Raw genomic sequence first — 43,088 nt, forward strand, 5'->3', positions numbered from 1 at the left:
CTAGCTGGTCGGATTTTTGAAGATGAATATGATTTGGCGATGGCTGTTATAGAGGGTGTAGAAGCTCGCGCTCAACAAGACCAACATACCACAGAACGTTTTCTATTTAATTCTGCCTAGCTACTTACTACTAACTCCTTAGACACTTTTCTCCAACAACCCAATATCGAAACTTCTCCTGCTTGGGAATTCATCCATGGACAATCCAAACAAAAACCGATGCCAACTCTGTTTCATTCCCGCCTCTAACTAAACCTCGTCAACACCATTAATAATAAAACCCAAGCTTATGAAGCCATTCAAGAACTCAGGTGCATCATTCCTCCCTTATCTCCTGTGCCAGATATTGTGGTTGTAAAAAGCGATCGCCTTGGTGATGAAGACGGTCCACTGCAAGGTTCACCGGACTGGATAATTGAAATTCGTTCCCCAGACCAAAGCACATTAGACCTACAGAACAAAATTCTTCACTGTTTGGGTAACGGAACTCAGCTTGCTTGGTTAATTGATATTCAGCGACAGCGAATCTGGGTTTGGGAAAACCAAGAACTACCATTGGTCTTTACTGGAACTGAGATACTCCCCACTCTTGACAATATCTCAGATTTGACAGTGGAAAAAGTAATCGCTATGACCCAACAACGATCAAGCTAGGTTAACCTTAAGGAAACACAACAGTAAAATGAAAAAAATTATTTTCTAAAGCTCAAAAAAAATTTCCCTGGTTGATGGGATTGTATAAGGAAAAAACTGATGATAGTATGTAATTATTGGGATGCTTTCGCCCTTACATATGATTTTTTATTCAATAAAGAAACACAACCAAGAAAGCGATCAGACTCTTGAGCAAACATAAAACAACTAAAAAGCGATCGCCAACTCATTGTGAACGCCTACAAAAAATTCCCTGGTTGATGGGATTGTATAAGGAAAAAACCTATGATAGTATGTAATTATTGGGATGCTTTCGCCCTTACATATGATTTTTTATTCAACTAAAAATCAAGAGAAACTAGAGACCCTTCAACAAGAACAAAAACAACAGAAAAAGGAAGTCAAATACAATCTATAATCAAAATAGTCCAAATCTTATAGATTGAAAATGCTACCAGTTGACCAAGCAGAGTCAATCATTTTAAACCTAGTACAACCCTTAAATACCCAGAGGGATGTAGAAACAGTAGACCTCTTAACCGCATCGGGGCGCATATTAGCCACCCCAGTCACCAGTAAGGTTGATTTTCCCCACTGGGATAATTCAGCAATGGACGGCTATGCAGTAAAATTTACAGATGTCAAAAACTCGAGTCCCGAAAATCCAATAGCCTTGGAAATTATAGAAGAAATTCCAGCCGGGTATCAACCCCAGCAGCAAATTCAACCAGGACAAACAGCTCGTATTTTTACAGGTGCTTGTATGCCCAAAGGATCAGATACAGTAGTCATGCAAGAAGTGACTCAAAGACAAGGCAACAAAGTACTTATCCAAAAAACTCCAAGACCCCAAGAATTTGTACGATATCGTGGTTCATTTTATACCGCTGGTACTCCCTTACTCCAGCCTGGAATTATCTTAGGTGCTTCAGAAATAGCAGTATTAGCAGCACTTCAATGTCCGGAAATAACAGTGTATCGCCCACCTAAAGTCGGAATATTATCCACAGGCAATGAATTAGTCACACCAGACCAACCCCTACAACCAGGTCAGTTAGTAGACTCAAATCAATATGCCTTAGCAGTAGCTGTAGCACAGACAGGAGCAGAAGTAATACGACTTGGTATAGTGCCAGATGAACCAGAAATATTGAAAAAAACCATAGCTGAAGCAATAACAAGTACAGATTTTTTACTTTCCACCGGAGGAGTATCAGTAGGAGACTATGATTATGTAGAAGATATTCTCACCGAGTTAGGAGCAGAAATTCAGATTCATTCTGTAGCAGTTAAACCAGGAAAACCATTAACTGTTGCTAAATTTGCTGATACTCAATGTGTATATTTCGGTTTACCAGGAAACCCCGTTTCAGCATTAGTCAGTTTTTGGCGGTTTGTACAACCAGCGCTGAAAAAATTGGCAGGAGTCCAGGAAGCAGCATGGGGACCAGAATTTGTCACAGCGCGATCGCTTCAAGATTTACATTCCAACGGTAAAAGAGAAACTTATCTATGGGGTCAGCTAAAATTAGGAATAAATGGCCATGAATTTCAACTTGCCCAAGGCAGTCACAGCTCTGGAAATTTAATTAATTTAGCGGGTAGTACAGGTTTAGCAGTTATACCATTGAATGAAACTTCGATCGCGGTAGGCGAGTCAGTACAAGTGTTAAAAATAAGTTGATAGTCATCAACATCAGGAAAATTAAAAGGTAATTATGGAACAATTAACAATCAGTCAACAAGAGCAAACACGAATTTTAATTGTGGATGATGACCCAATGATGAACTTGGGTTAGAGCAAGTTTTGGGTAATTATGCCAATATTGAAATAGTAGGTTTAGCAGACAATGGTAAGTTGGGTGTAGCAGTGGCGGTCGAAAAGAAACCAGATTGAGTGGTTATGGATATTGCCATGTCAGAGCTTGATGGTATAGCAGCTACTCAGCAAATTAAGGAAAAACTCCCAGATACACGAGTGGTTGTACTCACATCTGACGATAGTCAGCAAGAAGTTATGGGTGCATTATCCAGTGGAGCAGATGCTTATTGTGTAAAGGGGGCAAGTGTAGAAAGGTTGATATCTGCTATTACTGCTGCTATAGATGGTGCTACTTATCTCGATCCACAAGTGGGGAGAATGGTTATTCAAAATTTGCAACCAATATTGCCATCGCTTCCAGAAAATTCAGCTAATTTGTCATCTAGAGAATTAGATGTTTTAAAATTGTTGGTAGAGGGTAAGACTAATACTGAAATTGCTAAAGACCTTTTTTTGAGTCCGAATACGATTAAAACTCATGTCATATCATGTCCGGTCGCATCGGTATTGTAAGCGTGAAGGTAAGGAAGAAGGAAGAAAGAAGAGGGAAGAAGGCTTAAAAGCTTGAAAAAACGTAAATTTTCTCTAGATATTCACTCTTGGTTTTACACAAACGCGCCCCAGAGGACATGATATCAAAGGTATTATGAATAAACTAGCAGTTGATGATCGAGTTAAAGCAGCTGTTGTTGCTTTGAGAACAGGTTTGGTGTGAATTTGACTGTAATTTATTTATTTTATAAATAAATTTTTACCTATGAATTTTATTTAACTAGAGGTAGAGGAAAAAATGAAATATCACGCATTTATATCTTTTTTAGAAATTTGTTGGGTGGGAGCTACTCTTTGCATTTTTAGTAGGCAAGTTGGAATTTGGCGCAGACAAGTTAGAAACAGGAAAAATATAGTCGTAAATTATCAAGTTTTCACAAGAAACAGCAGATAAAAATAATTGTTTATCCTTTATCGTCGTGTATAGCAGAAGAAAGAAGGAAGAAGGAAAAACTTGCGTTCTCTGAGCTTTAAGCTTTTGATATTTCCTAACCTTTGCTGCAACTGCTATAAAGGTGTTCAATTAAAAGCCCAAGCATAACTTAATTGTTTGTAGTAGAGCTTCAGACCCAAAATATATCATCAAGCTAAATCCCTACTACTCGCAAGTCCAGTAGGGTCGTGTCAAGCTGAAAATGGTGTATTAAATTTTTGAGTATAATTCTTGCTCTGACTAAGGTTTGGAGAATTTTCCTAAAACACTATTTCAAGCTTGACGCGCTAGTAGTGTCGTGTCAAGCTGAAAATGGTGTATTAAATTTTTGAGTATAATTCTTGCTCTGACTAAGGTTTGGAGAATTTTCCTAAAACACTATTTCAAGCTTGACGCGCTAGTAGTAGACTGACACAGCTAAAACTGTGCATTAGCTTTTTCGTATAATTTCTGTTATGGCAAGGTTTGACCGATTTTTTCTAATGCACCATTTAAGGTGTGTCAGTCCAGTAGGGTGTGTTAGCGGAACAAAGTGGAGCGTTACGCACCATTTTTTTGAGTCTTGTCACCTTAATGTCTCCTGTCTTCTTCTTTCATTCTGACTCCTGATTCCTGACTAATGGGTGCGTTACGCTATCGCTAACAGCACCCTACTAACTTCTACTTTTTGGGAATATCATAAGATTAAAACCTTTATCTATCAATGCTTTGATAGTTAATCAGCAAATCCTAAGTATTCAGGTGGACATGATATGACTCCTGAGCAATAGGTACGTTACGCTATCGCTAACAGCACCCTACTGACTTTCTTCAACCTTGTCCTACTACAGCAGGTGTACTTGGAGAAATAATCACAGCACCATTACCATTCAACTCTCTAGAAGTAGCCAAGTCACCATGATAAGCATTGGTCAACAACTGCTTAATATCACTAATCAAAGGATACCGAGGGTTTGAACCCGTACATTGGTCATCAAAAGCTTGGTCTGCCAAATCTTCCAGTTTAGCAAAAAATTCAGCTTCACTCACAGAGACCACATCTTTAATTGCCTTGGGAATACCCACCTGACTTTTCAGCTCTTCAATAGCAGCAATTAACAAATCTACTTTTTCATCCTCAGTTTCTCCACCTAATAGCAAATAATCAGCAATTTGAGAATAACGCCATTTAGCATTAGGATATTTATACTGGGAGAAAGTTGCTTGTTTGAACGGCGCATTGGTAGAGTTGTAACGAATAATATGAGAAATCATCAACGCATTTGCCAAACCGTGGGGAATATGAAAAATAGCTCCTAACTGGTGAGCGATGGAATGGCAAACACCCAAAAAACTGTTAGCAAAAGCCATACCTGCAATTGTTGCAGCGTAGTGCATTTTTTCTCGTGCTTTGGGGTCATTAGCACCATTGTTATAAGCAGAAGGGAGATATCTAAAAATTAATCCAACAGCTTTCAACGCCAGACCATTAGTATATTCAGAAGCTAAAACAGAAACATAAGCTTCCACCGCATGAGTCAAAGCATCTATTCCACCAAAAGCAGTCAAACTTTTCGGCATATTTAATACCAACTCTGGATCGACTATTGCCATACTGGGAGTCAAAGCATAATCTGCCAGAGGATACTTAATATTATTTCGGCGGTCAGTCACCACGGCAAAAGGTGTAACTTCCGAACCTGTACCGGAAGTCGTAGGTACTGCTACCAAAATAGCTTTCTCTCCCAAAGGTGGTAAATCATAAACCCGTTTGCGGATATCCATAAACCGCATTGCCAAACCTTCAAACTCTATTTCTGGATGCTCGTACATCAACCACATAATTTTTGCAGCATCCATAGGAGAACCACCACCAATGGCAATAATCACATCAGGATTAAATTTCCGCATCATATCCAAACCCCGGTTAACAGTATCCAGGGAAGGATCGGGTTCCACATCATAAAAGATGTCATATTTAACTCCAACTTCATCCAGCACATTTTCTAAACCGCGAGTCATCCCGAGTTCATATATGGGTTTATCAGTGACAATGAATGCTCGTTGTTTACCTGCCAACTCTCGCATGGCAGTAGGTAAGGCACCATATTTAAAGTAAATTTTTGGTGGAACGCGGAACCACAACATATTTTCTCGACGTTCTGCCACTGTCTTTATATTTAATAGGTGGTGGGGTTCAACGTTTTCGCTAACAGAGTTACCACCCCATGTTCCACAACCTAGAGTTAAGGAAGGGTCAAGGCGGAAATTATAGATGTCGCCGATCGCTCCTTGGGAAGAAGGAGTATTAATTAGAACCCTGGCTGTTTCGACAGTATCTTCAAATCGTTTAATATGATCTGTATTGGCAGGAGAAGTATATAGAGCTGCTGTATGTCCACGTCCACCAAATTCTACTAAACTTTCGGCTTTGTCTACAGCTTCTTCAAAGGTATTTGCCCGATACATTGCCAAGATAGGGGAAAGTTTTTCGTGGGCAAATGGTTCTTCTTGATTAATATTTTCTACTTCACCAATAATTACTCTGGTATTTTCTGGAATGGAGAAACCTGCCATTTCGGCAATTTTTTGCACGGGTTGGCCGACAATTTCTGCATTCAAGCGTCCGTTGACTATAATTTTGCCTCTCAGTTTGTCTTTTTCTTCTGGAGTTAAGAAATGAGCGCCTCGGTCGATAAATTCTTGTCTTACTGTATCGTAAACACTATCAACTACAACCACTGATTGTTCGCTGGCACAAATCATCCCATTATCAAAGGTTTTACTGAGGATAATTGAAGAGACTGCCATTTTGATTTCGGCAGTTTCGTCAATCAAAGCTGGAGTATTACCAGCACCGACTCCTAGAGATGGATGACCGGAGGAGTAAGCAGCTTTAACCATTCCCGGTCCACCAGTAGCAAGAATCAATTTAATTTCTGAATGCTGCATCAGTTGTTGGGATAGGGGAAGTGTTGGTTCATCTATCCAACCGATTATTTGTTCTGGAGCCCCTGCTGCAACGGCTGCTTCGAGAACTACCCTAGCTGCTTGGCAGGTACATTTTTTGGCTCTGGGGTGAGGAGAAAATATAATTGCGTTACGAGTTTTGAGACTTATTAATGATTTAAAAATTGCTGTTGATGTGGGATTAGTTGTGGGAACTATCCCGGCAAGAATTCCTACTGGTTCGGCGATTTTTTGAAAGCCAAAAGATTTATCTTCTGCGATGACTCCACAGGTTTTTTCGCCTTTATATTTGTTATAGATTATTTCTGAGGCAAAGTGATTTTTGATTACTTTGTCTTCTACTAATCCCATGCCTGTTTCTGTCGCTGCCATTTTTGCTAGGGGAATTCTCGCTGCGTTGGCTGCTAGGGCTGCTTTTTTGAATATGTAGTCTACTTGTTCTTGAGTATAAGTGGCGTATTTTTCTTGAGCTTGTTTTACTCTTTTTATGAGTTCTTCAAGTTCTTGCTCGTTTGTTACTTTCATATTCTCTCCTTGCCCTAATTTTGGATTTTTCTGGGGCTGGTTTGATATCTGTTTATATTATAGTTCTGTTCTTTTTTTATGGGGTTGACTCGAATTATTTTCTCTATCTTTTTGTACTTTTTTTATAATTGATGACACATTTTTCTGTTGAATATTTAATGAAGTTTAAATTAGCATTAAATTTCAGGTAACTATGATTGTTTTATGTATTTGAAAAAAATATCTTGATCCATAAAACAAACAAAATTTTATGAAAATATTAGAGATTTTCAGTTAAGAGAGTCCGAGAAAATGTGTATAAATAAAATTTGTACAAAATACAATCTCTGTTTTAAATTTTAAATATGAGTCATCAAATTCGGTATAAATTTTGCTTTGTATTTCTACGAACTTGCGTTTTTTCAGGGATTTGGTATACTAAAAAACAATGATATGCTGCCAATTTTATAACTACTTTTAAAAATACTTAAGAAATAATAGGCTGAAACCTAAGTATTTTCGTTCCTTAGATAGCTAGAAAGTAGTAACTGAGTGCTGTGCCATCGCTTCAATATATAACTATTTGTGGAAATCAATAATTTATCCATTTTGACAGAATGAAAATTTTGTGGTAACTGAGTATTTAGATATTCTTACTCTTGACTAAAACGACTTTTAGGATCGGCGAAATTTTGAGATTCTCATAAAAGATAAGCATTCAACAATTAATAATTAATAATTAATATGATATAGCATTCCTAAATAGGTCGTCATAGATATTATAGTAATAATAATCTCTCCACTTAAAAGAAAAAAAGTGAATATTCTACAAGGAACTAGATGATTTTATCAATCAAACATGCATAGGCCAAAGAAATTCAAAGAGCCTGGGCGGTAAAAATGATTTTGTCGGGAAAATCCTACCATGAAGTCAAAGAATTATTAAAGGTTGAAAAGAGTTTTATTAGTGAATGGAAAAACCAAGCACTATTTCACGGCGTAGAAAGTTTAAGGCTTCAATATAAAGGAACACAAGGTTACTTAAAGGCCGAAGAAAAAGAGCAAATAATTGAGTGGTTAAGGGCACAAGATGATCTCAGATTATCAGACAAACCAAAACTATTTACAGAAGCAATATAATGTAGTTTTTGAATCTAATCAAAGTTATTATAATTTACTTAAAGAGGCGGGAGTAAGTTGGAAAAAAACTCCAAAAAATCATCCCGCTAGAAATGATGAATTAGTGAAAGCTAAAAAAAAAGAAATAGAGGAAATGTGGGTAAAATGGCCACCGGAAATCGAAGCTGGAAGCCTGAGAGTGTTTATGATTGATCAATGTAATCTTCGGGCGGGGCGATCTCTGAGGCGATGGTTGGGGAACAACAGATGAAAGAATAGAAATTAATCTCAAAAATGAAAAAGAAAGACAGACTGATTATGGAGCCTGAGACTATCAAAGTAAAGAATTTATTGTGCAAGAATTTGAGAGTGGAAATACTGAAAATACCATCGAATTTATCAAATATTTGCAAAGCGCGAAGGCCGGGTAAAAGATTGGCAATATTTTGGGAGGGAGCAACTTACCATAAATCTCAATAATTTCGAGAATATTTGATGTTAATTAATCAAAATTTATCAGAACGAAGAATGGTTGATACATGGTACAAAGTTGGCTCCAAATGCTCCGGAGCAAAATCCTGTTGAAGATATTTGGTTACCAGGCAAAAATTTCATCATAAAATATGATCATTTTTGCAATTCTTTTAAAGTAGTTAAGTGGCTATTTAAGTTTTTTGCATATGGTCAAATATTCGATTTCCCAAAGCTTTTTCAGTATGGAATTTTGCCAGAACCTATTTAGGATTACTATAGTTTTTTAATTGCGGTTTAATAGCACCTCTGTACTTCTGATATTTTTGGCTATTTGTTCTGTCTAATTGTTTTTCAGACTTTGCTATTAGGTTGCTATAGATGTTCAAATTAATCAGAAATCAAATGTTAATCATCAGTATTTTTTTATTATTTTGAAGTGTAGAATGTGGATTTATAGATTTTATTATATTGATGCAGCAAACTCCAAGTATATGAAGTATAGATATTAACAATTAAATATTTGTAGTGCGAGCATCTTGCTCGCTATGGGTGTATTTCACAAAAGTGGAATCTGCTATATATTATGATTTATTTTTTGTCAATTATTCAGGGAAAATATACCCAGGAACTACTCTACTTTTTCCGGGTAAGATCGAGTCTTTTCTACAAAGTATTAAAGAAACTGGATATCTTTCAATTTGTAAGCATTCAGCTATTAGCATTCAGCATTCAGCTTTATTCAGCTTTTGAAAATATTCAAGCAACTACGAAGGATAGCTGGTAAACTTTTTCTTTCCTGCGGAGTTGGGAAGCAAACATAACTGTTAATTAAGGTTGGCTGAAAAAGTCTTTTAGTAGGGGTAGGAGACAGGAGATAGGAGAAATTGGAATTTATAGGAGGTAGGAGCTAAGTTTTGTCAGAGTGATTTTTCTGCCCAACTATGCGCATAAAATACGCTCCTTTTTGAGCGTGAAGAGCTGAAAAATTTGCACTTTTTAAAGGCCCCATAAAGGCTTTAGCCTTTATATGTCAATGCTTTTAGATTTAATCAGCAAGCCCTAATTATCCTTGGAGACTAATTCCTCCTTCGGTGCGATAATTAGTTAATAACTCATAGCTGATAACGTAGTTCCTCTGTAAGAAGCTAGCTGACGGCTGAATGCTTACTTTAATTTCTCCCCTACTCTATAGAACCCATTTGATATCTCTAAAAATTTAGGTGATCGCTCTTATTACTGAACTTAAGCTTATGTCTTTTCCTCAAAAGACATCTCCAATCATCAAAAATCAAATCAATTATCGTAGATAAATCATCAATTATTTCCCTCTACTCCCTACTCCCTACTCCCTATTTTCTGGAGAGAGCTAAAAGATACGGTTAGGGGTTCTATATTTACATTTACTCTTGACTAAAATTACTTTTAGGGTAATTAAAATTATGTTTAGCAAAAGCTTGTTTAACTCGCCTCACTAAATCGGTTTTGTAAACATATTCATCCCTAGCATCTATAGGATAAGACTTTAAATGATATTGAGTTCCCCAAGGTTTTTCCTCAACTAATACACTAACTGGAAGTTTTAATTGAGTGTACTTACTGGTATAAGCAGCCAGATGTAAAATTTTAATAACCAATTCAGAATCGACTCCATGAGCCAAATAAAAATCAGTTGTGACTTGAGCTTCTAAAGCACCATTATTAGCATTAGATATCGGCTCATTCCAAATTTTGTTATGGGGAATAAATATCAGATTATCTTCAACAGTTTGTAAACGTATTCCCCGCAAATCATAAGTAATAATTTCGCCATAATTTTCTCCAATTTGAACTCTATCTCCTACTCGATAAGGAGTTTCAAATAGAGCTACTACTCCAGCAATTAGAGAACTAACATAATCTTTAAAAGCAAAACCTAAAGCTACAGCAATTGTTCCGGTTATAGCTAATAAATTTTCAGTCGAAAGTTTCAAGAAAAGACTCAATATATATATTGTGGAAGTCAATAAAATTAAGGCTTGTAGAAAAGGCTCTGATTGTTTGGCTGCTGCTCGAAATCTTAAAGGAACTCTTTCTGATAACCACTTACTCAAAAATTTAACGCTAATAAGAAATCCATAAGCAAGAGCTAAAGCAATTACTGTTTGTAGAATAGTCCGAAGATTTATATCTTTGATACCTATTCCATCTAATCCTGGCGCTACTGTAAGTAGATGAAAATGAAAAAAGAATGTTAATCCTAGATAGTTGAAAATCATTATACCTCTTGCAAAAAAATTAATTAGGGTTTGCTGAAAAAGTTTTTTAGTAGGGGTAGGAGACAACCCACCCCTCGCCCCTCCCCCTCCCAGGAGGGGAGAAATGGGAATGAGCGAGGAGGTAGGAGCTAAGTTTTGTCAGAGTGATTTTTCTGCCCAACTATGCGCCTAAAATACGCTCCTTTTTGGGCGTTTTAGACTGAAACAGGCGCACTGCAATTCGACCCCAAAAAGGCACTTGTCTTTATATGTCAATGCTTTTAGATTTAATCAGCAAGCCCTAATTAAATCAATTCAAGATATTAAATCAGCAATTTAATCTCCCCATTCCCTATTCCCTATTCCCTATTCCCTATTCTCTAATTTATGCAATAAATCTATTCTATTAAATCAGTAATAAAGTTATAGTTTTTTAAATGCTTACGCAGCTTTGGATAATATGTAGGATGAATAGTCAACAGATTATTCAAACGTTGAATTACTCCCATGCTTAATAATTTTTGAATTTGGAATTGAATTCTACTTTCAGACTCTCCCAAACTCAAGGCAAGGTGAGATAAATTAATTTCTTTGTGCAAAAGCATAGAAAATAAAAGATAGCGATCGCTACTGCTTAATTCTGGTAAATCTAATGATTTAATTTGATGATACTCTACTAAAATATTCTCTTTTTCTGTTTCTTGAGAATCAAGATTTTCCGTATTTATCATACTCAAAGATTTTAGCCATAATTGAGAAGCTGCTGAACTTAAACCTTGAGAAGTATGGGATAAATAATCAAAATATTCTTGCATTTTAGCAACTTGTTTTTCTTCATCTAGGTCATTTTTTTGAAACTCCATCTTAGTAAATACAGGAGTTAGCCATTCCATAAGTTCTTCTCCTGTCATAGTCGGTAATAATAGAGTTTTTTCAAAGTAAGAGTTAATATTATAAATATAATCAAGATACTGCCACGTTAAAGAATTACAACCAATTAACCAAAATCGAGAATTATCTTGAAAGATTCTATTTCTTAAAAACTCAATTCCATCCAAACCATGTATGTGTCGTAGAAAGCAAAATTCCAAACAAGGAATAACTATTAATTCCTGAAATTTGCCAGAATTACCATCAACATCTAACCTTGCAGACAGACCTAAATCATTTTGTAATTTGGAGACAATTTTCAGGAAATCTTTAGGTCTATTTGACCAGGATAATAATTTTATATCTTTGACACTTTCATGACTCCAATTAACTAAAGCTGTCTGGATAATTTGAGATAAAGGTTCTATAGAACTGCTGAGAATTACCAGTTCATTAGCTTCTGGATTTTCTTGCCATTGGCATAATGCTTCTTCTAAAGTAGATTGCAAAATTTTGACATATTTAGGATGACAAGGCAAAGCCTGAATTTGTTGATTTAAACCAGAAATAACATTTTTTGGGAGTTCATTAAATTCATTCTCAATTTCCTGGAATGGAACTTTTATAAACAGAGATTTTAATTGATAGAAAGTTTGCATAATTTTATTAGTATTCACATCGGAGTTGTTATAGCAGGGAACAGGGAACAGTAGGAAAAACATTTCTCTGTCTAAAGAGCATTGTCAGTCTGTGTCCGCACTCTATCTGTCTATTGCTATATACTATGTCCATTTAATAGCTATCAAGAAATAATATCTTAGAAAGTAATGCCTTTGAAGGTCAGATGAATAGTGAATATAATTTTAGCTTGCACTCGATCAATTAAGTTGAATAGCTAGAAAAAGAAACAGTATTAAGTAAATGGGCATCAATAAACGTTTTCTACAGAATGCTGCGCAAAAAAACTAAGAATCTGAAAATGAAGCCAGAATGCAGTTTTCAACCTGATTTTCAAAGTTTTGAATTTACATCGCTATTCTACGGATAATTAAACACACTTACTTAGCAATGGATAATGCTTAGATTTGCCAGAATAAAAAACTATGTAATCAGCAAAAAAAAATAGAGGGGAAAAGGATAAATAATATTCTTTTTGCCCACTTACTCACCACAATTAAATCAAATATAAACATTGTGAATATTTATCAAATATAAATGATTAGAACCTTCAGCTTATGAAAGTTATACCAATTTTCTCAAGTCAAACTACACATAACTTGACACCTTAGTTTTCAAGATTGATATAGCGTTTCTCAGGTTAGTGCAGGATGGCGGAAATAACTGACCAGTTACAAAATCGCGGGAACAATTACAAATCAAAAATGATTGACTTTTAACTTCCGCGTAGCAGCACTAGTGAGGTACACTCTTGTATTAACTTGACTATTGCCTGTTGCCTGTTGCCTGTTGCCTAAAGCTTAAAGTTTTGTACCTCACGCTTTTTGGGAATTGCTATAGATACTTTTACAAGCGTTGTTTCAGTTTATGAAATTGGTATTATTTAAACTTAGCAAAAAAAGTTTTGATTAATTTGGATTCAAAATATACAATTAATTTTATGTAGGTACTTACCTCAGTAAATGTTATTATGAATATTTTTTGAGCTTTTGTCAGAGATACTCTACCCCAAGAGCACAACCAAAGTGCAGTGAGGTTTATATGGGTATTTTTAATTTCTTTATTATTGCTTCAGATTTTTGTTTCTCTTGGTTTTAGTTGGATAATGGAGAATTTTTTATACGGCGATCGCTGATCCGCTGTTGTTTGTTGTGGCATCTCTATGATTATTGCTGGTAGCTTAACTTCAAGAGTAGAAGCAACTACAACTGAGGAAGAAATACCAGAGTCTCAGCTTTCATCTCAACCGAGTTAATCTGTAGTTGCTTTGACAAAAAGCTTATAAACTTCTACTCTTTTACCGAACTATCAAGCCTAGTCAACTTTTTCTATGGTAATTTGAATTTATACACCACTAACGACTTGTTAAGTAAATATGGCTTTTCGTAACAGAAACTGGATAGAATTAGTATTTACATTAAAAGGCTCAGTAATACCCAGAGTTTGGCAACGAGTAGTAGTTGCAATGACTTTTTCTTTAATAGTTACCATTATTTATCAGAGTGGTCTTATTTGGATTCATCAACCAATTTTAGCTAGTTTAATCCCCGGTGTTGTTTTAGGTTTGTTATTAGTTTTTAGAACAAATACATCTTATGATAAATTCTGGGAAGGGCGAAAACTGATTGGGGGAATAATAATTTCAGGTCGGTCTTTATCAAGACAAATGTGGGTAAATATTCCTGAAAAAACTCCAGAAGATACAGAGGAGAAGAAGGCAGCAGTTTTACTTTTAGCTGGTTTTCTGATGGCAACAAAATTACATTTAAGAAATGAAAGTATCGATGGGCAACTTCAGTCAATTATTAGCAATAATCAATATTTAGAACTGAAAGAAGTTAATCATATACCTCTGAGAATTGCTAAATGGATTGGAGATTATTTCCGAAAAATCTACGATCTTAATTACATAGACAGTATTCAGCTATCTACTTATAATCAAATTTTAGATTTAATGGTAAAAGATAAAACTGGCTGCGAAAGAATTTTAAATACGCCTATTCCTTTAGCTTATGCAACTCACTTAAAACATTTATTATTTTTGTATTGTTTTGCTCTACCTTTTCAATTAGTAGCTGATTTATCTTGGATAACTATTCCTGCTACAGGAGTAATTAGCTTTGCTCTATTAGGAATTGAAGCAATTGGATTAGAGATAGAAAATCCTTTTGGTTACGATCCGAATGACTTACCTTTAGATAATATGTGTAATCGACTTTTGTGGGATATTGAGGAGTTAATGAGTTCTGATTCTCGAAAAGAATATTTAGTTGAGTAAATATAGAGAATACTTTCTCGTATTTAAAGCTGTGAACAGAAAATTGAATGCTTGATAAAACGAGGAAATTTGTAACTGGTAGTGCCAGATAATTAAGATAATTTTTAGTCTAAAAAAAATTATATGGGCGATTTTAAAACTAATATGCTAACCCTATAATTTCCTCAAATTATCAAATCATTAAAAGTCACAGATGAAGTTTGTAGAAAATGATTATCTTATTAATTAAGATAATTTTTAGCCTCAAAAAATGACATGGAAGCTTTTAAAACTAATATGCACACCCTATACTTTCCTAAAAGTATAAAACAGTCAAAGTCACAGATAAACTTTGTAGAAAATGATTATCTTAGTCATATAAAAGCCATTTGGAATATTAGCTAATGTTGGGATTTTTGGCCTAAAAGTTAGGATATTTATATTTAATTAGGCGTTGCTGATTCTGGGTATGATTTGATAATTTTGTATTTGGGATTTTTTACTTTGGATGGTTTGAACTACTTGTTAATATTAACTTTTCCCAGATCCGGTGTTCCCTGTTCCCTGTTCCCTATAAACCTACTTTCATACCTTAATTCAGCAATGCCTTTAATTACATAATTAATATAAATATCCAACAATCAAAAATCAAATCAATTATTGCACTCTTATTCATCAATTATTTCCTCCTACCCCCTACTCCCTACTCCCTATGGGTGGAGTAGATGCTTCATATATCCCAAATTGGTTCTATAAATTGAACCCCAATGAATATCAAAATTTTAGGAAAGTAACTAAAAACAGTTAGCTAAGTATGTAGGCATGAAAAGAATTAAGTATTTAACAAAAAGTAAAGTAGTTCCTAAGCCTTTTCCCTTCTGCTTTCTGCCTTCCTCTAATGATAAATTTTAACACCTACCTACTTATTAGGATGTGGAAATAATTTTTATAACATCAAGTATAAAAACTGTAATTAATACCACAATTTATTATCTCCTATAAAAATTTGGCGTTGCTGAAATGTAATGGTAAGTAGCTGAAGGTAAAATTGAAAAACTTATGTTTTGCGTTGATACTTAATCTAAAAATCATTACCATTCAGCAACGCCAAATTTTTAATATTTTACAGCAAATTAAAGCATAAAACTTTGTACCTTATCAACTCAAAAACATAAAAACTGACGGGAGAAAAGTTCCCGGAAGATTTATCCCCTGGTTGAATAACAACACGCGGGCAATAAAGCGGAGTAAAAGTATGCTATACAAGGAATACTCGCTAAAAACAAGGTTTGTCGCCATGACAAGACCGCACTTTGCGGTGAAATTCCGGCGGACAGGAGGCGGGGACGATGCTTCCTACGACGGCTGTTTGCGCAGCATTCCGCAAGAAAAGCAAGCAACGCAGCTAGAGCAGCGATTTATAGCTCCAATATCTTGAGTAAAACCACTCGTGAAAGCTACAAAAAAAGTAAGCTCACAGCTAGATTTAGGTCTATGCCGAGGAGTATAGAAGTCTGCCCTTCAGGCTTTAAGCAAATGTGGATTTATGAGGGGCTGTGTGCGGAAGTAAATTCCGCACTTTAAACACCCCGTCCCATTTGCGGTGGATTTGCCACAGAATCCAGGGTATTTCAACCCCTGGAGATGTCAATACTGTAAAATAAATTTTAAGCTGGTATTTCATGCCAGCAATTTTTTTGATTAATATTTTCTAGGTTTAGCTATGCCACTTTCAAGAGCTAGCGGTATTCTACTGCACCCTACTTCCCTCCCAAGTCCCTTTGGAATTGGCGACTTAGGTAACGAAGCATACAATTTTGTCAACTTTTTAAGAGACAGTGGACAGCAAATTTGGCAAATTCTACCACTAGGACCAACAGGTTTTGGTAATTCTCCCTATCTAGCTTATTCAGCAATGGCAGGAAATCCCCTGCTAATTAGTCCAGATAAATTACTAGACCAGGAATTACTCAGTGAGGAAGACTTATCTAATTTGCCAGAATTTCCAAATGACCGAGTAGATTTTGATTTAGTCACAGAATTCAAGCGCTCTTTACTACAAAAAGCCTACGATAATTTTAAAATAAAAGAATCTGAGGAAAAACAAGCATTCTATGATTTTTGTGCCAGTAAAGCTTTTTGGTTAGATGATTATGCTTTTTATATGGCCCTAAAAGAAGCCCACCAAGGAGCTAGTTGGCATACCTGGGATCAAGAAATTGCCCGTCGTCAACCAGCAGCATTAAAAGAATGGCAGCAACGTTTGGCCGATGAAATTCAGTACCATAAATTCGTTCAATTTGAGTTTTTCCAACAATGGGATGAGCTGAAAAATTATGCCAATGAGCAAGGAATAAAAATCTTTGGCGACATTCCTATATATGTTGCCCATGATAGTGCTGATGTTTGGGCACATCCAGAAATATTCTGTCTAGATGCAGAAACAGGTGAACCATCTTTGATGGCAGGTGTCCCCCCAGATTATTTTAGTGAGACTGGTCAACTATGGGGCAATCCAGTTTATCAATGGGATAGATTAGAACAGGAAGATTTTTTGTGGTGGGTCCAACGTATTCAATCAATGCTTAATAAGGTGGATTTGATTAGAATTGACCACTTTCGTGGTTTGAAAGCTTATTGGGCAGTGCCACAAGGTGAAACTACAGCCATAAATGGTGAATGGGTCGAGGCACCAGGTGAGGCTTTTTTTGAAACTATTAATGAAAAGTTAGGGTCTCTGCCAATTATTGCTGAGGACTTAGGGTTGATTACTCCTGATGTCGAAGAATTGCGCGATCAGTTTGAACTTCCTGGTATGAAGATTCTGCATTTTGCTTTTGACTCAGGCCATGAAAATCCCTATTTACCCTATAACTATGTTTCCCCTAATTGGGTTGTTTATACTGGCACTCACGATAATAATACTACTGTGGGCTGGTTCAATAACCGTTCTCCTGAAGAACAAAAACGAGTTACTCGTTTTCTTGGTTGTACTTGTGGTAATGGAATTCATTGGGATTTAATTCGTTTGGCTATGTCTTCGGTGGCTTCTATAGCAATTTTTCCCCTACAAGATATTTTCGGATTTGGAGAAGAAACTATGATGAATCAACCTGGAGTTGCTGAAGGAAATTGGAGCTGGCGCTATCAACCGGAAATATTAACTTCAGAGGTAAGTGATCGCCTTAGAGAAGTCACAGAAATTTATGGTCGTGAGCCACAAAATGAAGATTCATAGTTTTTAATTTTTAGTATTGCTGGACTGGGAAATTTTAGTATTAGTAGGAGTAAAAACAACTTCTTTTACTTCTCCTGTTTTTCCCAGTTGCATAGTTTGTCCGTTATTAATAGGTATTAATATTCCTCCAGCGTTTCCTGCAAAGAAAACTAATTGTTCTTGAGCTTCCCAGGTCTTTTGAGTGCCCTGCACTAAAGTACCTTCAAATGCTATTTTTCCATCTATTTTTATTGATACCCAGGAGTCTTCTTTGACAATTACACTCACTGCTAAAGATTGTTTTTTATTTTGTTTTTCTAACTTTGCTGTTGTTATTTGATCTGTAGATTTTTCATCAATTTTAATATTACCTGAAGATGCCTGAGCTAAATCACTTTGATTTTTTTCTTTTCTATAATTATTAATTTCAGATTTTTTCCCTAGTATATAATAGCTACTCATTAGACGAGGCAACAAACTAACTGACAATAAAACAATAGATAAATATAAGAAGTAGAGATGATGTGGTCGTAGCTGAGGTATTGATAGATTGAGGAGAGATTTTTTGCTAGTTTCTTGAGTTTTTTCAGTCGGAAACAGATTTGCTAATTGCTCTCCATTTAATCCCATAGCATCTGCATATCGCTTGATTAAACCTTGGATATAAACAGGCTCAGGTAGTTTTTCTAGATTACCTTCTTCTATAGCTTTTAGCAAATTAATTCTAATCATTGTTACTATTGCCACTCTTTCTAAACAAATAGAATGTTTCTCTCGAAATCTTTTTAATTTATATCCTATATCTACTAATGTTTGGTTTTGTTTTTCTTCAAAAGAAAGTTCCTTTTCTTGATGAAAGCGTTTGTTAAATGGTAATAAAAAGAAACTGTTTTTAATATTTTTTATTGCTGTAAAATTTACCATTGATTTAATTTATAAAAACTATTACTTTTGTCATAATGAGAGTGATACTGATAGGATAATAATTAATTTGTTGATATCAATAATATTCTTGATTTTCCGTCATCAATTTAATCATTAATTTTAATTTTATAACTCCTAAATATATTGCTCATACTATTGTTTCAAAAGCTTGATACTAGATGTATTGCGATAAAATCAGCAAGATTTATCTAGAAAAAATTATGAAATTCTATGTGGATGTTTTGCTTATTATACCCACTTAACTCCAACTCTTAAAACTCTCTAAGTTTTAGCTTAATTGAGAACTTTTATTGATTTGGTCATGCAAAAAGTTAATTTCAAAATCTTTTAGAGGTCGGTAATGACCACTAGGCAAAACAGACTCTCCAGGTACCTGCAACTGGATTTGGCCAATTGCAGTACGGTGTAGTTTCACAACAGGATGTCCTAATTTTTCTGCTACTCTACGAATTTGCCGATTTCTACCTTCAGAGATAACCACTTCTAAAAGAGTTTGAGAATTATTACTTTCTTCTAGGACTTTAACTCGAGCAGGTAAAGTTTTTTTACCAGATAAGATAATACCCTGACGCCACAATTTTAATGTCAATTCTTGGGGATGACCTTCTACCCATACTTGATAAGTTTTGGGAAGACAATGTTTGGGATGGGTCAAACAATATGTGACTCGACCATCATTTGTGAGGAGTAATGCTCCTGTAGAATCTGCATCTAAGCGTCCTACTGGATGAATCCCCTTTCCGTTTCTCAGTTCTGAACTTAGAATATCTAGAACCTTACTACGTCTACTAGGTTCCGAACAAGTGGAAATTACTCCTATCGGTTTATTGAGCAATAAATATATAGATTTAGGACGGTTTTCTGGTCGGAGGGGCAAACCGTCAACTTCAATGCTGTCCAATTCCGGATTGGCTTTTTCACCTAATGGGATAATTATACCGTTCACCCTTACTCGTCCAGCTATAATCATTTGTTCGGCTTGACGTCGAGAGGCTATTCCCCACTGAGATAATATTTTTTGTACTCTTTCAACCATATTTTTAAGTTCATCACTTTTGTCGATTCAGATTATTAGTCAATATATATAGCAATCATATTTCAGTTGTAAGATTTTAGTGGTAATCAGGAGTCAGCCCTTAAAAGTCAGAATATAAAAGGATTTTGATCGATCTTAATTGTTCTTAAATATCTCAAATATCTCATAAATCATTCCTGATTGCTATAGCAATCCTCAAAGCAACATATAGTTTTTAGCATTTTAATTTGAGATATAAACATAAAATCATATATTTGAAGGAGCGACTGAACAGCAAGTAGACCAGTTAAAGTTTGACAGAGTTCATAGTTTCTGGCAATAGAAAAAATGACAGTTGCTAAAGGCAATTCCCTCAAGGGATAAATAGAGCTAAATGTATAATTTTGAGTTATTAGGAGTTTTCTATCGCTCAATTAATCAAACTACTTGGAGTAAGCAGAATAACTTTTGACAATTGGTTAACTTGATGGGATAACAGAGGGTTTTTCGGGCTATATATATTGAAAAGTAAGAGGCAGAAAAACTAAGTTAAGTCATTCTAGGCAGAGGAGTCGGGGAGTAAGGGAGTCGGGGAGTCGGGGAGTCGTGAGCATTTTATGCTTATGAGAATTGGTCTTGCTTACACCAAATTAATATAAAGTTGCATAGAACAATATTTTAATCAGGCGTTGCCTGTACATTAAAGAAAAACTTGTTAATAAATTTCATAATTAGGGCTTGCTGATTAAATCTAAAAGCATTGACATATAAAGACAAGTGCCTTTTTGGGGTCGAATTGCAGTGCGCCTGTTTCAGCTCTTCACGCTCATGCATGGAGCGTATTTTAGGCTCATAGTTGGGCAGAACAATTCAAGGGACAATTGTTACTCCTACCTCCTCGCTCATTCCCATTTCTCCCCTCCTGGGAGGGGTTAGGGGTGGGTTGTCTCCTACCCCTACTAAAAGACTTTTTCCGTAAACCCTAATTATGTGCCATCGACACACCCAATATCTACCACCTGGTAGTTTTCACTCATGTTGACTACAGTAAAAATTATAGATATACCTAAAGTTTAATAAGTTGCAGAAATAGTTGTATTCTATGTTAATGAAAACTGCTATAAATACCCGAAAAAAGTCCTAGAAAATTTAGAATTTTCCTACTTGGCCATTGCCTAGCCCGAAATTGCTAGATATACTAGCTATTTCAGAAGCTAATTTAGCTTGAAAAAGATACCAAATGGCTTCTATATAATATTCTCCGTCTCTGGAAATAATTACAAAACTGACTATACTAACCTAATGGTGTCTTTGATGAATAAAAATTTACCAGAAGTGAATCAAATTTCTGATTCTGATGTTGCTATTAGAAGTCAAGATGAAATATCAACTACAAGAAAAAGTAGAATTGTTAGTAGATTTTTATCCCCTGCATTGAAATTTTGGTTAAAATCTCAACTAGAACAGGTAGAACAATTAAAAGTTCTGATTGAAGGTGGTGATCGCCAAATTCTTACAGGTAAAATTCCGCAGGTTTCTGTTGCTGCTTCTAATGTGGTTTTTCGAGGATTAAATTTAACACAGATAGATTTATCTGCAACTGGAATTAAGATTAATATTGGTCAAGTTATCAAGGGTAAACCATTACAAATATTAGAATCTTTTCCTTTATTTGGTAAGCTTAAATTACTACAATCTGACTTTAATACTAGTCTACAATCTCCTCTGTTAGCTCAAGCGGTCGTTGAATTTTTAACTCCATTATTACCGCCAGATTTTTTAGAACAGCTAGAACAACCAATTAGTTTGTATGACCAGAAAGCTGAATTTTTTACAGACAGGATAAATTTATTTGCTAATTTTTTGTCTACATCAGATGAAAAGATTTCCTTAACTTTGCATACTGATTTGAAGCTTGCTAGTAGCTCTGAACTATTGTTAGACAATCTAGAGATTCAGATTTTGCACAAGGCTAGTTATGACTTTTCAAATAATATCAAAATTGACTTAGGCTCTGATGTTGAACTAAAAGAATTAACATTAAATTCTGGTCAACTTAGTTGCGAAGGTCGTTTAACAGTGAACCCATAACTCCAACCATACTAAACCCTAAGTATTGAGAAGTGGTAAAAGTAGAGTAAAAAAATAATATATGAGGGGTGCAGTAAAAACATAACTATCCGTGCGGTCAAGAATCCCTCCGTGTCCAGGAATTAGTTGTCCAGAATCTTTCACACCTGCATCTCGTTTCATCATCGATTCAGTCAAATCTCCAAGTAGACTGGCAATTCCTACTACTAAACCCAAAACAGCACCTGTCCAAGGCAAACCAGGCCAACCTAAGTACCAAGAACCTAATGTCGCGACTACTATACTACCCACAACACCAAACACTGCACCCTCTACAGTTTTTTTGGGGCTTATTTCTGAAAGTCTAATTCGGCCAAAGAATTTTCCCACAAAATAAGCACCAATATCAGCAGCCCATATACAGCAAAAACCAAGTAGAGTAAATGTTAGGCTCTGAGACCAACTCAAAGGGTCTATCCATGAAATATCCCAGTAATTTCCTAGTGGAATTATTTGAGGTGTCTGTAACTGAGCTTCTAGTCCAACTCTGAGTCTAATCCAATAACTCGGCAGATATCCACCATAAAATAGACCTAAAATTGATGATGCGATATCAGCGATCGTAGCTAATTTTGGCTGAAATAGTAGATAAAAACAAATTAGAGTTCCTGCTAATGTAAATATAGCATCTACTAAATCAGGAGCTAGGGCAGCTACTACCAAAATAACTTGACTTAATGCTAGGGTGGTTTTGGCTGCTGGTGCAATACCTTTGGTGCGTGCTAGTTGAAAATATTCTTGTTGGCCCAGGTAAACGATCGCTCCCATACCTACTGTAAACCACCATCCCCCGAAAATAATCATTCCCAAAGCAACAGCGATCGCCACTAATCCACTAATAATACGAGACCAAGACATAATATGTACAAATTCAGATAAAATAAATGATCGGTTCAGTTTTTGCTCCAATAATGCAGCGTTAAATGTTCCAGTAATTTAATATCTAATTATTATAGACATTTAATTCACTGATAATTATTACTTAATTTATAAATCTATATATTTCAATGTATTGTATAATTTCAGATTAGAGTAAAATTCAGTCTATTTTCTCACCACTAAGGATAAATATGGGATTAATTGCTGCAAAGGTTTGATGTATACCTCTTGTCTCTAAACGATTCAGTGCCGGTTGAACTACTTCTACATTGCGAACCTGTAAATCAGCAAAACTTTCAGAAATAGCATAAAGACTTTCTAGATTAGCAGCAGTGGCGATGACTCGACCTTGGGGTAACAATCTTTTCCAAACTTCTTGGAGTATGGCCTTGATGTGACGACCTCCCTCTATACAGACACGACTGGGCGCTTCGGTTAGACTATCTAGACATTCAGGAGCACTACCTTCGACTACTGTGACATTCTCTACTCCGAAGCGATCGCAATTTCTCCGAATTAAATTTGCTACTTCTTCATCCCTTTCTACGGCAATAATTCGGCCTTGAGGACATATTAGACCTGTTTCGACGGGAATAGTCCCTGTTCCTGCACCAATATCCCAAACAATAGAGTCTGATTGTAATCGTAAATAAGATATTAACAGTAAGCGGACTTCTCGCTTACTCATGGGAATACCAGGTAAACGTTCAAATAAGTCATCGGAGATACCTGGAGTAACATAAGGCCAAAGTGGAGAAGACATAGGAAAATTTTTTTTAGCAGTAATTTAGAAAAGCGGTTGATATTTCGGTAGACTTCTTGCAGAAGTTAGGGAATAGGGAATAGGGAATTGTTGATTTAATATAGAATCCGGTTATATAGTATATGTTGATAATTCTATAATTACTTCAATAGAGTTGTCCAGCTACAATTAAGATATGAAACTAGTTGAACGTCATGTTATTACAAAATCACATTATTGGTGGTCAGAAATAAATCACAAGGCTTTTTTGTCGAAAAATTTGTTCAATTTAGCTAACTATTATTATCGCCAATATTTCTTTGAAAACAAAAAGAAACTAAGCTTTAATCAACTGTATCACAAGGTATCTAAGACGGATGATTATCAAGCTTTACCTACCAAAGTAAGTAAGCAAATAATCAGGAGATTAGACTCAGTAAGCCCTAGTTATTTTTGAGCTTTAAAAGAATGGAAAAAACAGCCAAGTAAATTTTTAGGAAAACCGAAAATTCCCAAATATAAACATAAGACAAAAGGCCGAAATCTTCTGCCCTATCCTCATGAATCAATTTCTAAAAAAGCCTTAAAAAAAGGGATTTGTCACTTATCCATGAGTGAAATAAAAATCCCTACTTCACAGACAGAAATAATAGAAGCGAGAATTATCCCCAAAAGTAGCTGTTACATAATAGAAATAGTATCTGAAAAAGCGGAGTCAACAACAGAAAATCAACAAATAGCAGGAGTAGATTTAGGAGTAAATAACTTAATACCTGTAACGACAAATCAAACAGGAACTTCACCTCTCTTGATTAAGTGCAGACCATTAAAAGCCATTAACGCCTTTTATAATAAACAACGCTCTTATTTACAATCTCAATTAAAAAACAACCACAATCAAACTAATTCTAATCGGTTAAAAAAATTAACTCATAAACGAAATTGTCGAGTAGAAAACTATCTCCATACAGCAAGTAAAAGAGTAATAGATTAGTGTGTAAACCATGAAATAGGAATCTTAATCATTGGGTAGAATCAAAATTGGAAACAAGAAATAAAATTAGGGAAAAAGAACAATCAACAATTTGTTAATATCCCTCACTGTAAGTTAATAGAGATGTTAACGTATAAAGCCCAATTAAGAGGAATAAAAGGTAAGCATTCAGCTATTAGCTGTCAGCTATTAGCAACAAGACTCTCTCATATAGGAAAGTGTTTAAATTAATATAGACTTTTAGGGTAAGGGAGCCAACTTTTTTAGTAAGAGAATTAAATATTGCTTTTATTCTAAATTAAAAGCAATAGCTGATAGCTGATGGCTGACGGCTGAATGCTTACAATAAAAGTAATAATTACCGAAGAATCCTATACATCTCAATTAAGCTGTTTAGATGGGGATAATTTGCCTAAATATGGAGATAAAAAACCGAAATTAAGTGGAAAAAGAGTAACAAGAGGACTGTATAAAAACAGGGAAAATAAATTATTAAATGCAGATGTAAATGGGTCGTTGAACATTATTAAAAAAGTAATTCCTGATGTCTTTGACCAAGGAATAAAGAGTTTGCCGTTTAACCCTGTAGTGCTTGATCCACTTGCGTTTGACTATACTTTCAGACTTGTGAGTAAGTTTGAGTAAGTTTAGTTGAGCGGTAATAGTAATAGTAGATTTATTGTGTCCTTTATTACTATAGTCATTCTGAATAAGACTGGAACACTTTTTTAGCTGAAACTCTTTCAAGGCAAGAAACCCTTGTCTCAATCTTAACTGGAATGACTATATGTCTTACAGTCTAATATCAAGTCTCATTAATTAGGGCTTGCTGATTAAATCTAAAAGTATTTGCAGATCAAGGTTTAGGCCTTTTTGTGGCCTTTAAAAAGTACCTGGTTTTCAGCTCTTCACGCTCAAAAAGTGAGCATTTTAGGCGCATAGTTGGGCAGAACAATCTTGGGACAAAACGCCCGCTCCTACCTCCTCTAAATTTCCTTTTCTCCTGTCTCCTGTCTCCAGTATAGCTGTCTCCTTCCCTCACCCATAAGACTTTTTCAGCAAACCCTAATTAGTCATCATAAAAAAGTCTTCTCTGATAAATTTCTCCCTGTTCCCTGTTCCCTATTCCCTATTCCCTATTCCCTAGAGAAGAGACATGATATAAGACTAAAATCTACACACTTTAATACTTTTAAGAGTGGGGTCACTACACCCTGTTATTATCCCACTCAATGCCCGGACTTGTTCAAGTATTTTCAAATGCTGTTGCGCAATAATTTCACCAGGCATTAATACTGGAATACCTGGTGGATAGGGACAAATAAGTTCAGCACTGATACAACCTAAAGATTTTTCTATGGGTAAATAATCTTTCTGGGCAAAGAAGGCATCTCTGGGAGATAAAGGAATTGAGGAATCAATTAAATAATCGTCAATTTCTGTCTTAAAGTCGGTGAACTTGTTAAATTTATTTCTACAATCTTGCTCTGCTAAATTTACTAGAGCATCTATTAACTGCTCAATATCTGCCTTTGTATTTCCCAGAGAAATAATGAATGTCAGACTTTTGAAACTTGGTAACTCACAGGTAACACCTAATTTCTGATGCAAAATTTCATCAGCTTCATACCCGCTCAAACCAATATCAGAGACTTTTATTGTTAATCTGGTTTGGTCAAGAGCAAAAAATCCAGAATTGATATAACTTTCATCAAATTTTCTGCCTTTTATCAAGAAAGGTAATCTTTTCCTCTCATTAGTTAATAAGTCTGAATTTCCTGGCGAGCTAGTCAAGCTTCTTATTTCTTTGTCAAATATAGAAAAATTTGGCAGTTGACTAATTCTATTTCTAGCATCCCTAGCTAATTCTAAAGTCTGACTCATTAGTTCTTGACCAAGCAAAGCCATTTGTTGGCGGGCAGCATCGAGAGATGCCAAAAGTAAATAATTTGGACTACTAGACTGTAGCATTTGTAAGGCTTGGTTGAGTCGGTAGGAGTCTATGCGTTTACTGCCCAGATGCAACATTGATGCTTGAGTCATTGCCCCCAATACTTTATGAATGGATTGTACTGTTAAATCTGCTCCACCTACTAATGCTGGAGTTGGTAATTCTGGATGAAAAGCAAAATGTGGACCGTGAGCTTCATCTACTAATAAGGGAATATTATATTTGTGGACTTCTTGGGCGATCGCTGCAATATCTCCACAAACACCATGATAGGTAGGATAAATTACCATGACTGCTTTGGTGTCTGGATGTTTTGCTAAGGTTTGGGCAATAGATTGAGGGGTGACACTTAGAGCAATATCCCAATCTGAGTCATATTCTGGATGGATAAAAATAGGAATTGCTCCAGATATAATTAGCCCAGAAATTACTGACTGATGAATATTCCGAGGCAAAATAATTTTATCCCCATTTCCACAAGTGGCTAGTATTCCAGCGATAATTCCTGTAGTTGAACCATTGACGAGAAATTTGGTTTGTAATGCGCCGAAGGTTTCTGCTGCTAATTCTTGAGCTTCTTTAATTACACTCTCTGGAGCAAACAAGTTATCCAATTCTGGTAATTCTGGTAAGTCTGCTAGAAATACTTTTTTACCTAATAAGTCATTAAGTGGTTGTGGAATGCCTTTTCCTTGTTTATGTCCTGGTGCGTAGAAAGGAGCATGAGATTTTTGGGTAAGATTTTTGAGGGTTTCAACTATTGGTGTTTTGGTTTGGTCAAGCATTTACAACAATTTTAGGTAGAAGATTTGGTGGTAGTGCATTTTCATTGGTGGTCTATTGTAATTATTTTGGTCAAGTAAAAAACAGTGGGAGCATCTTGCTCCCTTGTTCGTATCTTGCTCCTATGAAGCGCCGTTGTTCATCCCCATCTACCATTACTATGCAAGACTAACGCACCACTACCGTTTTTCAGTCATTTTATCCGCGAGATTAATTATAGATATATCTATAAATCATTACATCATTACCGTAGATATAGATAAATCTGGATTGAATTTATCTAACAACTGAATAAAAATTTTACTATCAATTAATCCTGCATATATCCAATCGTCTAATTAAGCTTGACAATTTATCGAACTGAAAATTTTAATTCTTGCTTTAGTAACTTTTTATTGTTATTTTTTCTGAATTATTCCTACAATTTGTAGAAAATATTTGATGGGTAAATAAAATCTACTTTTCCCCCTATTATGAATTAATTTTTCAGTAGTTCTAGTCTTGGCATTTTTACTTCTAGTACCAAGGATGAAAAAATAATTTTATGAATAATCAGGGAAATTAAATAATTTTAGGTCAGATTTATATTTGTTTATATCATGTTTCTTTGAATGCCCACTTCGGAAAAATTTAGGGAATAGGGAACAGAGAATAGGGAGAAATTGATCGGGGTAAAGATTTTTACCCTTGGCTAATTAATGAGACTTAATATTAAACCCCATTCTGAAGCAAAAGGTTTTATCAAAAGGTAGATAAATGATATTTAGGTAATTTATTATAATTCCTCACTCCTCAAATCATAGGATAACTAATTTTCAAATTCTATATTAGGGAATAGGGAGCAACGGGAAAAACATTTTTCCTTATTTGCTTCATCATTATCCTATAGATAGAATATTTCTTTTAAAGCATTAATTTTAGCTTTCCCAATTCCACATTTTAATTTTGTAATTGGTTCCAAGCTTTTCCAATTTTGACGTGGAGCTTCAGCAATACGTTCTGTTGCTTTTACTAATTCAACTTGCTTAAGTTGACTATTTTGCTTTTCTATTAAATATTTAAGTGCTGCTTTAATTTCGTCTTTTGTGGCAGTAGAAAGATTTACTTTCTCAGGTTCGGGCATTGGTTGGGGAGTCAGATAAAAAACTTCTTTCAAAGCTTTGACTTTAGCCATCGTAATTCCACATCCTAATTTTGTGATTGGTTTAAAATCTTTCCAATATTGACGGGGTGCTTCATCAATACGATTTGTGGCTACTGGTAGTTTTACTCCTTTAAGTTGGCTGTCTGGTCTTTCAATTAAGTATTGAAGTGCTATTTTAATTTCGTCTCTTGTGCAGGTGGAAAGATTTATTTGTGGCGTTTTTTCCCCAGACAAAATTTTGCTAATTTTTTCAGTCTGCTCACTTTCATCAGCAATAACACACCAAACTTTTTCTAAACCCGCAGCTTCAGCTACAGCAAAAATAAAGGAGTTGCCAATTACTTCATATTTATTCTTTTCCAATTCTTTGACAATGACAGGTACCCAGTTTCTTCCACCAGTTTCATTGAGAGCTTTTGCCGTTGCTGAAATTAGAAATTCTGGAGCATCTGTTCCATTCCCTGGTTCAATTTTGTACATATATAGGTGCATCAAATTGCCAATATTACTCAAGCTACTCATAATAAAAAATACTCCTTAACCAAACTCTTATAATATTCACGAACCATCTTATCTTTATAAACAGCAGGTACGTTAGAAAAAGCAGATTTTCCAATGGAAGCATAATTAGGTAATTCAAATATTTTCATATTTTTATTTGCTGCTGTATAACGGGGATAAAAATAGGGTAGCAGGTCAAATTTATTATTTTGGTCTTGTTTAGCATCTTTTATCAGTTGATTGATATGAGATTTAGCATCTTTCATTTGCGCCTCGGTCGCTTTCTCTCCATTAAAGAAAATAGGTAGAATCAAAGGTCCGCCATCTTTTCTTTTTCTTTGAACTTCAGGTATATATTTTTTGATAGCTGCGGCTGCATTTTCTAGAGAAAAGAAGTTGTTATGTTTTGTCGGTATTAAAACTACATCCGCAGCATAAATTGCACTCTGACTAAAAATTCGCCAGTTGGGAGAAGAGTCAATCAAGATATAATCATAGTTATTTTTTAAAGGCTCTAATATTTCACTTAATTTCGTAACATCTATTTCTTGACGCAATTTATCTTCATGCCAGACTTCAAGGGGTTCGTCTAAAGGAATAGGAATCACATCAAAGCCAAATTCTTTTTGTAAGTTTTTGAATTTCCTTTTGTAAGGATAAATTACATCTCTAATATTAATACTTTCATTTACTAAGCACTGATTAAAAGAAGGTTGACTAGGTTTAATCGCTAGAGAATTTGTTAGGTCTCGTTGGTCAGGGTCAAAATCTACAATCAAAACTTTTTTATTCAAAAGAGATAGAGTTGCTGCGGTATTGACTGTGGTTGTTGTTTTACCTACGCCACCTTTCTTATTATAAACTGCTACTGTTAAAGCTTTTTGTGGTCGATAAATTTTTTCTTTAACTAATGTAGCGATTTTGATGATATTTTCTGGATTAATTTCCAGACAAACTGTCGCCGGATGAATAACTTTTCCATGCTTTCTGAATAATTGAATGTGATTAGCATTCGTAATTATTCCCCACTTCACTGTTTTACAGTTTTCTGCTAACAAATACCGTTTAATTTGTTTAAAAGTATCTTTATATCCTTTTGAACCAGGAGCTAAATTAAGATTCCGTTTTTTCAATTCTACGAGAATATCTGGATTAGTTTTGGTTTGATTAAATATGTCATTCTCTGTATTATGACGTAGAGCATGATCGACTGGATCGGTACCACTTCTTGTATTAAAATTAGGCACTCGTTCATTTACTTCAAAACCTAAAAAATTAAATAATTCAGATGCAAAAATCTCACTAACTTGCGCTTCATTTGCATCCTCCGGCAGATTTTTGACCAAAGCATCTACAAGGGCTTGATTTTTCACAGCACTATCCATCTGTCGTTGATTTTTTTTGAGTTTAACTATCAGCTTATCACAACAGATATTTGAAAAAATCTCAATTTTATCTACTTAACTTACATCATCTATATATATTTATATGCTCGACAAGCAGTAATGGGGTTAAAATTGGTATCTACAAATTGCACGCGACTAAAAGTGTCAATCCACAAATGAGCGCCACATTCTGCCGGATCGTGAGGGCTATATACAATTCGACAAGGACCTTTAATTTCCAACTGATAGCCATAATTATTACCGTTAGTTTGCTTTACAGAAACTACAGGCTTCAACTCCTTTAGTGGATTATTTGCGTTTTTCTTAATTATGTGTTGATTAACATGAATCATTGTGGGTTTAGTGCGCTTCCGCTTACACCAATTACCTTTCGGCCCCCTTCTACCAGGAAAAATGATTGGCATTTCACTACCTTTAGGCCCATAAGCAGGAATTTGCCAAAAGCCATTTTCTTTGTAGGCATTTTTAACTCGACCTTGAGCTAACAATACCCGCAAACGTTGAGCTGAAATACCTAATAAATATGCTGCTTCCGTAGTTCCAATTATTCTTTCTTTAACCATTGCACAATAGTTTTTATTTAATAATTTTGGGAATTCTAATTATCAAAATTTTAAACACTACTTAGCAATAAAATATCAGCTAAATAAACATTAGGGCAGTAGAGCAATAAAATTTTGATTTATATACTTCTAGAAGTAAATCACATTCAAAAACTCTTATGAACTATTCTTCACATTTCTTAAAATTAAGTTTTGAGCCAATTTTTTCAAAGACCAGCAAAATGTATTGATTTTATTGTTATCAAATCTAGCACCTATAGTTGCTTGTGGAATTACCTGAACAAGAAAGTCTATTTTTTAATTTTTAATTTTGATTAGGACTTAGCTAAGAAATCAAGATTCTTCTTTCGTTCTGCTATCCTAACTAGATAAGGCAGTTGTATAGTAACTCGGATCTAAATACAAACTGTAATTTCTGAAACTTTTTACTTTTGATTTTTTACTTTTGACTTAAATTTATGCTCAGAGCTGGAATTGTCGGACTACCCAACGTCGGAAAATCTACCTTATTTAACGCTTTGGTTGCTAATGCTAAAGCGGAAGCTGCTAACTTTCCATTTTGCACAATTGAACCCAACGTTGGTGTGGTTTCGGTGCCAGATGAGCGGTTAAATGTGCTGACGAAAATTTCTAATTCTGCTCAAACTGTTCCTACTAGAATTGAGTTTGTTGATATTGCTGGTTTGGTGAAAGGTGCAAGTAAAGGAGAGGGATTAGGGAATCAATTTTTATCTAATATTCGAGAAGTCGATGCTATTGTTCAAGTAGTCCGTTGTTTTGATAGTGAGGATATTATTCATGTTTCTGGTTCTGTAGATCCAGTACGAGATATTGAGGTAATTAATTTAGAGTTGGCTTTGTCCGATTTAGCTCAAGTTGAACGCCGAATTGAACGGACTAAAAAACAAGCTCGTACCAGTAAAGATGCTCAGGCAGAGTTGGAAGTTTTGACAAAATTAGAGGAGATTTTAAATGAAGGTAAGTCGGTGAGAATGGCTGACTTAAACGAAGAAGAATTTCTGTTAATTAAGCCTTTAAATCTGTTAACTTCTAAGCCAATAATTTATGCTGCTAATGTATCTGAGGATGATTTGGCTAGTGGGAATAAATGGGTTGAAAAAGTCCGCAATATTGCTGCTGTGGAAAATGCTCAAGTTGTGATAATTTCAGCTCAGGTAGAATCAGAATTAATTGAGTTACCGGAGGAGGAAAGAGCTGATTATTTAGAATCTTTAGGAGTAGAAGAAGGTGGGTTGAAATCTCTAATTAAAGCAACTTATGAATTGTTGGGATTGCGTACTTATTTTACTACTGGAGAAAAAGAAACCAAAGCTTGGACGATTAAGGCTGGAATGTTAGCTCCTCAAGCTGCTGGTGTAATTCATACTGATTTTGAAAGAGGTTTTATTCGAGCAGAAACAATTGCCTATAATGATTTAGTAGCTACTGGTTCAATGACTGCTGCTAAAGAAAAGGGTCTGATGAGGAGTGAAGGCAAAGATTATGTTGTTAAGGAAGGAGATGTTTTGCTCTTCCGATTTAATGTTTAGACTTCTGTTAATTTAAGGAGAAAAAAATGGCTACTGAAGAGATTGTTAGACTGATTGTTATGTGGTTGATTACTGCTGTTAGTTTGTTTATTATTTCTAAGTTGCCTACTGGGGTAGAAATTGATGATTTTAATATTGCCTTGATTTCTTCGGCGATATTTGGGCTGTTAAATGTATTTGTACGTCCAATTTTAGGAACTTTAGCTTTACCAGTTAATATAATTCTTCCTGGTTTAGTTACTCTAGTTGTTAATCTTGTTATCTTTGGTTTAGCTGCCTGGTTAGTAAGTGGATTTCGACTACGTTGGGGATTTTGGAGTGCGTTAATTGGTTCTTTAGGACTAACTTTTATTAACTCTTTTCTTTATGAGTTACTTAGCAAAGGATTAGTCAGTTAGGCAGCAGTTAAATTATCAAAAATTGTGGGTAATTTTAGGTTTCTTGAAAATTGATATCTAGTAAATTACCCACTTTTGCTGTAGAGAAGTAGGGAGTAGGCAACTACTAATTATAGTCATTCTGAATAAGACTGGAAAACTTTTTTAGCTGAAACTCTTTCAAGGCAAGAAACCCTTGTCTCAATCTTAACTGGAATGACTATATATCTACCTTCTCTACCATTAGTTTCATATCTAAGCCTTACCTACAGTGCATCAATTAGACAGAGTTTTAATTCCTCTACCAGGATTATCAATTCCATTATTCTGAGTATTAGTTTTATTTCTGAGCGTTTGAACGAGTTTGATTTTATAGTAAAAACCTAATTATATTAAGCCCAGCTTCTCAAAGTAGAGTTATAATTTTTCTCTGTTATCCATTTCTTCACTTCTGTTGTTAAATATTTTGCTTAAACCTATTGCAGAAAAATTAAAGGAAGAACAGGAAAATATTGCTGAAAGTTTTGCCGAAGTAACTATTTTGTTTGCTGATTTAGTAGGTTTTACTCAGTTATCAGAAAATATTCCTCCTACGCAGTTAGTTAATTTACTTAATGAAATATTTTCTTGTTTTGATGAGTTGACTGATAAATATTATTTGGAAAAAATTCAAACTAATAGAGCTTATGATAATATTGAAAGTCAAATGATGACTGCTGAAGTGGATAACTAGAAAAAGTTATCTGCTATAAAATAACTAAACTACCAGAGGAAAATAGGATGGAAAACACTGTAAATTGTGCAGAAGCTTGTGTTAATGGATGTGTTTTAGGTGACAAATGCCCGAATCAGGAATATGTAAAAGAAACATCAAAGTTTATTGATGATACTCCCTTAGATAAAATGTTGGAAATAGCTGAAGAAGCAGTTATGAAGAAAAGAATGGCTCCTCCTAAATGGGTAATTCCTGAGTTTCCTGAGTAAAAATAATATGAAATTAAAAACGATAGTGTTCAGCACCTCTGACACGATCGCCAACTTTTTAATTAATTTAATTAATTAATAGACATCTGGTGGAAAATAAATAAATCTTTTAATTAGATCAGCTAAGGAAAGAAAAATTTACCCTAAAAAATCCTTTTTAGTGCCTTCGCGCGTAAAAATATCTTACCTGTTGCCTGTTGCCTTTCGGAGCTGTTGCCTACTCCTGCAAAAAATCTATATCTTTTTCACGCCTAGGTCTAATCAATAATATAATTTAGGCGATCGCTATTTTCTCAGACTAAATCCTCTTTCCTCTTAAATTACTTGAATCAAGTCTTTTCAAGCTATACATAAAAAAGATATAAACGGGTTAAAATCAGTGAATAATCCACTGATTTTAACCTCGATAAAACTTAAATTTAAACAGACAATAATTTTAGTTGTTCAAGTAAACTGGGTGATACATTCGAGTTTACTGAGACTATGTTCAAAGAAATTAAATTCTTTGATTAAAGAGGATTTGGCGATTATTTATATAAGTAGCTTATCATAACCGAATTTAGCATAAATCAAAATTTTAAAAATTTTACTGAGACTATGTTCAAAGAAATTAAATTCTTTGATTAAAGAGAATTTGGCGATTATTTATATAAGTAGCTTATCATAACCGAATTTAGCATAAATCAAAATTTTAAAAATTTTAGAGTATAATAAAAAAATCAACTAAGAGATAAAAATTAAATCAAATTCAGAAAATTATTTTCAAATAAAGATTGTTTATGACCGAAACTATTCAAATTCCTGAACAAATAGTAATAGATCTTAGTAAAATCCTGCAAATATTTGCCATCGCAGTCATAGGAATAGTCGTAGTTATCGTAATTCGCAAACTGCCTGAATTAATAGAGAGGATTATATCTACAGAAATTTCCGAAGCATATAAAATTATAATATCTCCAAATAAATCACTAATTGGAGTAGTAATTGCCATAGCCATATCTGAGATAACTCTTCTGGCTGTTACACCATATTCTCAGGTATATATTATAGAAATTACTCTGAGTTTAATTTTAACTATCACAACTACTTGGCTAGGTTCTCAATTTGCTAAAAAGTTTTTTGATGTTTATTTAATAGAAGCAGCATTTAGAAGCGATCAAAAAGCTAATAGTGACTTATTTGTAGTAGGTAAATTTATTGCTAACTTTATCATTCTTGTATTAGCTATTATCATTTTTGCTCAGACTCACCAAGTGAATGTATTTGGTATTATTGCTAGTCTAGGAGTAGGAGGTGTAGCAGTTGCTTTTGCTGCTCAAAATACTTTAAGTCAATTACTTGGTGGTATCGTACTTTATGTAGATAGACCTTTTGTAGTAGATGATTATATTGGTCTCCCAGATGGTACTTTTGGTAGGGTAGAATCAATTGGTTTACGCTCTACTAAAATCCGTTCTTCTGGTAAAGGTACATTAATTATTATTCCTAATAATTCTCTGACACAGGTAAATATTGAAAACTTTACCGCAGCCAAGAAAGTTATGTCGATTCTATACTTAACTTTTTATCGTCAGGTAGATATTGAAGAACAAGCATTAATACGTCAAGTTATCTTAGCAAGTACAAGTGATGTATTTGGCATAGAGCCTCGTAATACTGATATTACCTTTAAAAATTCACAGAATTCTAACTTACAAGATATAACTCAAGCCCAGATTACATTTTTTATTTTAGGTTCTGGTAAAGTATCTATGGATTTGCGTCGTCAAATGTTGGATAATGCTAGCCAAAGAATTACTTTGAAACTTAAGGAATATGGTATTGCTTTTGATATAGAGCAACCTAGTATCTATGTTGATTCACCAATTACAGTTTAATTGATTATGTTTTTTTCAAATATAATTAACAAGGTCAATCAGCTATCTGTTTTTTTGCAAGGTTCTAGCATTCCTCACTATCTAATTTTTTTTGTATTTGCCCTGGGAGCTGTATTGATAGGAAAATATACACCAGGAATAGTGCAATTAATTATTAATAAGTTTTTGCCTAGTTCAAGCAAAGAAATTACTAACAACTTTATTAGTCCACTGACAAAACCTTTCCAAGTTGCAGGAACATTTATATTAATTTCTCTATCCTCAGTTTGGTTAGAAGAATACAAAGCATTATACAATTTCTTTAATCCTTTAATAGTTCTTGTTGTAGTGATTAGTATTGCCTGGTTAGCTTCCCGTTTATTTCAGCAAGTACTCAGGATATATGGCATTGAAATTATTCGTAAATCTGGCTTAGAAGCTGATGAGTTACTCTTAGTATTTGAGACTATAGTAAATGTAGTAATCGGATTTATTGCCACAATAGGTTATGCTCAAAGTCAAAGATTTCCATTAACAGGTTTGTTAGCTGGAGTATCTATTGGTGGTGTCGCTATTAGTTTTGCTGCTTCCAAAACTTTGGAGCAATTGTTTGGTACTGTTGTATTGTATTTAGACCGTCCTTTTATTCCTGGAGATTATATTCGTTGCTCATTAGGAGAAGGTGAGATGTATGGCAGAGTAGAATCTATTGGTTTGCGGTCTACAAAAATTAGGAAAGCCGCCACGGGTACACTATATATTGTTCCTAATAACCAATTAGCCAATGCAGGAATTGAGAATATTACCCGTGGTAAAAAAGTGATGGTTTTATTATATTTAGACTTTACCAAGAAACTGATATAACGAGAAAAAGCTCTAGTTCAGCAAGTGGTTAAAAATAGTACAGATTCAGTATTTGGTATTGACCCAGGAAGTACAAAAATAGCAGTATTTGACCATGAACATACAGATAAATGTCGGGCGAGGATAACTTTCTTTATTCTCGGTTCTAGTGAAAATTCTATCCAATTAAGAAAGCGACTTTTGGAAGTTGCTAATCAAAATATTTCTAAGGAGCTGAAAAATTTTGGCATTGAATTTTATCTACAAGAACCAAATATTTATGTTGATTCCCCAATGACTATTTAATTTCCTGTATTTTCTTCATTCCTATTTCTTTTAGGATTTATATAACTGTGCATTTTCTATGAAAAAACGACTGACTAAAATTGAATTATTTAAGCAAGCAATGAACTTTTCAGCAGGTCACTTCACTATATTTTCAGATAGTGAAAGAGAAAATCTGCACGGTCATAGTTTTTCTGTATATGTCATGTTCGAGGCTGAAGTGACAAACAATGGCATGACCTTTGACTATGGTATTTACAAAGAAATTATCCTTAATATTTGTCAATTTCTTGATGAAGTTTTTCTACTGCCATTAAAAAATCCTTATCTCAAAATAGAAGAATTCGATGAATATATCTATGCTTTGTTCAATGGTGGTAAAGAGAAAATACCATTTCTTAAACGAGATGTAAAGTTGCTTCCGGTGCGAAATATTACTGTAGAGGAGCTTTCTCATTGGTTTTTGCAACAATTACTTGTTAATGTACAAGAAAATCAAGAGCATTTGATTCAAACAATAGAAGTTAAAATATTCTCTGGTCCTGGTCAGTCAGGTAGCAGTTTTTGGAGTAAAAAATGAGCAAAAAATATTTGGTTATAACTGGTGGAAGTCGTGGCATAGGATTGGCAACAGCTAAACTATTTCTGGAACAGGAATTTCAGGTTATTAACCTTTCTAGAAATTTATGTCCGTTGCCAGATGTAGTTAATATTCAGATAGATTTAGCTGCAAAAGGTTTTGAGGAAAATTTGAAACAAGAGTTACTACCTAAATTAGAATATTCTGAAAGGGTGATTTTAGTTCACAATGCTGCCCGCTTAGATAAGGATAATGTAGAAAATATTCAAGCCAATAATTTACGAGATATCTTGGAAATTAATATGGTTGCTCCAACTATATTGAATCAGATAGTCATGCCAAAAATGTCAAAGGGGTCTGCTATTATTTATGTGGGTTCCACTCTCTCAGAAAAGGCGGTGCCTGGTGCCTTTAGTTATGTCACTTCTAAACACGCAGCAGTGGGGTTAATGCGAGCCACTTGTCAGGATTTAATAGATCGAGGTATTCATACAGCTTGTGTTTGTCCTGGTTTTACCGATACCCCAATGTTACGAAATCATCTTAATCATGATGAGACAATTATTGAGCAGATAAAAACTATGAATGCTCAAAATCGTTTAATCGAAGCTTCAGAGATTGCACAAACCATTTATTTTGCAGCGACTAACCCAGTTATTAATGGTGCAATAATCCATGCAAATATGGGGCAAAAAGAGAGATAAAAAGATGGCAGCTACTCAACTTAATCACTATCTGATTAGTCATTGAGTTGATAAGGACTTGTAACTGTTACCTATAATCTGGTATTATCTATAATAGTCTCCGATTATCTGTTTTATGCTACTAGGATTCAAAACTGAGTAGCAACCCACAAATCAACAAAAAACATTACTTGCCCAACACGCTGGTGTGGGTCGTCATGCCTGTAATTGTGGATTATGGCTGACTAGAAACATCCTTAATCACAATTCTATTAATCCTGATAGCAAAATTAAATTTCCTACTGCTATTGACTTGGCCTTTGCTTTTGGTAGCAATGGTTAAACCTCAAAACTATTGGTACTACGAAGTGTCTAAAACAGCACCTCAATATGCTTTGAAATATTTGTCATCAGCTTGGAAGCGTTACTTTAAGAAAGTCTCTGGTTAGCCTAAATTCAAGAAAAAAGGCAAAGATGATAGTTTTCCTACGGAATGCTACGCAAACACTTTAGATGGTTCAATACCCACCCCCATCCCCTCCTGGGAGGGGAGCAAGAGAGGTGGGTCAGATAAAATTACCTAGAATTGGGGGTTGCACATTATAGAATGATATTGCCAAAAATTAGTTTAGACTTTGACTAAAAAAAAACCATTAATTAATCATTCTAGCAATTATCAAATCCAAAATCTTGTTCATCAAAAATATAAAATCATTCGTCACTGTGCAACGCCTAGAATTGGATGGGTTAAAACTTTTGAGATCTTGCCAGATAATGTCAATCTGTCGTCTGTAACTATTAGTAGAAAAGCTAACCGCTGGTTCATTAGTTTCAAGATTAAAACAGAACCTCAAATTAGTGAGAATTCAGTAGATGTAGTTAGTGTAGATTTAGGAGTAAAAACCTTAGCAACATTATCACTATTGCGAAATGTTTGATGGTGCTAAATCGAAAAAAAAAGTTAGAATTATTACTATCACGACTGCAATACCTTAACAGGTATAAAACCAAGTTTTCCAATAACTGGAAAAAAGCACAGCTAAAAATAGCTAGACTACACAGTAAAATAGCTAATATTCGTAAAGATACATTGCATAAACGTGCCTACTTATTTGGCTCTTAACTACAACCCACCCCCATCCCCTGCTGGGAGGGGAGCAAGAGTGGTGGGTGAAGATCTGAATGTATCAGGAATGATGGCCAACTATAAGCTAGCTAAGTCTGCCCTAGTCTATGGGTTTTTATGAGTTTCGTAGACAGCTAGAGTACAAATGTCAACTGTACGGCTCTAAATTAACCATTGTTGATAGATGGTTTCCTAGTTCTAAAACCTGCTCTAACTGTGGAACTGAATTGCGAGTCTTTGTTTTTATCAGACTGTTTGTTCAATTGCGAACACTGCAATTTTAGCTGCGATCAAGACTTGTTTGCGTTTGCGTAGCATCCCGTAGGGAAGCATTCCGTAGGAAATGCAGCGTTAAATTTAGCTATGGGGGGCAGTGAGAGCTACGCTCCGCGTTCCGCGTTTCGCGCTAGCGTTGCGCAGCAAACGTCCGTGTCAGCTTGTGGACTGGATAACGCCGACGTTGCCAGGTAGAAGCAAGAATAGAACAGATAATTATAGATTATCGTAGGTTTCTAAGAACGGCAACATCAAGTGTACAAAATTCAGGAGTCATTTTCTATGTTAACTGCAGCTAAACCTGAGTTTCTCAAAGCTTATTGGGACAATTCTTTCGATCTGAAAAACCACATCCAGGAGTTTTTGCAGATAGATCGACATACCCTTGAGACTCGAATTCAGGAAAGTAATCAAGCTATGACTAAGTTGGGACAAAACTTTGATTGGGAAATGGCAATCGAATTTTATCGAGACCAAGTCGGAGCAACCTATATCTTAGAATTAGCAGCGTGGCATTTAAAAAGCTGTGATTATATCGGTAATATGCTACATTTAATTGCTGATTTTGCTAAAGGTCGGGTTTTGGATTTTGGTGGGGGGATTGGAACACATTCCTTTGCGGCTGCTTTGTGTCCAAATGTTACCGAAGTTCAGTACTTAGATGTAAATCCGATTAACTGCAATTTTGTTCTGGAGCGCTCCGAAAAATTAGGGTTATCTGACAAAATTCAAGTCACATCAAAATTGGAAATTTATAACTCATTTGACACAATTATGTGTTTTGATGTCATGGAACATTTACCAGACCCAATATCACAGTTAATTGAGTTTCATAAACTTCTGAGTTCTGATGGAAAATTACTAATTAATTGGTATTTTTCTAAGGGTTTTGGCAACGAATATCCTTTTCATTTAGATGATACAGCTATTGTGAAATATTTTTTTCAAACGCTACAATCAAATTTTCTAGAAGTATTTCACCCCCATTTAATCACAACCAGATGTTATCAAAAATTGTGAAGTATTTAAAGAAGTATCTATCTATAAAATATTCCTTAATATCTAAAGGAATCGGGATAATTTAATATATTGAGAGCTTGATACAACCTGGGTTTTTCTAATTTGACTCAGACCCCAATGTTGCTCAATGATTTTCTTGTCTGTTTTATCCCACATTCCGCACGTCATTTTGTAGCATTAAAAGTAGTATGTAAATCCGTAGCTTTGTAAGTATTTATACTATGCAAATCATCTCAATTACTTTTTTCGTCGATCAAATTCTGAGTAAAAAATTTACGCATAAATACTTGCTTGATTAATGACGCAATCACGGCAGCTATGATTTTCTTCTAAAATTCTGTCTCCTGTCTCCTGTCTCCTGACTCCTGATTCTATACTACATTTTGTTGTGCGGAATGTAGGTTTTATGTTCCCTTTGATAATTTAGGCAAAAAAAATGGCAACTGCTCAAGCTAACCTCTTACGATTATTATTTGCTTCTACACCTGTGGGAGCTATTGGTTCAGGTACTGGAGGTGGAGTCGAATTCACATTACAAAATATTGCCCAAGAAATGATTCTCAGAGGACACAAGGTAGATATAGTTGCGCCACAGGGTTCTATAACTAAAGTAGATTGTCCCATTATTGAAATTACCGGAGAACTGCAAGTTAGTATTCAGCAATTAAATCGTGACACCCCCATTTCTATAATCCCTAAATCTGTGCTTACCAGAATGTGGGAATTTATAGGAAAAGAGCAAAATAATTACGATTTGATTGTTAACTTTGCTTATGACTGGCTTCCCTTTTATTTATCTCTATTTTTGAATGTCCCTATTGCCCATCTGGTAAGTATGGGTTCTCTGTCAAAGGCAATGGATGAGATTATAGAAAAAACCAGTATTAGTTTTCCTGGTACTATTGCTGTTCACACAAAAGCTCAGGCAGAAACTTTCTCATTTCCTAGTAGATGTCGAGTTGTGGGAAATGGTATTGACATAAAAAACTATCAATATTGTGATCGACCAAATAATTACTTGGTTTGGGTGGCGCGCATTTCTCCTGAAAAAGGATTGGAAGATGCTGTGGAAGCTGCAAAAAATACTGGTATTCCTTTGAAAATAATGGGTTTGCTTCAGGATAAGTCTTACTGGGAGAGTATCCAGCAAAATTATCCTGATGCGCCAATAGAATATTTAGGGTTTCTACCAATTAAGGAAATGCAGTTAGTGCTGCGACGCAGTCGAGGGTACTTGATGACCCATCGATGGAGTGAAGCATTTGGCATGACTGCCATTCAATCATTAGCTTGTGGTGTGCCTATAATTACCTATAATAAGGGAGGCCCTGCTGAAATTGTGCGTCACGGTCAAACAGGTTGGCTAGTTGAGCCTGGTAATCTAGTGGAATTGGTAAAAGCAATTAACAATCTTGACAAACTTGATCGTTTAGCTTGTCGGCAACAAGCGGAAGCTGAATATTCTATTCAAGTTTATGGAAATCGTATGGAAAATTGGTTCTACGATATTCTGGCTCAGACTAGCTATTCGCTGAGGAGTTAGGAGTTATACCAAGGGTGATAAATATTTGTTGCAAATGGTAGGGACGTTGCATGCAACGTCTGTAGGTCAGAGGGAAGAAGGAAGAAATATTGAAGAAAAATAGAAAAATGATAGAGATAGCTGTCTAAAATTAATTGGAGTAGCTCTTTTTAAGCCAATAAAGTTCAGATAATACTAAAACTCATAAGGTATGGAACCATTAGAGTAGCTCTTGAGCTTACAGAACTGCAAAAAAAATCCTTAACTGAACTGCATTGCTTTTCAACCCTCTCTGATCGAGACGCACCTTCTTGTAGCATTCTTTTTTCAAACTCGCATAACAATATCACGATGGTTAAATATTATCTAACATTGACAGAGCTTTTAATCCCCTGTGCTCATCAGACTTTTTTAAGGATTCAGGTTAATTATCTGTTGAACAATATCAACTAAATAATCCCCAGCAATCTCCCACAGTTCACCATATATACCTACCCAAAAATTGCTATGTCTTCTATCTTTTCTTTGAGCTTCTGTTCATCTATAAATGTAATTTTGAACACCGAATTTTTTGAGAAATTTACCTTGATAAAATCAACCAGTATTAGCAATAGCAAGCAGTGAAATTAAATTAGTCAAACCTTGTACATTACCTAGACTTCCCTCTAGATTATATCCACCTGTTTTACCGAAAAATTGGGGTAGGTGCCTTGCTCTTATAGGGCGACTTTTTATTTGTAAGTGAATTGAATATATGCTAGAGTATTGAATATACGGTAGAGTGTTATAGTTGTCGGGGGGCACTCGGAAACTCTAAACGGACGTTGAGGGAAGCGTCAGACTACCGCCTAGGAAGCAGCACCCTGTGTTGGCGGAGCTATGCGCCACCAAAGCGTCAACCTCCCGAGGAATTAAGGTTCGATAGGAATCCCTGTGCCTTTAGGCCAGAGAGGATGTCAAAGTCTTTAAACATGGCTTCGATGCCCATTCTCCACCGATAAATTTTCAAAACTTCATACAAATTTTTCAGGTTCGTTTATGGTGTTGCACAGTGACGAATGATTAAGGTAATTGAGGGATTTGCTGATGTTTCAAATCATAGATCAGCAAGCGAACTGATTTGCACAACAGATCAATGGACTTGGAGTAGCATAAAGTTTTGCGATGTAA

36 protein-coding genes and 2 pseudogenes are annotated in these 43,088 nt (G+C 35.0%); 25 read left to right on the forward strand and 13 right to left on the reverse strand.

The genetic code is table 11. From position 1 onward, the window contains the following. Positions 1–267 precede the first annotated feature (267 nt). From F6K06_RS26050 to F6K06_RS26060, 3 genes are all read left to right on the forward strand, one after another. Entirely contained in the window at positions 268–654 is a 387-nt protein-coding gene (locus F6K06_RS26050; protein WP_275670415.1) for a Uma2 family endonuclease, read from the forward strand. Between the two features lie 448 nt (positions 655–1,102). Next, positions 1,103–2,338 carry a gephyrin-like molybdotransferase Glp gene (gene glp / locus F6K06_RS26055; RefSeq protein WP_124146249.1) on the forward strand — a complete coding sequence of 412 codons (1,236 nt, stop codon included), beginning with the start codon at positions 1,103–1,105 and terminating at the stop codon, positions 2,336–2,338. Positions 2,339–2,557: 219 nt separating this feature from the next. Continuing rightward, positions 2,558–2,989 (forward strand): response regulator transcription factor, encoded by a 432-nt coding sequence (locus F6K06_RS26060; RefSeq protein WP_338043220.1) that lies wholly within the window; start codon positions 2,558–2,560, stop codon positions 2,987–2,989. A gap of 1,282 nt (positions 2,990–4,271) precedes the next feature. Here the strand turns inward: F6K06_RS26060 and adhE are convergent. Continuing rightward, positions 4,272–6,935, reverse strand: coding sequence for a bifunctional acetaldehyde-CoA/alcohol dehydrogenase (gene adhE, locus F6K06_RS26065; RefSeq protein WP_124146250.1), 2,664 nt, complete (start codon positions 6,933–6,935; stop codon positions 4,272–4,274). A gap of 802 nt (positions 6,936–7,737) precedes the next feature. On the opposite strand from adhE, the pseudogene F6K06_RS26070 reads away from it, so the two are divergent. Next, a pseudogene (locus F6K06_RS26070) lies at positions 7,738–8,775 on the forward strand (IS630 family transposase). 1,132 nt (positions 8,776–9,907) lie between these two features. Here the strand turns inward: F6K06_RS26070 and F6K06_RS26075 are convergent. After that, positions 9,908–10,762: a mechanosensitive ion channel family protein gene (locus F6K06_RS26075; RefSeq protein WP_124146251.1), complete on the reverse strand. Its 855-nt coding sequence runs from the start codon at positions 10,760–10,762 to the stop codon at positions 9,908–9,910. 377 nt (positions 10,763–11,139) lie between these two features. Then, positions 11,140–12,270: a hypothetical protein gene (locus F6K06_RS26080; protein ID WP_124146254.1), complete on the reverse strand. Its 1,131-nt coding sequence runs from the start codon at positions 12,268–12,270 to the stop codon at positions 11,140–11,142. Between the two features lie 1,394 nt (positions 12,271–13,664). On the opposite strand from F6K06_RS26080, the gene F6K06_RS26085 reads away from it, so the two are divergent. Then, complete coding sequence (locus F6K06_RS26085) at positions 13,665–14,567, forward strand: bestrophin family protein (protein ID WP_124146255.1); 903 nt, start codon at positions 13,665–13,667, stop codon at positions 14,565–14,567. 1,702 nt (positions 14,568–16,269) lie between these two features. Continuing rightward, a complete protein-coding gene (gene malQ / locus F6K06_RS26090) occupies positions 16,270–17,784 on the forward strand; it encodes a 4-alpha-glucanotransferase (RefSeq protein WP_124146256.1) in 1,515 nt (504 codons plus the stop codon). 3 nt (positions 17,785–17,787) lie between these two features. Here the strand turns inward: malQ and F6K06_RS26095 are convergent, their stop codons facing one another. The 3 genes from F6K06_RS26095 to F6K06_RS26105 all read right to left on the reverse strand — a co-directional run bounded on the left by F6K06_RS26095 (position 17,788) and on the right by F6K06_RS26105 (position 20,728). Beyond that, positions 17,788–18,687, reverse strand: a complete 900-nt coding sequence (locus F6K06_RS26095) for a RodZ domain-containing protein (protein ID WP_124146257.1) — start codon at positions 18,685–18,687, stop codon at positions 17,788–17,790. Between the two features lie 289 nt (positions 18,688–18,976). Beyond that, positions 18,977–19,744, reverse strand: a complete 768-nt coding sequence (locus tag F6K06_RS26100) for a pseudouridine synthase (protein WP_124146258.1) — start codon at positions 19,742–19,744, stop codon at positions 18,977–18,979. 849 nt (positions 19,745–20,593) lie between these two features. Next, a complete protein-coding gene (locus tag F6K06_RS26105; RefSeq protein WP_282433604.1) occupies positions 20,594–20,728 on the reverse strand; it encodes a hypothetical protein in 135 nt (44 codons plus the stop codon). Positions 20,729–21,037: 309 nt separating this feature from the next. Between F6K06_RS26105 and F6K06_RS26110 the strand changes: the two genes are divergently transcribed. After that, a complete protein-coding gene (locus F6K06_RS26110; protein ID WP_161564639.1) occupies positions 21,038–21,814 on the forward strand; it encodes a DUF2993 domain-containing protein in 777 nt (258 codons plus the stop codon). Between the two features lie 18 nt (positions 21,815–21,832). Here the strand turns inward: F6K06_RS26110 and F6K06_RS26115 are convergent, their stop codons facing one another. Both F6K06_RS26115 and cbiT read right to left on the reverse strand, forming a co-directional pair. Then, positions 21,833–22,711, reverse strand: coding sequence for a phosphatidate cytidylyltransferase (locus F6K06_RS26115; RefSeq protein WP_124146260.1), 879 nt, complete (start codon positions 22,709–22,711; stop codon positions 21,833–21,835). A gap of 181 nt (positions 22,712–22,892) precedes the next feature. Then, entirely contained in the window at positions 22,893–23,495 is a 603-nt protein-coding gene (gene cbiT, locus F6K06_RS26120) for a precorrin-6Y C5,15-methyltransferase subunit CbiT (RefSeq protein WP_124146261.1), read from the reverse strand. A gap of 175 nt (positions 23,496–23,670) precedes the next feature. Here cbiT and F6K06_RS26125 point away from each other — a divergent pair, with 175 nt between their 5' ends. The 3 genes from F6K06_RS26125 (at position 23,671) to F6K06_RS26135 (ending at position 25,113) form a co-directional block, all read left to right on the forward strand. After that, positions 23,671–23,931: a hypothetical protein gene (locus F6K06_RS26125; RefSeq protein ID WP_205127458.1), complete on the forward strand. Its 261-nt coding sequence runs from the start codon at positions 23,671–23,673 to the stop codon at positions 23,929–23,931. Between the two features lie 153 nt (positions 23,932–24,084). After that, positions 24,085–24,468 (forward strand): transposase, encoded by a 384-nt coding sequence (locus tag F6K06_RS26130; protein WP_205127459.1) that lies wholly within the window; start codon positions 24,085–24,087, stop codon positions 24,466–24,468. A 336-nt stretch (positions 24,469–24,804) separates the two neighbouring features. Next, positions 24,805–25,113, forward strand: coding sequence for a hypothetical protein (locus tag F6K06_RS26135; protein WP_205127460.1), 309 nt, complete (start codon positions 24,805–24,807; stop codon positions 25,111–25,113). A 522-nt stretch (positions 25,114–25,635) separates the two neighbouring features. Here the strand turns inward: F6K06_RS26135 and F6K06_RS26140 are convergent. From F6K06_RS26140 to F6K06_RS26155, 4 genes are all read right to left on the reverse strand, one after another. Further along, the gene (locus F6K06_RS26140) at positions 25,636–27,204 is read right to left on the reverse strand and encodes an aminotransferase class I/II-fold pyridoxal phosphate-dependent enzyme (RefSeq protein WP_287243581.1); all 1,569 of its coding nucleotides are present in this window, start codon (positions 27,202–27,204) and stop codon (positions 25,636–25,638) included. An 881-nt stretch (positions 27,205–28,085) separates the two neighbouring features. Continuing rightward, on the reverse strand, positions 28,086–28,868 hold the full coding sequence (locus tag F6K06_RS26145; protein WP_287243579.1) for a Rho termination factor: 783 nt from the start codon (positions 28,866–28,868) through the stop codon (positions 28,086–28,088). After that, complete coding sequence (locus tag F6K06_RS26150; RefSeq protein ID WP_287308908.1) at positions 28,865–30,232, reverse strand: ParA family protein; 1,368 nt, start codon at positions 30,230–30,232, stop codon at positions 28,865–28,867. The genes F6K06_RS26145 and F6K06_RS26150 overlap by 4 nt, the downstream gene beginning before the upstream one ends. An 89-nt stretch (positions 30,233–30,321) precedes the next feature. Further along, a complete protein-coding gene (locus tag F6K06_RS26155) occupies positions 30,322–30,816 on the reverse strand; it encodes a hypothetical protein (RefSeq protein WP_287243576.1) in 495 nt (164 codons plus the stop codon). A 458-nt stretch (positions 30,817–31,274) separates the two neighbouring features. Between F6K06_RS26155 and ychF the strand changes: the two genes are divergently transcribed. The 15 genes from ychF (at position 31,275) to F6K06_RS26230 (ending at position 41,939) form a co-directional block, all read left to right on the forward strand. Then, positions 31,275–32,366: a redox-regulated ATPase YchF gene (ychF, locus tag F6K06_RS26160; protein ID WP_287243575.1), complete on the forward strand. Its 1,092-nt coding sequence runs from the start codon at positions 31,275–31,277 to the stop codon at positions 32,364–32,366. Between the two features lie 26 nt (positions 32,367–32,392). Continuing rightward, positions 32,393–32,764, forward strand: a complete 372-nt coding sequence (locus F6K06_RS26165) for a phage holin family protein (protein WP_124146265.1) — start codon at positions 32,393–32,395, stop codon at positions 32,762–32,764. A gap of 445 nt (positions 32,765–33,209) precedes the next feature. Beyond that, the gene (locus tag F6K06_RS26170) at positions 33,210–33,476 is read left to right on the forward strand and encodes an adenylate/guanylate cyclase domain-containing protein (protein ID WP_240039085.1); all 267 of its coding nucleotides are present in this window, start codon (positions 33,210–33,212) and stop codon (positions 33,474–33,476) included. Positions 33,477–33,523: 47 nt separating this feature from the next. Further along, positions 33,524–33,727, forward strand: coding sequence for a hypothetical protein (locus F6K06_RS26175; RefSeq protein WP_124146267.1), 204 nt, complete (start codon positions 33,524–33,526; stop codon positions 33,725–33,727). 779 nt (positions 33,728–34,506) lie between these two features. After that, positions 34,507–35,604, forward strand: coding sequence for a mechanosensitive ion channel family protein (locus F6K06_RS26180; RefSeq protein WP_124146268.1), 1,098 nt, complete (start codon positions 34,507–34,509; stop codon positions 35,602–35,604). Positions 35,605–35,610: 6 nt separating this feature from the next. After that, on the forward strand, positions 35,611–36,447 hold the full coding sequence (locus F6K06_RS26185; protein ID WP_287243572.1) for a mechanosensitive ion channel family protein: 837 nt from the start codon (positions 35,611–35,613) through the stop codon (positions 36,445–36,447). 24 nt (positions 36,448–36,471) lie between these two features. Next, on the forward strand, positions 36,472–36,732 hold the full coding sequence (locus tag F6K06_RS26190; RefSeq protein ID WP_287243571.1) for a hypothetical protein: 261 nt from the start codon (positions 36,472–36,474) through the stop codon (positions 36,730–36,732). 58 nt (positions 36,733–36,790) lie between these two features. Next, positions 36,791–37,291 (forward strand): 6-carboxytetrahydropterin synthase, encoded by a 501-nt coding sequence (locus F6K06_RS26195; RefSeq protein WP_124146270.1) that lies wholly within the window; start codon positions 36,791–36,793, stop codon positions 37,289–37,291. Further along, positions 37,288–37,995, forward strand: a complete 708-nt coding sequence (locus F6K06_RS26200) for an SDR family oxidoreductase (RefSeq protein ID WP_124146271.1) — start codon at positions 37,288–37,290, stop codon at positions 37,993–37,995. The genes F6K06_RS26195 and F6K06_RS26200 overlap by 4 nt, the downstream gene beginning before the upstream one ends. Positions 37,996–38,282: 287 nt before the next feature. Then, positions 38,283–38,423 (forward strand): hypothetical protein, encoded by a 141-nt coding sequence (locus F6K06_RS26205; RefSeq protein WP_205127461.1) that lies wholly within the window; start codon positions 38,283–38,285, stop codon positions 38,421–38,423. Positions 38,424–38,609: 186 nt separating this feature from the next. Beyond that, a complete protein-coding gene (locus F6K06_RS26210; RefSeq protein ID WP_124146272.1) occupies positions 38,610–38,912 on the forward strand; it encodes a hypothetical protein in 303 nt (100 codons plus the stop codon). Positions 38,913–39,074: 162 nt separating this feature from the next. After that, a complete protein-coding gene (locus tag F6K06_RS26215; RefSeq protein WP_287289524.1) occupies positions 39,075–39,221 on the forward strand; it encodes a hypothetical protein in 147 nt (48 codons plus the stop codon). Next, positions 39,208–39,384, forward strand: a complete 177-nt coding sequence (locus F6K06_RS26220; protein ID WP_205127462.1) for a zinc ribbon domain-containing protein — start codon at positions 39,208–39,210, stop codon at positions 39,382–39,384. The genes F6K06_RS26215 and F6K06_RS26220 overlap by 14 nt, the downstream gene beginning before the upstream one ends. 274 nt (positions 39,385–39,658) lie before the next feature. Further along, positions 39,659–40,396: a bifunctional 2-polyprenyl-6-hydroxyphenol methylase/3-demethylubiquinol 3-O-methyltransferase UbiG gene (locus F6K06_RS26225; RefSeq protein WP_124146274.1), complete on the forward strand. Its 738-nt coding sequence runs from the start codon at positions 39,659–39,661 to the stop codon at positions 40,394–40,396. A 436-nt stretch (positions 40,397–40,832) separates the two neighbouring features. Next, on the forward strand, positions 40,833–41,939 hold the full coding sequence (locus F6K06_RS26230; RefSeq protein ID WP_124146275.1) for a glycosyltransferase family 4 protein: 1,107 nt from the start codon (positions 40,833–40,835) through the stop codon (positions 41,937–41,939). Positions 41,940–42,980: 1,041 nt separating this feature from the next. Here F6K06_RS26230 and F6K06_RS26235 read toward each other — a convergent pair. Continuing rightward, a pseudogene (locus F6K06_RS26235) lies at positions 42,981–43,088 on the reverse strand (IS1 family transposase); the annotation flags it as partial.

Origin of the sequence: Okeania sp. SIO1H4, assembly GCF_010672695.1 — a bacterium.
Lineage (GTDB): Bacteria > Cyanobacteriota > Cyanobacteriia > Cyanobacteriales > Microcoleaceae > Okeania > Okeania hirsuta.

Coding starts and splice junctions, on each gene's coding strand:
- glp (WP_124146249.1), top strand. CDS start 1,103: ATGCTACCAGTTGACCAAGCAGAGTCAATCATTTTAAACCTAGTACAA.
- F6K06_RS26060 (WP_338043220.1), top strand. CDS start 2,558: ATGGATATTGCCATGTCAGAGCTTGATGGTATAGCAGCTACTCAGCAA.
- adhE (WP_124146250.1), bottom strand. CDS start 6,935: ATGAAAGTAACAAACGAGCAAGAACTTGAAGAACTCATAAAAAGAGTA.
- F6K06_RS26075 (WP_124146251.1), bottom strand. CDS start 10,762: ATGATTTTCAACTATCTAGGATTAACATTCTTTTTTCATTTTCATCTA.
- F6K06_RS26080 (WP_124146254.1), bottom strand. CDS start 12,270: ATGCAAACTTTCTATCAATTAAAATCTCTGTTTATAAAAGTTCCATTC.
- F6K06_RS26085 (WP_124146255.1), top strand. CDS start 13,665: ATGGCTTTTCGTAACAGAAACTGGATAGAATTAGTATTTACATTAAAA.
- malQ (WP_124146256.1), top strand. CDS start 16,270: ATGCCACTTTCAAGAGCTAGCGGTATTCTACTGCACCCTACTTCCCTC.
- F6K06_RS26095 (WP_124146257.1), bottom strand. CDS start 18,687: ATGGTAAATTTTACAGCAATAAAAAATATTAAAAACAGTTTCTTTTTA.
- F6K06_RS26100 (WP_124146258.1), bottom strand. CDS start 19,744: ATGGTTGAAAGAGTACAAAAAATATTATCTCAGTGGGGAATAGCCTCT.
- F6K06_RS26110 (WP_161564639.1), top strand. CDS start 21,038: ATGAATAAAAATTTACCAGAAGTGAATCAAATTTCTGATTCTGATGTT.
- F6K06_RS26115 (WP_124146260.1), bottom strand. CDS start 22,711: ATGTCTTGGTCTCGTATTATTAGTGGATTAGTGGCGATCGCTGTTGCT.
- cbiT (WP_124146261.1), bottom strand. CDS start 23,495: ATGTCTTCTCCACTTTGGCCTTATGTTACTCCAGGTATCTCCGATGAC.
- F6K06_RS26125 (WP_205127458.1), top strand. CDS start 23,671: ATGAAACTAGTTGAACGTCATGTTATTACAAAATCACATTATTGGTGG.
- F6K06_RS26130 (WP_205127459.1), top strand. CDS start 24,085: ATGAGTGAAATAAAAATCCCTACTTCACAGACAGAAATAATAGAAGCG.
- F6K06_RS26135 (WP_205127460.1), top strand. CDS start 24,805: ATGCTTACAATAAAAGTAATAATTACCGAAGAATCCTATACATCTCAA.
- F6K06_RS26140 (WP_287243581.1), bottom strand. CDS start 27,204: ATGCTTGACCAAACCAAAACACCAATAGTTGAAACCCTCAAAAATCTT.
- F6K06_RS26145 (WP_287243579.1), bottom strand. CDS start 28,868: ATGAGTAGCTTGAGTAATATTGGCAATTTGATGCACCTATATATGTAC.
- F6K06_RS26150 (WP_287308908.1), bottom strand. CDS start 30,232: ATGGATAGTGCTGTGAAAAATCAAGCCCTTGTAGATGCTTTGGTCAAA.
- F6K06_RS26155 (WP_287243576.1), bottom strand. CDS start 30,816: ATGGTTAAAGAAAGAATAATTGGAACTACGGAAGCAGCATATTTATTA.
- ychF (WP_287243575.1), top strand. CDS start 31,275: ATGCTCAGAGCTGGAATTGTCGGACTACCCAACGTCGGAAAATCTACC.
- F6K06_RS26165 (WP_124146265.1), top strand. CDS start 32,393: ATGGCTACTGAAGAGATTGTTAGACTGATTGTTATGTGGTTGATTACT.
- F6K06_RS26175 (WP_124146267.1), top strand. CDS start 33,524: ATGGAAAACACTGTAAATTGTGCAGAAGCTTGTGTTAATGGATGTGTT.
- F6K06_RS26180 (WP_124146268.1), top strand. CDS start 34,507: ATGACCGAAACTATTCAAATTCCTGAACAAATAGTAATAGATCTTAGT.
- F6K06_RS26185 (WP_287243572.1), top strand. CDS start 35,611: ATGTTTTTTTCAAATATAATTAACAAGGTCAATCAGCTATCTGTTTTT.
- F6K06_RS26195 (WP_124146270.1), top strand. CDS start 36,791: ATGAAAAAACGACTGACTAAAATTGAATTATTTAAGCAAGCAATGAAC.
- F6K06_RS26200 (WP_124146271.1), top strand. CDS start 37,288: ATGAGCAAAAAATATTTGGTTATAACTGGTGGAAGTCGTGGCATAGGA.
- F6K06_RS26220 (WP_205127462.1), top strand. CDS start 39,208: ATGGGTTTTTATGAGTTTCGTAGACAGCTAGAGTACAAATGTCAACTG.
- F6K06_RS26225 (WP_124146274.1), top strand. CDS start 39,659: ATGTTAACTGCAGCTAAACCTGAGTTTCTCAAAGCTTATTGGGACAAT.
- F6K06_RS26230 (WP_124146275.1), top strand. CDS start 40,833: ATGGCAACTGCTCAAGCTAACCTCTTACGATTATTATTTGCTTCTACA.